Origin of the sequence: Rhizobium sp. BK661 (genome assembly GCF_024808825.1) — a bacterium.
Lineage (GTDB): Bacteria > Pseudomonadota > Alphaproteobacteria > Rhizobiales > Rhizobiaceae > Rhizobium.
Genome location: NZ_JANTYT010000019.1, coordinates 52,894 through 93,931, shown reverse-complemented (window position 1 = coordinate 93,931; position 41,038 = coordinate 52,894). Strand labels below are relative to the sequence as shown.

The 41,038-nt window shown below is 60.0% G+C and carries 45 protein-coding genes and 3 pseudogenes (1 of these 48 cut by a window edge); 21 read left to right on the top strand and 27 right to left on the bottom strand.

Translation table 11 applies throughout. The features are described 5' to 3' along the window. Nucleotides 1–70: 70 nt before the first annotated feature. Complete coding sequence (locus FHX16_RS25920) at nt 71–253, bottom strand: hypothetical protein (protein ID WP_259131137.1); 183 nt, start codon at nt 251–253, stop codon at nt 71–73. Between the two features lie 132 nt (nt 254–385). On the opposite strand from FHX16_RS25920, the gene FHX16_RS25915 reads away from it, so the two are divergent. Next, entirely contained in the window at nt 386–1,303 is a 918-nt protein-coding gene (locus tag FHX16_RS25915) for a helix-turn-helix domain-containing protein (protein ID WP_183758927.1), read from the top strand. Between the two features lie 55 nt (nt 1,304–1,358). Here the strand turns inward: FHX16_RS25915 and FHX16_RS25910 are convergent, their stop codons facing one another. Further along, nucleotides 1,359–2,348 carry an alpha/beta fold hydrolase gene (locus FHX16_RS25910; protein WP_183758925.1) on the bottom strand — a complete coding sequence of 330 codons (990 nt, stop codon included), beginning with the start codon at nt 2,346–2,348 and terminating at the stop codon, nt 1,359–1,361. Between the two features lie 357 nt (nt 2,349–2,705). Beyond that, entirely contained in the window at nt 2,706–3,395 is a 690-nt protein-coding gene (locus FHX16_RS31505) for a helix-turn-helix transcriptional regulator (RefSeq protein ID WP_310503152.1), read from the bottom strand. A gap of 401 nt (nt 3,396–3,796) precedes the next feature. Here FHX16_RS31505 and FHX16_RS25900 point away from each other — a divergent pair, with 401 nt between their 5' ends. Together FHX16_RS25900 and FHX16_RS25895 are read left to right on the top strand one after the other, a co-directional pair. Next, entirely contained in the window at nt 3,797–4,552 is a 756-nt protein-coding gene (locus tag FHX16_RS25900; RefSeq protein WP_259131134.1) for an SDR family NAD(P)-dependent oxidoreductase, read from the top strand. A 121-nt stretch (nt 4,553–4,673) separates the two neighbouring features. After that, nucleotides 4,674–6,185 carry a mechanosensitive ion channel family protein gene (locus tag FHX16_RS25895; RefSeq protein WP_259131131.1) on the top strand — a complete coding sequence of 504 codons (1,512 nt, stop codon included), beginning with the start codon at nt 4,674–4,676 and terminating at the stop codon, nt 6,183–6,185. Nucleotides 6,186–6,207: 22 nt separating this feature from the next. Here FHX16_RS25895 and tehA read toward each other — a convergent pair whose 3' ends face one another. Together tehA and FHX16_RS25885 are read right to left on the bottom strand one after the other, a co-directional pair. After that, nucleotides 6,208–7,191, bottom strand: coding sequence for a dicarboxylate transporter/tellurite-resistance protein TehA (gene tehA / locus FHX16_RS25890; protein WP_183758918.1), 984 nt, complete (start codon nt 7,189–7,191; stop codon nt 6,208–6,210). Nucleotides 7,192–7,196: 5 nt separating this feature from the next. Continuing rightward, the gene (locus tag FHX16_RS25885; protein WP_259131128.1) at nt 7,197–8,075 is read right to left on the bottom strand and encodes an MBL fold metallo-hydrolase; all 879 of its coding nucleotides are present in this window, start codon (nt 8,073–8,075) and stop codon (nt 7,197–7,199) included. A 391-nt stretch (nt 8,076–8,466) separates the two neighbouring features. Here FHX16_RS25885 and FHX16_RS25880 point away from each other — a divergent pair, with 391 nt between their 5' ends. Next, nucleotides 8,467–8,850, top strand: a complete 384-nt coding sequence (locus tag FHX16_RS25880; protein ID WP_183758915.1) for a PAS domain-containing protein — start codon at nt 8,467–8,469, stop codon at nt 8,848–8,850. A gap of 3 nt (nt 8,851–8,853) precedes the next feature. On the opposite strand, the gene FHX16_RS25875 is transcribed toward FHX16_RS25880, so the two are convergent. The 8 genes from FHX16_RS25875 to FHX16_RS25840 all read right to left on the bottom strand — a co-directional run bounded on the left by FHX16_RS25875 (nt 8,854) and on the right by FHX16_RS25840 (nt 19,138). Next, complete coding sequence (locus tag FHX16_RS25875; RefSeq protein WP_259131126.1) at nt 8,854–14,319, bottom strand: AAA family ATPase; 5,466 nt, start codon at nt 14,317–14,319, stop codon at nt 8,854–8,856. A gap of 131 nt (nt 14,320–14,450) precedes the next feature. Beyond that, entirely contained in the window at nt 14,451–15,281 is an 831-nt protein-coding gene (locus FHX16_RS25870; protein WP_183758951.1) for an alpha/beta fold hydrolase, read from the bottom strand. Between the two features lie 178 nt (nt 15,282–15,459). Next, nucleotides 15,460–16,077, bottom strand: coding sequence for a glutathione S-transferase family protein (locus tag FHX16_RS25865; protein ID WP_259131124.1), 618 nt, complete (start codon nt 16,075–16,077; stop codon nt 15,460–15,462). 92 nt (nt 16,078–16,169) lie between these two features. Further along, nucleotides 16,170–16,562, bottom strand: coding sequence for a DUF302 domain-containing protein (locus FHX16_RS25860; RefSeq protein ID WP_183758909.1), 393 nt, complete (start codon nt 16,560–16,562; stop codon nt 16,170–16,172). A 12-nt stretch (nt 16,563–16,574) separates the two neighbouring features. Beyond that, nucleotides 16,575–16,997, bottom strand: a complete 423-nt coding sequence (locus FHX16_RS25855) for a DUF983 domain-containing protein (protein ID WP_183758907.1) — start codon at nt 16,995–16,997, stop codon at nt 16,575–16,577. Between the two features lie 30 nt (nt 16,998–17,027). Beyond that, entirely contained in the window at nt 17,028–17,492 is a 465-nt protein-coding gene (locus tag FHX16_RS25850; RefSeq protein ID WP_183758905.1) for a nuclear transport factor 2 family protein, read from the bottom strand. Between the two features lie 9 nt (nt 17,493–17,501). Next, entirely contained in the window at nt 17,502–18,131 is a 630-nt protein-coding gene (locus FHX16_RS25845; protein ID WP_183758903.1) for a pyridoxamine 5'-phosphate oxidase family protein, read from the bottom strand. 38 nt (nt 18,132–18,169) lie between these two features. After that, a complete protein-coding gene (locus FHX16_RS25840; RefSeq protein ID WP_259131120.1) occupies nt 18,170–19,138 on the bottom strand; it encodes an MBL fold metallo-hydrolase in 969 nt (322 codons plus the stop codon). Nucleotides 19,139–19,744: 606 nt separating this feature from the next. Between FHX16_RS25840 and FHX16_RS25835 the strand changes: the two genes are divergently transcribed. Genes FHX16_RS25835 through FHX16_RS25825 form a run of 3 tightly spaced genes read left to right on the top strand, consistent with a single transcriptional unit; the run spans nt 19,745 to nt 21,032 of the window. Next, nucleotides 19,745–20,425, top strand: a complete 681-nt coding sequence (locus tag FHX16_RS25835) for a response regulator (protein WP_259131119.1) — start codon at nt 19,745–19,747, stop codon at nt 20,423–20,425. Between the two features lie 33 nt (nt 20,426–20,458). Further along, nucleotides 20,459–20,773 (top strand): hypothetical protein, encoded by a 315-nt coding sequence (locus FHX16_RS25830; protein ID WP_259131117.1) that lies wholly within the window; start codon nt 20,459–20,461, stop codon nt 20,771–20,773. Continuing rightward, nucleotides 20,760–21,032: a hypothetical protein gene (locus FHX16_RS25825; protein ID WP_259131115.1), complete on the top strand. Its 273-nt coding sequence runs from the start codon at nt 20,760–20,762 to the stop codon at nt 21,030–21,032. The genes FHX16_RS25830 and FHX16_RS25825 overlap by 14 nt, the downstream gene beginning before the upstream one ends. 389 nt (nt 21,033–21,421) lie before the next feature. On the opposite strand, the gene FHX16_RS25820 is transcribed toward FHX16_RS25825, so the two are convergent. Continuing rightward, nucleotides 21,422–21,934, bottom strand: coding sequence for a helix-turn-helix domain-containing protein (locus tag FHX16_RS25820; protein WP_259131113.1), 513 nt, complete (start codon nt 21,932–21,934; stop codon nt 21,422–21,424). Nucleotides 21,935–22,143: 209 nt separating this feature from the next. On the opposite strand from FHX16_RS25820, the gene FHX16_RS25815 reads away from it, so the two are divergent. From FHX16_RS25815 to FHX16_RS25795, 6 genes and pseudogenes are all read left to right on the top strand, one after another. Continuing rightward, nucleotides 22,144–23,235 (top strand): NmrA family NAD(P)-binding protein, encoded by a 1,092-nt coding sequence (locus FHX16_RS25815; protein WP_259131111.1) that lies wholly within the window; start codon nt 22,144–22,146, stop codon nt 23,233–23,235. 375 nt (nt 23,236–23,610) lie between these two features. Next, on the top strand, nt 23,611–24,381 hold the full coding sequence (locus FHX16_RS25810) for an alpha/beta fold hydrolase (protein ID WP_259131109.1): 771 nt from the start codon (nt 23,611–23,613) through the stop codon (nt 24,379–24,381). 41 nt (nt 24,382–24,422) lie between these two features. Then, entirely contained in the window at nt 24,423–25,370 is a 948-nt protein-coding gene (locus FHX16_RS25805; protein ID WP_259131107.1) for a helix-turn-helix domain-containing protein, read from the top strand. A gap of 32 nt (nt 25,371–25,402) precedes the next feature. Further along, nucleotides 25,403–25,950: pseudogene (locus FHX16_RS25800) on the top strand (carboxymuconolactone decarboxylase family protein). Nucleotides 25,951–26,077: 127 nt separating this feature from the next. Further along, complete coding sequence (locus FHX16_RS31670) at nt 26,078–26,335, top strand: efflux RND transporter permease subunit (protein ID WP_405049321.1); 258 nt, start codon at nt 26,078–26,080, stop codon at nt 26,333–26,335. Next, nucleotides 26,314–26,722, top strand: a pseudogene (locus tag FHX16_RS25795) (efflux RND transporter permease subunit); the annotation flags it as partial. The gene FHX16_RS31670 and the pseudogene FHX16_RS25795, both read left to right, overlap by 22 nt. A 10-nt stretch (nt 26,723–26,732) precedes the next feature. Here the strand turns inward: FHX16_RS25795 and FHX16_RS25790 are convergent. The 8 genes and pseudogenes from FHX16_RS25790 to FHX16_RS25755 all read right to left on the bottom strand — a co-directional run bounded on the left by FHX16_RS25790 (nt 26,733) and on the right by FHX16_RS25755 (nt 32,745). Then, on the bottom strand, nt 26,733–26,990 hold the full coding sequence (locus FHX16_RS25790) for a hypothetical protein (protein ID WP_183758888.1): 258 nt from the start codon (nt 26,988–26,990) through the stop codon (nt 26,733–26,735). Nucleotides 26,991–27,009: 19 nt separating this feature from the next. Further along, entirely contained in the window at nt 27,010–27,330 is a 321-nt protein-coding gene (locus FHX16_RS25785) for a hypothetical protein (protein WP_259131105.1), read from the bottom strand. Nucleotides 27,331–27,861: 531 nt separating this feature from the next. Continuing rightward, nucleotides 27,862–28,255 (bottom strand): annotated as a pseudogene (locus tag FHX16_RS25780) (DUF6130 family protein). A gap of 117 nt (nt 28,256–28,372) precedes the next feature. Further along, nucleotides 28,373–28,756 carry a response regulator transcription factor gene (locus tag FHX16_RS25775; RefSeq protein WP_113163030.1) on the bottom strand — a complete coding sequence of 128 codons (384 nt, stop codon included), beginning with the start codon at nt 28,754–28,756 and terminating at the stop codon, nt 28,373–28,375. 3 nt (nt 28,757–28,759) lie between these two features. Beyond that, on the bottom strand, nt 28,760–29,413 hold the full coding sequence (locus FHX16_RS25770) for a response regulator transcription factor (protein WP_259131101.1): 654 nt from the start codon (nt 29,411–29,413) through the stop codon (nt 28,760–28,762). Next, entirely contained in the window at nt 29,410–31,716 is a 2,307-nt protein-coding gene (locus tag FHX16_RS25765) for a PAS domain-containing protein (RefSeq protein ID WP_259131099.1), read from the bottom strand. The genes FHX16_RS25770 and FHX16_RS25765 overlap by 4 nt, the downstream gene beginning before the upstream one ends. A gap of 69 nt (nt 31,717–31,785) precedes the next feature. Further along, entirely contained in the window at nt 31,786–32,529 is a 744-nt protein-coding gene (locus FHX16_RS25760; RefSeq protein WP_259131097.1) for a CbtA family protein, read from the bottom strand. 9 nt (nt 32,530–32,538) lie between these two features. Then, nucleotides 32,539–32,745, bottom strand: a complete 207-nt coding sequence (locus FHX16_RS25755; protein ID WP_183758879.1) for a CbtB domain-containing protein — start codon at nt 32,743–32,745, stop codon at nt 32,539–32,541. Between the two features lie 168 nt (nt 32,746–32,913). On the opposite strand from FHX16_RS25755, the gene FHX16_RS25750 reads away from it, so the two are divergent. From FHX16_RS25750 to FHX16_RS25715, 8 genes are all read left to right on the top strand, one after another. Then, entirely contained in the window at nt 32,914–33,270 is a 357-nt protein-coding gene (locus FHX16_RS25750) for a nitrile hydratase subunit beta (protein ID WP_259131094.1), read from the top strand. Then, nucleotides 33,257–33,925: a nitrile hydratase subunit alpha gene (gene nthA, locus FHX16_RS25745; protein ID WP_183864782.1), complete on the top strand. Its 669-nt coding sequence runs from the start codon at nt 33,257–33,259 to the stop codon at nt 33,923–33,925. Before FHX16_RS25750 ends, nthA begins: the two co-directional genes overlap by 14 nt. Continuing rightward, the gene (locus tag FHX16_RS25740) at nt 33,922–34,254 is read left to right on the top strand and encodes an SH3-like domain-containing protein (protein WP_112643342.1); all 333 of its coding nucleotides are present in this window, start codon (nt 33,922–33,924) and stop codon (nt 34,252–34,254) included. The genes nthA and FHX16_RS25740 overlap by 4 nt, the downstream gene beginning before the upstream one ends. Further along, on the top strand, nt 34,236–34,937 hold the full coding sequence (locus FHX16_RS25735; RefSeq protein ID WP_183758873.1) for an aquaporin: 702 nt from the start codon (nt 34,236–34,238) through the stop codon (nt 34,935–34,937). Before FHX16_RS25740 ends, FHX16_RS25735 begins: the two co-directional genes overlap by 19 nt. Before the next feature lie 33 nt (nt 34,938–34,970). After that, nucleotides 34,971–35,486 (top strand): cytochrome P460 family protein, encoded by a 516-nt coding sequence (locus FHX16_RS25730; RefSeq protein ID WP_405049320.1) that lies wholly within the window; start codon nt 34,971–34,973, stop codon nt 35,484–35,486. A gap of 29 nt (nt 35,487–35,515) precedes the next feature. Then, complete coding sequence (locus tag FHX16_RS25725; RefSeq protein WP_259131089.1) at nt 35,516–35,890, top strand: nuclear transport factor 2 family protein; 375 nt, start codon at nt 35,516–35,518, stop codon at nt 35,888–35,890. A gap of 16 nt (nt 35,891–35,906) precedes the next feature. Then, entirely contained in the window at nt 35,907–36,140 is a 234-nt protein-coding gene (locus FHX16_RS25720; RefSeq protein ID WP_183864779.1) for a DUF6894 family protein, read from the top strand. Nucleotides 36,141–36,425: 285 nt separating this feature from the next. Next, nucleotides 36,426–37,961: an aldehyde dehydrogenase (NADP(+)) gene (locus FHX16_RS25715; RefSeq protein ID WP_259131085.1), complete on the top strand. Its 1,536-nt coding sequence runs from the start codon at nt 36,426–36,428 to the stop codon at nt 37,959–37,961. A 300-nt stretch (nt 37,962–38,261) separates the two neighbouring features. Here the strand turns inward: FHX16_RS25715 and FHX16_RS25710 are convergent, their stop codons facing one another. The 5 genes from FHX16_RS25710 to FHX16_RS25695 all read right to left on the bottom strand — a co-directional run. After that, nucleotides 38,262–38,954, bottom strand: coding sequence for a DUF599 domain-containing protein (locus tag FHX16_RS25710; protein WP_183758863.1), 693 nt, complete (start codon nt 38,952–38,954; stop codon nt 38,262–38,264). Between the two features lie 84 nt (nt 38,955–39,038). Further along, nucleotides 39,039–39,314, bottom strand: a complete 276-nt coding sequence (locus tag FHX16_RS25705) for a DUF2934 domain-containing protein (RefSeq protein WP_259131082.1) — start codon at nt 39,312–39,314, stop codon at nt 39,039–39,041. Nucleotides 39,315–39,962: 648 nt separating this feature from the next. After that, complete coding sequence (locus FHX16_RS31665; RefSeq protein WP_405049322.1) at nt 39,963–40,157, bottom strand: DUF6522 family protein; 195 nt, start codon at nt 40,155–40,157, stop codon at nt 39,963–39,965. Between the two features lie 39 nt (nt 40,158–40,196). Further along, nucleotides 40,197–40,496 carry a hypothetical protein gene (locus tag FHX16_RS25700; protein WP_259131080.1) on the bottom strand — a complete coding sequence of 100 codons (300 nt, stop codon included), beginning with the start codon at nt 40,494–40,496 and terminating at the stop codon, nt 40,197–40,199. Between the two features lie 281 nt (nt 40,497–40,777). After that, nucleotides 40,778–41,038, bottom strand: the 3' portion of a protein-coding gene (locus FHX16_RS25695; RefSeq protein ID WP_259131142.1) for an isopenicillin N synthase family oxygenase. The gene runs 738 nt beyond the window's last position; the window shows 261 of its 999 coding nt (coding positions 739–999); its start codon lies off the right edge, out of view; its stop codon occupies nt 40,778–40,780.

The window sequence follows — 41,038 nt, the reverse complement described above, 5'->3', positions numbered from 1 at the left end:
TCAGCTTGCCGGCAGTGGCACGTTGATCAGTCCGGCTCACGCCGGAGAGCATGGGACCAGAGCCGTCCAGTTACACCACTGCAGTGGGCACGATCGGATGTTTGGACTGAAAGTCGGCGATAAGCTCTTCCATTGCTTTCTTGGGCGCGGGATCGGAGTGGTCCGAGTTGAGCACGATTTCACCCGACAATGCCGCGGAAACGCCCATCGCATAGCTGAGCGCGACCGCGCCCAGACCAAAGAACTTCTTCATGGTTTACCTCCCGGTGTTGAACTGCAAGCCGCTCGCGCTTCTCTCCCACGCGAGTTCATTGCAAATGAGCAAGCAAACCTGTAAGTTTCTACCGACTTTTCGAAGATCACTTCCGGAATCCTAAGGTCCCTCATGGTTTCATCATCATTCACTCGAAAAGAGGACGAGTCGGTACCTGTTCATGATGGATTGTCACGACATCCACTCGTTGTTTTCGGGGATCACAGATTTTGTGCGGGCGAGCGCTTGGACGTGCGGACCATGAGCGGCCCCCACATGCACAGCCAAGTTGAGCTGAACTTCGTGTTGGACGGTACGATAACTTATTGGTTCGATGGTAGGCTGCTGCAAATAAAAGCCGGCCAGCTTTGCCTGTTTTGGGGAATGGTTCCGCATCAAGTGATCGACATCAAGGAGCCGACGAGTTTTGTCTGCCTTTATGTACCGATGTCCGCGCTCATCCATCTCGGCAATAGGCAAGAGTTCCGCGATGCGATTTTTGCCGGCGGACTTATCGAAGCGCAAGTCGTCACGGCATATGACCGCCCGGTCCTGCTTCGGTGGCGCGACGAGCTACTCAGCGGCAATCTTGAACTAGAACAGATTGTTCGAGACGAACTCGTAGCTCGCATCAAGCGGATCGCTGTCGAGGGCTGGCATGATCTACGCCATCTGGGTTCCGCACTCGCCCTGCCATATCATCATGATGCTGACCGCCTCCCCAAGGTGGAGCAAATGCTACGTTACATCGCCGAAAACTGTCATAAAAAAATAAGTGTGAATGACGTGGGCGACGCAGCGGCGCTTCATCCAAACTACGCAATGTCGATTTTCAAAAAATCGGTAGGCATGACAATAAATCAAGCTATTACACGCCATAGACTGGACACAGCGCAGTCTTTGCTTATCGCGACTGAGTCGCCAGTTTCAAATATCGCCTTCGATGCTGGATTCGCTTCATTATCAACCTTTTATGAAGCATTCGAAAAGAGATTTGGAGTCAAACCCAGAGATTACAGAAGCCGGTTCAAATCGGCGTCATCGCCATAGATGGTCCGATTTCTCGAAAACGCTGCTCCACTTAAGAAGACGCCCTACATTTTAGCTAGTGTCGGCTGAGCTTCCGATCGAGGAAATTGTGGATCAGAGGCGCAATCTCGGGCAGCTTGTCTTCCAGCGCGAAATGACCGGTGTCGAGGAGGTGCATCTCGGCATGGGGCAAGTCGCGTAGATACGGCGAGGCTCCGTCGGCCGGGAAGATCTTGTCGTTCTTGCCCCAGACGATAAGGGTCGGCGGCTTCTTCTCGCGAAAGAACTCCTGGAATTTCGGGTACAGGGGGACATTGGTCCCGTAGTCGTGGAACAGGTCCAACTGGATGTCGTTGTTTCCGGGACGATCAAGAAGCGCCTGGTCGTGCACCCAGTTATCGGGGTCGATGTGCGTGATATCGCTCATCCCATCGGTGTACTGGAATTTTGTGGTTTCAGGCGTAAATAGCACCATCAGAGCTTTGCGGTTTTCGGGCGTGTCGTTCTTCCAGTATGCCTTGATCGGGTCCCAGAATTCCTTGAGGCCTTCCTCGTAGGCATTGCCGTTCTGGACAATCAACGCAGACACGCGATCGGGTTGCTTCAACGCGAGCCGATAGCCGACGGGGGCGCCGTAATCCATGAGGTACATCGCGTATTGCTTGACATCCAGCTTGCCCATCAGGCTGTCGATAATGTCCGCATAATGCTGAAACGTATAGTCGAACTTGGTGTGGTCGGGCGCGTCGCTCTGACCGAAGCCCGGATAGTCGGGTGCTATCACATGGTACTTGTCAGCAAGTATCGGAATCAAATTCCTGAACATGTGCGACGACGTCGGGAAGCCGTGCAGGAGGAGCACGACCGGAGCGTCGACTGGCCCAGCCTCGCGATAGAACACGTTAGTGCCGTCAATCTCGACGGTATGATACGTGACCTGCGGCACGACGAGTTCGTGCTCGGCTGCGGACTTCTTGGCGGCAAAGGATGTCGTTGGAATGGCGCTGGACGCGGAGAGCGCGAACACCAAGACAAGGGTCGCCCTGCTCAACATCAATCTGTTCATTTGAATCTCCAAGCTGACGGCGAAGCTGATTGATCTTGGGCATGGTCGGCCGTCGAATGCCAAGATTGCTACGCCCGACGAGCTTCAAGGGCGAGTTAATTGTAGTGAGGCACCGTGAAATCCCGCGAGCAGGCATGAAAGTCCAGTTTATCGATACGCACGAGCATGCTAGCCAAAGCCGTCGGTTTTCCCGACGACACGATGCCGCGGAGATCGAATGGCGGGATCGTTAGCAAGGAACACCCTGGGCGAGGTGTGGCCGTCGATGGTGTTCGAGGAATGCAATGTCCGTTTCCGGATTTAGCCCACGAGGAAGACACAGAAAGCATGAGGGCTGCACACTGCCGACCATGCTGCTCAGAGCAGCTTCAGCCGAGAGGCCGCGACGACAGCTTGAATGCGGTTGGTCACGCCTAGCTTCTTGATGGCAGTTTTTAAGTATGCCGTCACCGTGTGGCTGCTCAGACCGAGGATAATAGCGATCTCGTCGCTGCTCTTGCCTGCCGCTGACCACCGTAGGCACTCGATTTCCCTTCGCGAGAGAAGCTTGATCGCGCCGCTGCCGCGCGTGAGATCGTCCAAGGCGGTCATCAAATCGTATACCAGATCGGCGAGCTCTGCATTCGAGCAGTTCGATCCCGAAAGCATGAAGAGATATTGCCGCGCCTTGGCGTCATGCAGGGAGATTCCCACATTGCACGCGAAGCCGTCGTCATAAAACACCCCGCCAATCTGGCTTGCCACGCCTTCCCTTTCCGCCCGGGCAAAGAGCAATTGCTCCGACGAGACCGGGAGCACGCTTTCCTTCAGCTTTGCGACGATGTTGCTCTGGGTGAACATGTCGGTCGACCGATAGCTTTGCAGGAGATCGCCCGGCCAATTGGTCGTGATCAGGTTATCGAGAAGGCCGCCACGAGCCGCCTCTGGAAAGACGGAAACCAGGAAGAAGTTCAGCCCGAACTTCCCCACGACGTCGCGTATCGCGACCTCGAAGGCCGCCAGCCGACGGGGCTCCCTGTCCCATATGTGACGATCGTGATGGCTCATGACCTACCCTTTGCCACCACTACCATGATTTGGAGCGTCTCGGTGTGAGATTGCGTTAGACGACCGCGCATCGCTCAGCTGCATACACCAAATTTGGGGCATTGGGCCCGTTCGGCCGAGCACCTATCTCGGAACACGGCGGACCTGGGCGACCACCCCCGCCTGAGTTCGACGTGGGCTTCCGTCACGAGGCGGAAGCCCGTTTGTTTGTGCCGCAAGTGAATAGATCAATCCGACTTAATCGAAAGCCCAACAGCCCCGAGCGAGCTACATTCCCATCCAGCGAACAAATTCCATAGGGTTGAGAGCACCCAGATAGCTCCTCCCCACTACACCATACCTCAACAGCCCGAGCGTGTTCTGGCTGAACGCCTTCGCACGTCCCCAATAAGGAGAAACGCATGACCAAGAGACTTGAGAACAAGGTCGCCATCGTGACAGGCGCCAACAGCGGCATTGGCCTCGCCACCGCAAAGCTGTTCGCCGCCGAGGGCGCCCACGTTTACATCACTGGACGCCGCAAGGAACAGCTCGACGCCGCAGTCGCTGACATCGGTGGCAGCGTTACCGCCGTCAATGCCGACTCCACCAAGATGGAAGACCTCGACCGCCTGTTTGCGCAGGTGAAGGCCGACCACGGACGTCTCGACGCCATCGTCGTCAACGCGGGCGGCGGGAGCGTGCTTCCTCTCGGTCAGATCACCGAAGAGCAGGTCGACGACACTTTCGGGCGCAACGTGAAGGCCGTGATCTTCACAGTACAGAAGGCGCTTCCTCTTCTCAACAAAGGCTCCTCGGTCGTCCTGATCGGCTCCACGACCAGTATTGAAGGAACACAAGCGTTCTCCGTCTACTCCGCCTCGAAGGCAGCAGTACGCAACCTTGCCCGTTCGTGGGCGCTCGACCTCAAGGGCAAGGGCGTTCGCGTGAATGTGCTGTCGCCTGGACCGACCCGCACTCCCGGCCTTGTGGAACTCGTGGGCGACGACAAGAACGCGCAACAGGGCTTCCTCGATGCTCTCGCGTCCACGATCCCGCTGGGCCGCGTCGGCGAGCCTGAAGAGATCGCAAAAGCAGCGCTTTTTCTGGCTTCCGACGATTCCAGCTTCGTGAACGGCGTCGAACTCTTCACCGACGGCGGCAAGGCTCAGGTCTGAGCTTCCACGGGGCAGTCCTCTTTCGGCCGCCCCTCCCTCTCTCGTCATGTCTCCTTCTTGACGAGGGCAGCGCTTGCACTGTCAATTGCGCGGATCGAAACCAACCACATGAAGTGACCCTATGAACCTGGACGACGTGCTTCGCCTTCTGCTCGATCCGATCACGCAGTTCGCGGCGCTGGTCGTTGCACTCGTCGTAGCGAGAACGCTTGTCCGGGGCCGCCCGACGCACCGCTTCATCGTCCACATCGCTTTCTTCGCCATCCTCACCATCCTGCTCGTGGGTCACGACGTCGCTCCATGGACAACGGTCACTGGCGACGAGGACCTCACCCACAAGATGTTCATCGGCGTCGCCAAAGCCACCTGGTGGGCAGGCGGAGCGATGGTGCTCGCGAGTTCGGTGCGCGTCTTCCTGATCTTCGAGCGAAAACCTCGGGAGGGCCGCCTGATCCAGGATTTGCTCGTGGCCTTCATATACCTCGGCGCGGCTCTTTCGATCATTGCGTTCGTATTCGATCTTCCGGTACGTACCCTGGTAGCGACGTCTGGCGTCTTCGCCATCGTCCTGGGTCTCGCGCTCCAGAGCACGCTCAATGACGTCTTTTCAGGGATCGCGCTAAACCTTGGTCGGCCATATACCGTCGGGGATTGGATCGAGGTCGAGGGAGGCGCCCGTGGACAGGTGGTCGAGACGAACTGGAGGTCGACGCACCTGCTCAACGATACCAACGACCTCGTGATCGTGCCCAACAGCACCCTGGCCAAAGCCACGTTGACGAACCTTACTGGCACCGACTCCGTTCATGGCTCGAAGGTCGTCATCAGAGCATTGCCGACACGGTCGCCGGCGGTCATCGAGGAGACGATGAAGACGGTCCTCCTCAGCGCGAACACGATCCTCAAATACCCGGCGCCGTCGGTCTCAGTCACGGGCCTCGATGGTTCCGCGGTCGAGGTCGAGCTCTCCTTCAAAGTCGCTAACCTCGGCCGGACTGGGATCGCCAAGAATGAGATCTTCGACCTCGTCTTTAGGCACGCTAAGGCGGCAGGAATTCAGCTGTCGACCGCGGCGAACGCACTGACAGAGGCGTCGCCTGCTGAAAGCTCAAAGCATCCCGGCACGCCATGGCGCCTGCTGACATCGATCCCGCTGTTCTCGGCTCTCACCGAAGACGAGATGGAGACGGTGGCGAACACCATGAAGCGTTGCACCTTCAAGAAGGGCCTTGTCATAGCTCCGCAGAACGCTTCGATGACATCTCTGATGATCGTCCGGAGCGGTGTCGTATCGGTCGAGCGGGACGAGGAAGATGGAAGGAGCGAGGAACTGACGCGCCTGGCGCCCGGCGACCTGTTCGGTGAGCGGGGTGTTCTCATGGGCGCGCCGGAGCCAGCCACCATGCGCGCACTCACCTTCGTGGTGGTCTACGAGATTTCGAAGGACCATCTAGCGAGCGTCATGCATGAGCGCCCTGCCCTTGTCGAGGAACTCAGCCAGCTCCTGGCGAAGCGTGTCGAGACCGAGGAGCACCTGAGGGCCGACGGGAACGCTGGTGCGGAGGCCCATCCGGTTTCATTGGCAGCCAAGATAAGACATCTTTTCAGACTTCCGCACGGCAGCATCAACTGACATTTGGACGGCTTGGTCGTCTTCACTCCGCCGCCCGTGGGTGCGAGACGGTCAAAAGCCTGCCCTGGATCAGCAGGGCCATCGTTCCTATTGTGATTGCGCCGACAACGACGTTTGCAAACAAGAACAGGTAAGGCGCCAGCTGGCCTCCGATGCCGTCTCCGCCGCGGGATGCCATTCTCATGGACGCAGATGCCAACGCAGTAGTGCCGAGCGTTGCCGCCCAATATGAAGGGGCGAACGGCTGCTTCATGATCCAAGGCACGACGCGAACGAGAAGCGCCACTTGCAGAAGGCAGTAGCCCAGCAGCCCGTTTGCGAAGAGGTCAGGCGGGCCGGACGTCATGCTCAAGTAGGCGGCACACGCGACCGCAGGTGGAGCCAGAACGATGCCGAGCGTCGGCCGAAGTGCTGGAGCCATTTCCGGCGCAGTCAGCAGACGCTGCAGCAGGACGGACTCGGTAGCTGCCCAGGTGAACATCCCAGCGCCGAAAATCAACTGCGCGAGTCCCGTGTATCCGAACGAACCAAGGACAAGTGCTGACACGAGAGATCCCGCCACGGTCGGAAGATAGAGGATAGCCGTCGTCGCCTCGTGGTCGCGGCCGCCGCGCCACATGATCCCGGTTCGCCATGTGGCGAAGAGAATCGAGAATGCCATACCGAGGAACAGGAGGACGAGAGCCACTGGATGCGAATACGGCAGGACAGCTCGGGCCACGAGCATCGTCGCAACGCCTGCAAGGCCGATGAAACAGCAGTGGATCGGGTGCTCGGCCTCTTCCAGGGCCTCCTCCCTAGCAAAGATCCATTTGGCAGCGTAGAAGACGCTGATCGTCACCCAGACGGCGATGGCGACCACGTTGATCGCCTCGCCGACTATCGCGGGAAAACCCCAGAGTTCGTGCGCCAGCCGCCAGTCTCCGCCAAGTCCGGCGAGGCCGAGCACTATGCCGTACATGCCCGCAGGCACTCTGGGGAAGCTTCGGTGATTGCGTGCACTCATTGGCGTCAGCCCTCCACGAACCTGAATGCAGTCCCCGCCCGCTCCACGTAGCCAACGCCCGGATAGGTCCAGTGGTAGCCGAGCATGCGAAGCTTTTCGTTTGCCGCCTTGTCGAGCAGCGAAGCCCTATTCTTTAGGGCGATGTCCGGCTCAGTATCGAAGCCGAAGTGCCATCTCGGGTTCTCGAAGGAAACGACGTTGTTCGGAATGACATCGCCAGAGATGAGGAGATTTCCATCGCCTGCGAGTTCCAGCGAAATGTGTCCGGGCGTATGTCCCCGAGTGCTCACCACGCTCATGCCCGGTACGACCTCGTCTCCCGGCTTGACCAGAGTAAGCGTGTCCTTAACGGCGACCAGATCCCGCTGCGCCCCTCGGGCGAACTCATGCAGGGGCTTTGGCATCGACGTCTCGTAGTCGGGATCGGTCCAAAACGACCATTCGGCCTCACTGACGTAGTAGTGGGCGTTGGGAAACATCAGCGAGCCATCGGATCTCGTCGTCCCGCCCGAATGATCGGGATGAGCGTGGGTAAAGATCACCTTGGTGACGGATTCGAAGTCAACGCCAATAAAAGCCAGGTTTTCCGCAAGGCGTCCATCGCTAGGCTGAAAGTTCGATCCCGCGCCCGTGTCCACGAGCATGATATCGACGCCGTGGCGGATCAGCGGGACGTTGGTCTGAAGGGGCGCGCTGTCCGCATCGCCTCCGAGCCGCCCGAGGATCGTTCCACGCTCGTCGGATGACGCTTCCGGCATCAGGATGTCCCACGGAAGCGTGATGTAGCCGTCGCTCAGCACGGTGATGTCGAACTGGCCATGACGGAGATTGTGAAAGCCCCGCGAGAAGACTTCCGACGGAAGGTGTGCATGGTCCGGATTCATTAAAGCCTCCTCAACGCCGTCGGACGACTGGCCGCGGCGATGATAGGGTGTTCCCGCACCGTCGCATTGGCGAGTATGTTCCTGTGAGTTGAGGGGCGTTTTCGCCAGACACTCTCTGTAATATTCAACCATGCATCGCGCATTGGGAAGGCAAGCCTGTGGGGCCGACCTTAGGTGACAACGCAGGAAAATCGCGCGTCAAACGCTCGTCAGACGCCAAATTTGGATGCGATCCCTCCCGTGCTTTCGCTCTGTCCAAATATTCCCTTAAAGGGGAGCGTTGTCGTATTTGTGAGTTCTTGTGAGAAATAGAGCGATAGACCGCCTTCAGGTTGCAGAAACCGTGGCGCGGCGGTACCAATTCGGCAAACTCCAAGGATCGGAGCCGTCCATGATTTTTGATCTGCAGTCCTTCGGCCCGCTCGAAGTCGAGGAGGCAGGAATTTTCACTTGGAACGTCAGCGCGGATGTGATGTTCGCCGACAGCGCGGTCGCACTTCTCTACGGCTTGCCTGCCGAAAGCGCGATCAGCGGGCAGAAGATGTGCGCCTATCTCGAGCGCATCCATCCCGACGACCTGGCCAATGTCGCGCTCGCAATACACACCGCCATCACCTCATGCGGCCGCTACCACGCCACCTACCGGGTCAGGGGAGCGCTCGACATCTACCGTCCTGTAGAGTCCTGGGGCCGCTGCTTCCGTGGCAGCGAACGAGAACAGGTCCAGTTCGCCGGAATTATACATCCCGCAGAACCGACACCGCCTGGTCAATAGACCCTACGGAGCCGTCCGGACGACAGCGCCTCCTTTCAAGGTGAAGGAGAAGACGCTTCCTGTCGGCTCGTTCGCCCTCACCCACAGCGTGCCGCCATGGGCCTCGACGATCGAGCGGCAGATCGACAGACCCATTCCGAGGCCCGCTGTCTTCGTCGTGAAGAAGGCGTCGAAAATCTCGTCTCGACGTGACGGGTCGACACCCGGACCGCTGTCCGTCACCGATACCATGATCTTGCCGTCCTCCAGCCGTTCGCTTCGAAGATGCAGGCTGCGCGGCCCATCCGTTGCCGATCCCATCGCCTCGGCTGCGTTAAGGATAAGGTTGAGAACGACCTGCTGCAGCTGGATGCGGTCTCCCACCACAGACACCACATCGGGATCGAGATCCGTCGCCAGGGATATGCCGTGCCGCTGCAATTCGCCACGCGTCAGCACGATCACGCCGTCGATCATGCCGTTGATGTCGACAGCCTCCATCGAGAGCGGCGCCTTTCGCGCGAGTGCCCTGATGCTGGCGATGACGTCTCCGGCGCGGTGGCTGTCACGAATGATGCGCTCGGCCGCCTGACGGGCCTCCTCGATTTCCAGCTGGCCTTCGCTCAGCCATTTCAGGCAGGTCGCCGCGTTCATCACGATGGCCATTAGCGGCTGGTTGACTTCATGCGCGATGGAAGCCGTCAACTCGCCGAGCGCGGTCAGCCTTGCGGCACGCGAGAGATGCTGCTGTGCTTCCTCCATCCGTTTCAGGTCGTCGATATCGATGTTGGTGCCGTACCATTTGATGATCGCTCCTTGCTGGTCACGCATTGGTGTCGCGCGTATCAGGAACGAACGGGCGACGCCATCCATGCGGATCATCCGCGCCTCAACCTCACCCGCCTCGCCCACACCGAGCACCTCGATCCATTTCGCAACGACCTTGTCGAGGTCGTCTGGATGAATGGCCCGCATCCATCCGTTACCGAGGGATTCTTCAAGCGTAAGCCCGGTGAAGTCGTGCCAACGTTTGTTGAAGCTCAAAAGCGTGCCGTCGATATCGCTGTTCCAGGCCAGCGCCGGGATCATGTCGTAGGCGAGCCGAAGCTCCTCGGCGGCTTGCCGGGCCTTCTCCTGGGTGTCCTTGGAGGCCTGGTAGAGGGCAGCGTTCTCCAGGGAGATCGCCGCCTGTGAGGCCAGCAACTGGAGGACCGCAACCTGAGCCTGCTTGAACAGGTTGGTGGACAAGCCGTTCTCGAGATAGAGGACGCCGACAAGTTGCTGCTGCTTGACGATCGGAAGACAGAGGATGGATGTCGATGGTACCTCACGCACGTAAGGGTCTTCGGCGAACGGATGCTCGTTGCCGACGCCATCCAGGATCACGACATCCTGCGTCCTGGTCACGTAGGCCAGAACCGTCTCCGGCAGCCTTCGCTCGAACGTGTTGAGCTTTACCGATATGCCGTCGTCATAGGTCACGGCCTCGGAGACGATCTGCATTTCGCCGTCCTTCGGCAGCAGCAGCAATCCCCTGACTGCGCCGGAATGCTCCACGACGGTCACCATCAGGCGTTCTATCAAGCGATCCAAAACGATCTCTCCGGACACCGCCTGAGACATCGCAACGACCGCCGCCATTTCCAGAGGGTGATCTTCGGACTTCGCTATCGCGTTGGACTCGCTCCCTATCCCTGGGTTCTCTTCGTCCAGCCTCCTGACGATCGCAGTCGCACCCCATGCCGAGAAGCACGCTCTGGCGTTCTTCAGGAAGCTTTCGGCGGTCGATTTCAACCCGAGCGAGCCTGAGAAGCGCCCTGCGAGTTCGCTTGCGATCCCCTCGTTCTGGACGAAGCCGTGCTGCCGGGCCGAAGCGATCGCCTTCTCATAAAGTTCGAGGGCGTCGATCGACCTGTTTTCCAGCCGTGCCATCTCCGCCGAAAGCAGGAAGGCCCGATTGCCGAAGTTCTCGGGACTGCTCTTGGCCCAGATGTCGACATGGAGCTGGTGAAGCCGCAATGCCTCGACGTGCGCGCCGCGACCCATGTCGTCGGATCGAGAAGCGGCCGCCGCGTGTGCGAGAGCGCTGTAGAAGTGGAACTCTGCGATTTCGACGAACGACTTCGCACTTCTGTTGGAAGCTGCCTCCCGCGATGCCGCCAGTGCGCCGATGTAGTCTCCCGCCAGATAGCGCGCCACGATCCTCTGGATCCAGTACCATGCTAGGACGAGCTTCAGGCGCTCCCCTGCTTCGACCAGATAGGTTTCAAATGCCTCGCGGACCGGGAGGGCGGGATCAGGCTCTTCAATGTCACGCAGTTCCCGGATATGGAGGAGCTGTCCTGCAGCCGCGTCGGCCGCCAGCGAAAATCCGGTTTTACTGGCAGCTTCCAAGAACTGTTGCGCGTCCCGTTGAGCCGCTTCCAGATCGACACCGCGGATAAGAAGATGCGCAACCAGCGCCTCCCCAGGCGCAACGCTGAAGACCAGGTCTGCCCCGGCAACCGCTGTCGCTATTGCCTGGCGGGAGTACTTCTCCGAGATCGATAGATGCTGGGTCCAGGGCACGCAAAAGCAGCCGTAGCAGGCGTAGACGCGGGCCTTGAAGCGATCCATTCCATGACGCTCGACAAGCTCCAGCCCCAGCCTGCCGAACTGTCCGCCGGACGCGTAGTCGCCCGATCGCAGACCAAGCGGAATGATGACCGAGACGTAGGCATAGCAGGAAGCGTCGCAGTTGCCGTGGCGGAGGCTGAGCGACACCATCTGCAGGTAGATCAGTTCCTCGAGATTTCCGTCCGTGACGATGGCGGGGAGGATCGTGTACGCGAGTACCTCCATCGCGGCGAGCCAGTCGCGGTCCTCCATCCGCGGAAGGTGAACGAGCTGATCGATGGATCGTCCCGCTAGCCGCTCGTACAGATCGTCGATGCCCGCGCGAACCTCGGCGTCGCTCGGATTAGCGGACCACTCGATCCCGAAGTCGCGCAGGTACTCGAGCGCCACCTCCACCGCCTTGTCCTGGTCTCCGAGCGTCAGATAGAGGGATGACCGTAGGCCGACCACGGCGCCGCGATCAACCGCGTCCTCCGCCTTTGCCGCGAGATGAACGAGATGGGCTTCCGCGACCTCGTTCTCGCCTGACAGATACTCGCACTCGGCACTCTCGAGTTCGAGTGGAAATCTAATTGAGTACCGCTCCCATCCAGCCTTCTCGATCAGGCTCAGGCCCGTCTTGAGATATTTGAGGGCGGAACGGTATGCGACAGATGCCTTGGCGCGCCTGCCAGCTTCGAGGAAAAGTTCGGCGATCCTCTCGAGTCTGTGGGGATCGACCGCCTGGTCGAGGCCGCGCCCGAGTTGGTCAGCCACCTCGAAGATATGCTTCTTCAGCGCGCCCGGCGGCAGCTTTTCCATCAGCGCGGAGCCGATCCGAAAATGAATCTCCGGCCTCTCAGCCTCCGACACCATGCGGTATGCGGCTTCCTGGACCCTGTCGTGCACAAGCACGAAGTCGTCGTCGGAGCGCAGCAGCAGTCCCCCTTCGACGGCCTCCCACAGAATGCCGACGACCTCCTGCCTCGGCTTGGCTGTGATCAGCGAAAGGATAGTCGCAGAAGTGCCGTTCCCGAGACATGCCATCAGCTTGACCATCTCGAGCGCGCGGAGCGGAAGCCTGCCCAGCTTGGAGACCACGAGATCTGCGACGTTGTCGGTGATCTTCGTCGCGCGGATCCTGTTCTCGTCCCATCTCCATTTCGTGGTCTCGTGGTCGTAGGAGAGCGCTCCTTCGAGATCGAGGGCTTCTATGAAATGAAGAACAAAGAACGGGTTTCCGCCCGTCTTCTGTTGCACGAGCTTCGCCAGCCGCGCGACCGACGGGACATCGTTCCCAAGCATGTCGGCCAGAAGGTGTCTGACTTCGCCCTCGTCCAGCGGGCCAAGACGCAGTTCGTCATAACGGCAGCTTCCGGCCCTGAAGGCATCGCGCGCATCGTTCAGCGGATGCCCGCGAGGCACCTCGTCGTCGCGGTAGGCGCAAATGAGCATGAGATTTGCGACGTCCTCGTCCACGGTGATCCTTGCGAGCAGCTCAAGCGTGGGGATGTCCAGCCATTGCAGGTCGTCTATGAACAGGACGAGCGGATTGTCCGGCCGCGCAAACACCTGAATAAAACGGCTGAAGACGAGATTGAAGCGGGACTTCGCTTCGTGGGGCGCCATGTCGGGAGCCGGAGGCTGCTCGCCGATCACCAGCGCAAGTTCCGGAATGAGGTTGATCATCAATTGCGCGTTCGGACCGAGGGCCTCGCTCAGCGCCAACCGCCAGCGCCCCAGCTCCGCCTCGCCCGCGCCGAGGATCTGACGTACAAGTCCGCGGAAGGCCTGCGCTATCGTGGCGTAGGGGATGTCGCGCGTGTACTGGTCGAACTTCCCCGCTGCAAACAAGCATCCGCTGAACGGGATCGACTTGCGCAGTTCTCGAATAAGCGACGACTTCCCGACGCCTGCGGGACCGGAGACGAGAGCTACAGCCTTTCCGCCCGGCGATCTGGCGACCTCGAACGACTCGCAAAGAGTGCGTATTTCCACAGAGCGGCCATAGAGCTTGTCCGGAACCTGGAGATGCCGCAGGGCGTCTGCTGTTGCCACGTCGAACTCCTCGACGCGTCCCGTCGAAGCAAAACTGCCGAGACACCGCCTGAGATCGCTTTCGAGGCCCGCAGCCGTCTGATAGCGGTCGCCGGGGTTCTTGCTGAGGAGCTTAAGTACGATCGACTGGACGACGGGCGGAATGGCATCGTGCCGCTCCCTCGGAGGTATTGGTCGGCGGGCGACGTGGGAATGGATCCATTCCATTGCGTCCACCGCCATGAACGGAAGTTCGCCCGTGAGCATCTGATAGAAGACGATGCCAAGAGAATAGAGATCGCTCCGCTCGTCGACGGGCTCCTTCATTCGCCCCGTCTGTTCGGGGGACACATATGGAAGCGAGTCCGCCATGCCACGCGCTGTGGCGGGCAGCTCGGGCACACTCGTCTGGGAGCCCGCCTTTCCAAAGCCGAGTAGCCGAACCGCTCCCAAATCATCTGCAAGAAAGCGGTCTGGGCGAAGATCCTTGTGGATCAGGCCCCGTTCGTGAACCTGTCTCACCGCTGCTGCTGCGTTCGTGGCCACGGCAAGAAATCGGCCCAGCTCGAATGGACGGCCTAATTCAGCAGTCAGCGGCAGCCCGCCCTGGTCCTGCAGCACCAGGAACTCCCGGCCATCGTAACGTTCCAGTGACAGAGGAGTTGCCGCCCACTTTTCATCGAGGCGGTCGGCGAGAGACAGCACGTATTCGAAGCGTGGATGGCATTCGCTGACGGTGTCCGGAGAAGCGGCCGTGACCAGTAGGAGCGGAGCGCCGCCGTCGCTGGCCGTGCCTCGATAGAGAGCGCTGACAGCGTCCTCGCGAAGCAAATGCATCTGGTAACGGGACAGGTCCATCACGAAGCTCCGTATGCCAACGGCTGAGGCCGCTCGTGATCCTAAACTAATTTTACAGGGGCGCCATCGTGGGCGGTTCGAAGGTCGTGGAGAAGGCCGGCCTGACATCCGGCCTCCCAACTTGCTTCCGGCTACGCCTTGATGAAGGCAAGGATGTCGGGGTTCAGGACGTCCGGGTTCGTCGAAAGCATCCCGTGCGGATAGCCCTCGTACGTCTTCAGCGTCGCGTTCTTCAGAAGCTTGGCCGACAGCGGCCCGGCGTCGGCGTAGGGTACGACCTGGTCATCGGTGCCGTGCATAACGAGAACGGGAATCTCGATCTTCTTCAGGTCTTCGGTGAAGTCAGTCTCCGACCAGGCCTTGATACACTCGTAGTGCGCGTTTGCGGCGCCCATCATGCCCTGGTGCCACCAGTTGTTGATCAAACCTTGCGAGACTTTCGCATTGGGCCTGTTGAAGCCGTAGAACGGCCCGGTCGGCACGTCGATGTAGAACTGCGCCCTGTTGTCGGCGAGCGCCTTCCGGAGGCCGTCGAAGACTTCGATCGGCAGACCGCCGGGGTTCTTCTCCGATTTCACCATGACCGGAGGCACGGCAGCGACGATCACCGCCTTCTTGACGCGGCCGGGCTTGGCGCGGGCGACATAGTGGACAACCTCCCCGCCCCCGGTCGAATGACCGACGTGGACCGCGTTCTTGAGATCGAGCGCCTCGACCACCTCGGCGACGTCCGCTGCGTACGTATCCATCTCGTGCCCCGTGCGGCTGTGGGAAGAGCGGCCATGCCCGCGTCGGTCGTGTGCGATGACCCGGTAGCCCTGGGCGATGAAAAACAACATTTGATTGTCCCAGTCGTCGCTGCTGAGTGGCCAGCCATGGTGAAACATGATGACCTGCGCATCCTTCGGACCCCAGTCCTTGTAGAAGATCTCGGTTCCGTCCTTCACTTTCACAGTACCCATGAACTTGTGCTCCGTTGCGGGTGATGGTTTCTGTTTCGTGGCGGCTTCGGCAGCCGTCGCGGGCAGTGCAAGAGCGAGCGCGACTGCCGATCCGGCGATCACCGCTTCCCGTCTGGTGATTGAAACATCCGGCTTGAATGTCATGCGCTGAACCTCCGAATTGCGGGTGTCTATTTCCTCAAGCGGGCGCAGCTACGCCGACTGCGGTCTTGGCGAAAGGCACGAAGCCAGGGAGAGACTCGACCCGGCACAGCCATGACTGGACATTGGGATAGATGGTCAGATCGATCCCTCCCTCGGGCGCCCGCGCCACGTAGCCGTACACGGCCAGATCAGCGAGCGTCGGCGAGGACGCCGCGAGCCAATTCCTTGTCTCAAGCTCGTCGTCCAAAACCTTCAGGAGCGCATAGGATCTCGACAGCACTTCGTCCGGGACAGGTTTCGGACCGGATATCCGTATTCTTCGTGCCGTAGCGACGCCGTATGCCACCTCGCCTGCTGCGACCGAGAGCCAGCGCTGAACGGCCGCCGCACCCATCGGATCCTCGGGCAGCCAGTCGTGCCGTCCGAGCTTCTTGGCCAGATAGATCAGGATTGCATTCGAGTCCGCGATAACGGCGTCGCCATCCTTGAGAACTGGCACTTGACCGAACCTGTTCATCTTCAGGAATTCGTTCGTCTTCTGCTCACCCCGGCGGATGTCCACCTCGACGAGTTCGAACGGCTCGTTCACGAGCGTAAGGAAGAGCCTGACCCGATGCGAGTGGCCGGATAGCGGATGGTAGTAGAGCTGCATTCCGGTCTCCAATATCGTTAGGCGCCGTTGTCGCCTCTTGATCTGGAGTATTCCGCTTTGGTGGGCCGCGGTCTTTCCTATTCGTCAGATGATTAGCGACAGCTCGAAATGCAGCCCGCCTCGGCTATCGTCCGTTGGGCGCTGTCGAAACGAGCCGCGTCCTGGCCTTTCACGCCGAGGGCTTCGAACATCTCCGCAAGGGGATGATAGGCAATCGCGGCCCTGTCTCCGGGAAGCTCCCTGATGAGCAGGCGCAGTGGTAGGTCGAGAGCCGTCAAGGGCGCGTCCGTCATCAAAGGGGTCCCGACTTTCGGGTTGCCGTAGATGAGAACGCGTGTCTCCGGCATCGACAGCCCGTTTTCGCGAGCGGCTTGCGCGTGATCGATTTCAGCGAAAATGGTCAACCCTGCTTTGCCGATGGCGATCTTTATCGCCTCCAACGCTTCATCGAAGTTATGCGTCGAACGATGTTCAATCGGCTTCATGAACAACCTCCTCTAGTCGGCATCGATCTCGTCGCCCTTGGATAGTCTGCCTTCCTGGGCCTTGTAGAAATACTGGGAGGCTACCAGCCAGCCTTTGAGCGGCCGAAGTGGTGGAATACAGGTCGCGAGCAGGAACGGTCCGGTGACGAAGATCTGCGTCCAGATCGACGCATTGTGCGCGACCTCGAGCCATACCGAGAGCAGCACCGTCGGAATGCAGGCAAAACAGATGACAAAGAAGGCCGGACCATCGGCGGGATCGGCGAAGGAGTAGTCGAGCCCACAGACCTCGCAGTTTGGACGAAGCGTCAGAAAGCCCTTGAACAGATGGCCTTTGCCGCATCGTGGACAAAGGCCACGAATGCCCGTCTGTATGGGCGGGAGCGGGGGATAGTTGTCGTTCGTGTTCGTATCGACCTGAGTGCGCTTGGACATCTGCCCTCCTAAATCAGGTTTCCTGCGGCGCTAGAAACCGTAATGGCTCAATCCCCAATGCCCGTCCGGGCGGCGGCCGAGCGGCCACTTGAAGGCGCGGTCCGTTTCCTTAATCGGATGCTCGTTGATGCTCGCATGACGGTACTTCATTAAACCGTCGGCGTCGAATTCCCAATTCTCGTTGCCATAGGCTCTGAACCAGGTGCCACTGTCGTCGTGGTGTTCGTAGGCAAAGCGGACCGCGACGCGATTTCCTGAGAAGGCCCAGAGTTCCTTGATCAGTCGATAATCAAGCTCCTTGGCCCACTTCCGAGCAAGGAATGCTTCTATCGCCGGACGACCGACCACGAACTCTGCGCGGTTCCGCCAGCGACTGTCGACCGTGTAGGCGAGCGCGACTTTCGCAGGATCCCGAGTGTTCCAGGCGTCCTCGGCAAGCCGGACCTTCTCGGTCGCGGACTGAAGGGTGAAGGGTGGCAGTGGTGGGCGGGTCATTTGTCGTCCCTATCCATGATTGGTGGCAGCCGCTTTCAATGCTGCGACTTGCGCTTCCAGTTCCCTGATGCGCGTATCCCTTGTCTCGATTGCCTTAAGCACCTCGTCTGCCTCAAACCGCAGCGGGATATGCTGCGGGCAATTCGCATCCCAGGCCGTCACCTTGAAGAGAATCACCTGTTCCGGCCTCGCTGCGTATCCTTCGGGCATCAACTTCTTGACCGTTTCCTCGTCGCCTTCGACGACCTTGGCAGTACCCCAGATCTTCACCCGGGATCGACTGCCGTAGTCGATGAGAAAAAGATGTGCCTTGTCGTTCTCGACCAGGTTTCCCTGCGAGATGAACTGCCGATTTCCAACGAAGTCGACGAAGCCGATCGTCGTTTCGTCAATCACCCGAAGAAACCCCGGAGGGCCGCCACGATGCTGGATGTATGGCTGACCCTCGGAATTTACCGTGGCGAGAAACACGCTGATCTGCTTCTCGATGTAGTCTTTTAGGTCGGGTGTGATCGTGGTCGCCCACCCACCACGCTCTTCCATCCGCAAATACGAACGTCGAGACCCCTTGCGTTCCTGGATCGCCTTCACGCTTGTCGTGAAGGCTACGTCGCTCGAGACCTGATGCGCGATGTCCATAGTCACCCTCCTCCGGCAGCCCTCGGGCCAGAATGCCTTCAGACGCCTTCGTAGACAACACGCGTGAAGAGCGCCGGAGGTATCACCCACTGGCCGAACTTGGCGTCCCATTGCTTGGTCGGGTTGGCAGCGATGGTTTCCTCGACGGAGCGGCCAGCCTTTTTCATTTTGGCCACCTCCTCTCTGGCACCGACGAGCATGTCGAGCCAGACCTTGATGTCTTCGCGGTTCGCGATGTCGCCGTGACCAGGGATAACGACGGTCTCCTTGTCGACCATCTTTATGTTCGCTTCTGCCGCGGCGATCTGGCCGTCGATACTGCCGCCCGTCGAAGAGTCGATGAACGGGTATAGCCCGGTCCAAAGCGTGTCACCGACATGGATCACGTTGTCCTCCTCGAAGAACACCGAAATGTCGCTGTCGGTGTGAGCAGGGCCGTAGTATCTGAGTTTGATCGTCTTGTTGTCGAGCTTCAGCGTTTCCTCGTTGCCCTTCATCAGGCGGGTCGGCAGCGCGCCCTTCGGGGACGGTGGGAAGTCGAAGTTCCAGTCATCGACGCGGGTGGCGGCTTCGAGATGCTTCAGGGTGTTCGGATGCGCCATAATGGCGGCACCTTCGGAGTTCAGCCATTCATTGCCGTCGGTATGGTCGAAGTGCCAGTGGGTGTCGATGAGATGAGTGATCGGCTCCGGACCGATATCCGCCAGAGCCTTTTCCAGACGCGGACGCGTGGCGGTTATTCCGGCGTCGACCAGCAGCTTGCCGTCCTTGCCAGTGACGGCGGCGACGTTGCCGCCCGAACCGACGAGTACGTTCACGCCGCCGCGAAGTTTTGTGGTCGCGATGTCGGCTTTGGCGGCGGCCTCACGGATGATCAGGACCTGGCTCTTGGCGGCCGCGAAGGCCTCGCGGGGCGTCAGCCACGCGCCCGTGGCGGCAATCGTCGCGCCGCCAAGGCAGCAAAGGCAGAAACCGCGTCTTGATAAGGCATAGTCGTGTTTGGTCATTACCCGCTCCATTGGTTGACAGCGTGCCTGAAGAAGTGCCACCACGCTGGGAGGAAGCGTGGTGGCGGCCTCGATCCAAATTCGGCCGAGCTTCGATCGAGGAAAGCCGATCTGCACAATGCGGTGCTATTCTAGCTCGGTGCCAGATCCGCTTGAACCATTATGCTCAAGTCGATTGAGCAATACTCTTCCCCGGCAACGATCACGAGGTAGTTGTCGTGAAGCCGGGTGAGATCCCGTGAGATGTCCAGATCCGCTCGGAAAACCTAGACTAAGGTCGAGTCCGCATCGACCTTGGCCGTGTTCTAGCGACAAGAGTCGGATTGTTCACCATTGCCTGCGGGGCTAGGTTGCTCTCGCGATCACACATTGATGTCGATGCCTCCGCGGGCCGGGGAAGAGAACGAAGCCAACTTCGCGATCCCACACATGCGGCGACATCCGCAGCCGACTGGGGAGTCAGCCATGCAAGTTCCGTTCGCAAATTCGACAAACCGTCCGACGTCTCGGGACGCACAGCCACCGCACCATGGGCCGCGCGAAACAGGCGACGACGCCATAAGCTTCGGCCGCTTCTGCGCCGTCCCCCACTCGAGACAGCTCCTCATGGACGGTCGACCCCGAGAGATTGGTGGACGTGCGTTCGATCTACTCATGGTTCTCCTGCGGCACAACGGTGGCATCGTGAGCAAGGAAGAGATCTTCGACGAGGTCTGGCCGTCGATGGTCGTCGAGGAGTGCAACCTCCGCTTCCAGATCGGCTCGCTTCGTAGGGCGCTGGGCGACCACGGGGATATGATCAAGACTATCGTTCGCCGCGGATACATGCTCGTTCGGGATGATACAGTGCCTGAAGGCGGCGTCGCCCCTTCCCTTGGCATCGCACCGCAGCCGACAATCGACATCGTAGAGAAGGTCGACAAGGACAAGCCCTACATCGTCCTGATAGACGACGACGATGGCGTGCGGCGCGCCATCACCGGGCTCCTCAGATCGGTCGGCCACTGCGTGGGATCGTTCCCCTCGGTCAAGGCGTATGAAGAGAGCGATAGCGTGCATCGCGCGGACTGCCTAATACTCGACGTGGGGCTCCCGGGGCAAAACGGTCTGGATTTCCAGGCCGAACTCATGAAGTCTGGCCTTCGTCAGCGGATCGTCTTCATCAGCGGCAACGCGGACATTCCGATGTCGGTTCGCGCAATGAAGGCTGGCGCAGTCGAATTCCTGACGAAGCCCGTTCGGCATCAGGATCTGCTGTCTGCGGTGGATCTGGCAATCAGCGCCTGATCGAGTTCGTCAACCCCTTCGATGGAGCTACCCATGACGGACCGGCGCACCGAACCCCAGAGCGACGGGTTCATCGGCGGTAACGAGGGCGAATGGGCCGTCGTTTCGCAACGTTCCCTCTTGGGGCCGCCAATTGCGGCGGTATCGCGAGTGGCCATGTTATCGGGAAATAGCCAGGCGGACGCAGCTGACGCAGCCTGGATCCTGCGTGGGGTCGCGACCAACGATCGACACACAACTCGCGACGAAAAGCGTTCACTGGTCGAAAAGCAGGCGCCGATGGGCCGCCCGGAAGCGACTAGAGCGGCACTTATCCTCCTGCGAAAAGGCCAGAATGGTGGGCGCTAACTCAGGACGAACGCCGCACCATTCTCGAAGAGCAATCGCATCAGCGATAGGACTGCGCTATCTGCCCGCTATTGCCCGGCGGCTACTCCATTGCCGGGATCCGGAAACTGGCGCGCCCTTCGATTTCCTGGGCTTCCTCGACTTCGCCCCCGCCGACGAGCCTGCATTCGAAGACATGCTTGGCCAGCTCAGATCGACCAAGGAATGGAGCTTTATGGAGCGCGAGATCGACATCCACTTGGTCAAGGACACCCGGTGAGGTCCAACCTCAAATTCGCCTTCTCGTAGGTGTTGACGGCGCCGCAGCGCGTTGGCTACGCTGATCAGGCTTTCGTAAAAAGCCACGATACCGAGGGCACTGCAGGGGGATGACCTGCGATTCCCTTTTTTTTGCAGATTTGTGTAGCAGATACCACCAATATCCGATTGCGGCCCCAACGCGAGCGATTGGCTATCTTGACGCGAACGACTGCTTCGCGCCTCGACAGCGGTCATCGAGCCACCGGTCGCTGTTGCTGCAAAGCGGACATGACGCAGTGATAAATCGGGTCGCAGTTGCGCCATCAAAGGACATCAGATAGCAACTTCCGCATCAACCGAATTGGGCCACCAGGTTTGCGTCGTTCGCTCAGCCAGGGAAGGCAGATTTCAGTCCGCAGAGATTGCCCCGTCACGACGGCTATGAGATAGCCGCCAGCGGACGGTATCGTCTGCACCGGGCCCCTCCTTCAACCTGACGTCTCGTACGTCTACCGGCTCGCCCGTTTCCTGATCGACGAAGCTCGATCGCACAGTGGCTCCCGTGCTGCGGTTGACGAATATCAGCGGCGGCTCGGCGGCTCCCGAGACACCCCATCGATCGCCGAGCTCGGCGAGCACAGGCATCAATGCAGCAACGTTCTGCCCCTTCCAGGTCAACGCATATTCGTGTCGGTCAGGGCCCGTCTGGTAGAGCCGCCGCTCGATGAGGCCGGCTCCCTCAAGGTGCTTCAGCCGATCGCTGAGAGTTGCGTTTGTCACGCCGGAGGATCGACGGAAATCATCGTAGCGGCTGATGCCGGCGAGAAGGTCGCGCAAAATGAGAAGCGCCCAGCGATCACCGATTACCGAGAGCGCGCCGGCGATCGGACACACCATTCCTTCGAAACTTTTCAAACGCATGAGCCTCATCCATATTGACTCTTATAATAAGAGTTAGGAGCAACCTTCATAAGCTACTAAAGCTGTAATGTCACGACCTGCCGATCACCGACATCGAGCCCTTCCGGCAGCGACGCCGGTGGCGCCGAGGTATGTGGTTCCGGGCCAACCGGCGCATTTCTCCGCCCGGCAGACCCTTGCGAATGATCTTACCAACGGAGGAATGGACGTTGTCATCCCAGAATGTTTCCAGAATTTTCGTCATCGGGGCGACGGGGGCGCAAGGCCTACCCGTCGTCCGCGGCCTCGTCGGAGACGGCAAATACTCCGTCCTCGCCCTCAGTCGAGATGGGAACTCGGCTCGAGCCAAGTCGCTCGTTGACATCGGCGATGTATCGATCCTCGAAGGTTCGTTCGCAGACGAAGCCATTCTGCGGCAGGGTTTCCGCGAGTGCGACGGGGCTTTCGTCAACATCGACGGCTTCAACACGGGAGAGAAGACGGAAACGTACTGGGCAATCCGCTGTTACGAGATCGCTATCGAGGAAGGGATCAAGTTCTTCGTCTATGGCAACCTGGACTACACGCTGAAGAAGGCGGGATATGACTCTAGATTTCGCACCGGTCACTATGACGGCAAGGGCCGCATCGGCGAATGGATCCTGTCCCAGAACAAGGCAAACGGGAACCGGATGGGTGCAGCGCTCTTCACCTCAGGCCCGTACATGGAGATGGCGTTCTCGTCGAGGACACCCATGACGCCGGCAGTCGAGGACGGCATAGTGACCTGGAGAGTGCCCCTCGGAGAGGGCGCTGTCGTGCATGTCGCTCTCGAAGATTGCGGATACTACGTTCGCTGGTTGTTCGACAACCCGGAACGCGCAAACGGCATGGATCTCGAGGTGGCGATCGAGCACATCAAGTATGCTGATCTTGCCGCTGCGTTTGAGAGGGTGACGGGACATCCCGCTCGATATATCGATACGGATCTCGAGGCCTATTTCAACGGCCCGCTGAAGGCTGCCGCAGAGCTGCCTGCCGGATACAACGCAGACCCAAACGACAAGAGCACGATGACCTTCCGGGACAATTTCACCGGGTTCTGGAACCAGTGGAAGCATAACATCATCAAGCGCGACTATGCCTTGCTGGACGAGATCCATCCAAACAGGATCAGGACTGTTGAGCAGTGGCTCCGAAGGGAAGAGCAGTTGGAGAGGGAAGCCGGCCGAGGCGGGCTTTGGGAGAGGCTCCAGCCCGCGAACCTGCAGAAGCACTCGATCCTCAAAGTTGGTGAAGACCAGAGGCGCGGCACATTGTAACAGCACGTCAGTAAAGGTCGCTCCGATCGAACTGTTACGGCGGCGTTGCTACAAAGCCGCCGTACATGTGATGACCGCAATGGGGCAATCCCAGACCTTGGGGCAAGAACTCTAATGTCCTTTTTTCGTGTTGGGTGTCTTCGCAGCGGACGGTCAGCAAACGCCCCCGAAGCTGCCAACGCTGCGGCTATTTTGGTTGGTAGCATCTGCTACATAATTTCGCTTTTTTGCGCCGAGATCCTCCCGCTACCCAACATCGTCTCACGCCCCTTCCCGACATCTCACACTATCTCCGCGCCGCAACATGTAGCGTCACCTCAATGAAACTAGTGCCCTAGGGTCGTTCGGATCCCGGCGCTCATAGAGGTGACGTCCATGAAGAAGTTCCTTTCAGACTCTGCAATGTTGGCAGCACTCCTGCTAGGCGGATCAGCGCTCGCCGCCTCCAAACCGACAGTGGTCCTTGTGCACGGCGCCTTTGCCGAGTCCGCGAGCTGGGACGGCGTGGCTGCAAAACTACTTAAGGAGGGCTATCCGGTCGTGGCTGTCGCCAATCCTCTGCGTGGCCTGAAATACGACTCCGATTACGTCAACCAGGTGCTGAAGTCGATCAAAGGCCCAATCGTCCTCGTCGGTCACTCCTATGGTGGGTCGGTCATCAGCGACGTCTCGATCAAGGATACTGGGGTCAAGTCACTCGTCTTCGTGTCCGGCCTTGCTCCGGAGAACGGCGAAAGCGTCAGCGAGCTGGGCAAGAAGTTCTCCGGCAGCACGCTGGGCGGCACGCTTGCACCGCCTGTCCTTCAGCCGGATGGCAAGCACGACCTCTACATCGAGCAGAGCAAGTTCTGGAAACAGTTCGCGGCTGACGTGCCGAAGGACAAGGCAGCGCTGATGGGAGCCGAGCAGCGCCCGATCGCGGCAGAAGCCTTCGAAGAGCCATCGACCGAACCCGCGTGGAAGTCTCTGCCCTCGCACTTCATCTACGGCTCCGAGGACAAAAACCTTCCTCCCGCACTGCATGCCTACATGGCCAAGCGCGCTAACGCGAAGGAAGCGGTGGAGGTCAAGGGGTCGTCCCACGTCGTGATGATCTCGCACCCCGACAAGGTCGTAGCGATGATCGAGCGCGCCGCCGAGGATTAGGCCTGGCGTCCCCGCAACACCGTTAACAACAGGAGCATGACATGCACCCCGATATCGCCATCAAGGTGAGCCTGGGCATGACAGGCGACGTCTTCGAAACCTTCGATGACTGCCTGCATGTGGAGCACTATCAAGTTGCTGACCCCAACATCTTCGTTGCGAAGCTCACCCGCGAGAATGGAAGCCGCGCGATCACCACTTCGCTCAGCGCCGGAGCTGGCACCTTCATCCTTGCAGACCGCGATTCCGAGCTTCGCCTCGAGCAGAAAGGATGCGTCCTCTATCAGGGCGTCTTGGTGGAAGACAGCATCGCATTCATCGAAGGCTCTGATCCGATTTCCGTGGAGCTGCAGTCGGATGCCTGCCTGTACGTCCTGACGTTCCTGCGCGAACGGCACTCCTGGCCTTGCCAGGTCATCGGCGGCCGCTTTAACATTCGTGACGAGCGTCTCTCAGAACTGATCGATGACGTGTCGGAAAGCTCGGCCGCGCGAAGAAGCGACCTTGCGCGCGAATTCTCGGCACGGGCATTCGAGCGCTATCAGTCCCTGCCCCGCGTGCATCCCCTGTCCACCTGGCGGCTGAACCGAGTGCGGCGCCATGCAGAAGCGAGGCTCGACCAGCGCCTGACCCTCGAAGAGCTGGCGGACGTCGCGGGCTTCTCGCGCGCGCACTTCGCCGCCACCTTCAAGGCGGCCACCTCGATGAGCGCACATGAGTTCCTTCTGCGTCTTCGCATTCAGGAAGCCGCCAAGCTGCTGCTGGGAACTGATCTCCCACTTGTGGACATCGCCCTTCAATGCGGGTTCCAGAACCAGCCTCATTTTACGACGGTCTTCAAGAAGATGACCTCCGTCACCCCACGCAGATGGCGCAACGCTCGCCGCAGCCTTCCCACGTCGTCCGTCCGGGGGCTTCGTCGACGCAATGCCACGACCATCGATCTCCCGGTCATCGACCCGGATCGTCCATCCCACGAGCTGCACTAGCGGCACCCAACCCTTTCTTGAGGAGTCCTGAGATGACACGCGTAACACTGCATCCTTCGATCGAAGCGGCGCCCGAGGCTGCTCGCCCGAGACTTGAGGCGATCAAGAAGCAAATGGGTGGCGTCCCGAACGTCTTCCGCATGATGTCCAACAGTCCAGCGGTACTAGAGCCTATGCGGGGCTCAACGGCGCGCTCGGCAAGGGCAAGCTGGACAAGAAGATCCGCGAGAGAACCGCGCTTGCTATCGCCCAGAAGAACGGGTGCGGCTATTGCCTCGCCGCTCACACCTACACCGGAACCCACGTGACCAAGCTCAGTATCGACGAGATCGCGGCAGCTCGGCGCGGCGGATCCTCGGATGCGCGAGCCGATGCTGCCGTGAAGTTCGCGGTCAAGGTCGCCGAGGAGCGTGGATCCGTGAGCGAGGACGAGCTGCATGCAATGAGAGCCGCTGGGTTCGATGACGAGGAGCTTCTCGAAATCGTTGCCCACGTCGCCGCAAACACCTTCACCAACTACATGAACGAGGTCTTCAAGACCGAGGTCGATTTCCCCAAGGTCGAGCACCACGCGGCCTGACAGAACCAGTCGGCAGGCGTCCGCCTCCCTGCCGACCGAGTGCAGTCGACGTCAATGGAGACCCGGTCGTCTCTCCTTCGGCACCTCCACGCGTCGGCTGCACCTATTGCGAACACTGTGACACTCGTTGCGGGAGCGGCCGCCGGGCTGCGCCGCCGATGAAGGACTGACAGGCGTCTTCACCACCTTCTCGGAATCGTGCCCCGAATACTATTTGGAGATCGACCTCGACAAGGCGCGCTACCTCGACGTCCCGACCTCGAACGTCTTCAGCGCCCTCTCCGTCAATTTGGGAAAGTCTTATGTGGACGACTTCAACGCCTTCGGACGGGTTTATCAAGTCCGGGCTCAGGCAGATCGCCAATTCCCCTCGCGATCATTCTGATCGTCCCTCTCGCCGTCCTGGCGGCCCTGATTGGTGTATTCCTTCGTGACATGGACAACAACGTCCTGACCCAGATCGGCCTCATCGTCCTTGCGGCAAAGAACGCAATCCTGATCGTCGAGTTCGCCCGCCAGGCCGAAGAAGACGGGAAGTCCATCGTCGACGCGGCGTTCGAGGCCAGCCATCTCCGGCTGCGTCCGATCCTCATGACGGCCTTCGCGTTCATCTTCGGCGTCCTGCCGCTGGGGACTGCAGTGTTCTCCGGGATGCTAGGCGTGACCTTCTTTGGCCTGTTCCTGACCCTATGTCGTGCTCAGGTCGCTCCGGAGGCGTCCGTTGGTGCGCCCATCGCCAGAGCTTGAAATCGTGAAACAAAGTGAGGGCTGACGCGCAGCCTTCACTTCTCCAGCGGATTGCCGAACAGGTCGGCCGGGACAGCCGCCGTGTCCGCATCCGAACTCTGTCGCTCTGATATGCGTCCGCCGAAGGTACGGACGCTTCCAGGCCTGCCCGTCCACAGGACGATCGGAATTTTTTCACCCGCTTTAATGTCGCGATGTGCCACGAAGTAGCCGCGGTGATCCGGTGCGTTCTCGTGTCCAGCCTTCTCGTTGTCGAAGATGCAGATCTCGCCGGGCTTTGGTTCGTAGGCCAATTTGTTTCCTTAGGCTGCCTCAATGAGGGATACGAGACTGGTGCTCTGAAGACACCTCAGGTTCGTCGGATTCGTCCGAGACGCCCTCGAAGCGTTCGGAAAGGCTCACGACGTAACTGATGCCCTGCTCTAGCAGAATCTCCGCGGCCCGAAGCATATCCGTCGAAACTTCGATGCCGCACCCTCGGATCGAGCATGCGAGATAGGTCGCATTTCGGGCGGATTTCAGGTCACCTCGCTCGCCGGCATCCTCGGCGACGCTTTCCAGGGCGTTCACCACGAGCGTCAGCATGTCTGCTCTCTCACTGGGCGACATCTCGATCAATGTTCTTCCTGTCATGATAGCCATCCATTCGTGCGAGCAGGCGCGCATGGACGCTGCTGGCGATCTTATTGGTTCTTTGGGAACAGTCTTGGACGTGTTCGTCCGTCGTCGTGACAGTTGGCGATTGAGGAAGAGACCCGCAAGGCCGCGATCCATGCCAAGATGACAACGGAGACCTGCGTGACTTGATCGTCTCGGGGGGATGATAGTCGTCTGCGAAGCCGCGCGGCGGGGGAGCCTGACGCCTCAGCGCAGCCTCGATGTCCAGGGCGAGCTTGGCTCGCCACATGTAGAGTTCATCTGCGGTCGGCTCGGGCGACAGAAGCACGCCGTCGGCAACTGAAGGGCCTCGACGGCGATGGGCTTGCGCACAACTGAACGTCCTGCTGCGACATGGCGATCTCTCGACGGTTCGACGTGCGGAAAGAGGCCCCCGCCGGGGAAAGAGCGGGGGTCTCTCATGAGGTGATCGCGGCCTAAGCGAGGGGACGGCCTTGCGGTAGGGGAGCTGAACCGCTGCGATCGCCTTGGGAGCTATGAAGTTCTTCAGTCTGCGTTCGGGACGACGAACTCGATCGTCTCCGAGGTAATGACCCGATGCGTCGGATCCGCAAGCTCGATGAGGATCCTATGTCGGCCGGGCTTCTGCCCGACCACGATGAGCGTCTGGCCGTTCGCGTCGACGAAGTGCCATGGCAGGTCGTCGACCGTGATGTGCAGATGGCTTCCTTGGCGAGACGTCGAGGGCAGCCACTCCAAATACCGGGACGATGGGAATGCTTTCCGTCCGGTACTGGATGAACACGCGCCCGTGTGACAGCGGCTCTGGCAGGGGGTCGTCGACGACAAGCCGCGGTTCGGCTTCATTCTCAATCGCGACCAACCGCGACGGGCCCTTGACCTCTCGGGCACTCAAAAGCTTCAGACTGGCGTCGGCCATGGTGGTCTCCGAAATCTCCGGACCTGCGATCGCGACTTGTCAGTCCTGCGGCCCTTAAGTGACTAGGAGATTGCGCCTGTGATTGCCCAGAGTCGAGCAAGATGCGGTGAGGCGCCGTTAGGAGGCGTTTGCCAGCGCCGTCCGAATCGCCTGCAGCAGTTCGCTCGGGCTGACAGGCTTCAGGAAGACCTTCATGGCACCCGAGCTTCGTGCGCGGTCGCCCGCCGCAACGTCGGTATGCGCGGTTATGAGGATGGAGGGAATGACCACGGACATCCCGGCAAGCCGATCCAGGAGATCGAGGCCCGAAATGCCTCCAAGCTGTATATCCGTCACCAGGCAAGTCGCCGTCTGCAATTCGTCGGAGTCGAGAAATTCCTCGGCAGAAGCAAACGACGCCGCGTTTATGCCCGATGCCCGCAGCAGTCCTCTCAAGGCATCTCGCACGGGTTCGTCGTCCTCGACACACACCACCAGCGAAGGCTTTGTCATTGCGATCATGGCTCAATCCTTGGCGCGGCCGAAAGGCTCGTTCAATTCCAGCAAGTCGTAGTGGCGCACCAGCTCCGGCAGCGTCAGCACATGCATCTTCTGCATCACGTTACCCCGATGGAGCTTCACTGTAGCCTCGGTAATGCCGAGGGCGGCCGAAATCTGCTTGTTCTTTTGACCCTCGACAACGCGGGCCAGCACTTCCTGTTCCCGCTTCGTCAGGGATTGGAAGTCGGCTCGTGCATTGCTAGCAGCCTGCTGCTTCAATGTGGTGCGGTTGTCCAGCTTCACCGCCTTGTTCACGGCGTCGAGAAGGTCCTGCTCGCGGACGGGCTTCGTCAGGAACTCAGCCGCTCCCGCCTTCATCGCCCGCACCGCGATCGGAACGTCGGCATGGCCGCTCATGAAGATAACGGGCCTTTGGAAGCCGCCTGCCCTGACCTCCTCGAAGAACTCGATACCGCTCTGGCCGGGAAGCCGGACGTCGAGGATCATGCATCCCACGCTCGTCAGCTTTCCCTTGGCCATGAAGTCGGCGGCCGAGGAGAATGCCGTCACGTTGAACTTCATGGAGCGCAGCAGGCCGACCAGCGACTCCCGTACACCGATGTCGTCCTCGATCACCACGATATGGCAGGCGCCGTCGTCGCGTGGCTTCTGATTCATCTGCTTTCCCCCGCAAACGGTATCGAGAATTCGAACACGGCGCCGCCGCCTGCTCTAGGCCGGGCAGACAGCGTGCCGCTGTGGGCACTGATGATCGACTTGGAAATGGCCAGGCCCATCCCAGTGCCCTGTTGCTTGGTGGAGAAGAATGCTTCGAAGATCCGTTCCGACGCAATGGGGTCGATCCCCTCTCCCGTGTCCTCGACCCTCACCACGACAGATCGCGAACCGTCCTCTTCGGCGGTGAGGTCGATCCTTCGCGCGCCGTCGTTGGCTCCGATGGCCTCGGCAGCATTCAGCATGAGGTTGAGAAGCACCTGCTGGAGCTGAACCTTGTCGCCGCGTATCGCCGGAATACCAGTAGAAACGGAGACGAAAACATCGATCTGGCGGATCCTGAATTCGGTGCGGAGCATCGTCAGCACATGGGAGATCACTTCCCCGATATCGACCACGCCCATGGATGGCCGTGAGTTCCGGGCCATGCTCCTGACGTTCAGCAGTACGTCGCCCGCTCTCTTTCCTTCCTCGACAAGGCGCTTGGCCGCAAGCTTGGCTTCCGCAACGTCGGGAACATCGCGGTCGAGCCAACTCAGACAAGTCGCGGCGTTCGTGACGATTGCCATCAGTGGCTGGTTCATTTCGTGAGCGATCGAGACGGTCACCGCCCCCATCGCCGTTAGCCTGTTCATCCGGACAATGTCTGCCTGCGCCTTCTGGAGCGCCTCCTCGCTCCTTACCCGTTCCGTGATGTCGATGATGGCACCGAACACTTCCGGTTCCTCCTCCGGGTTCGTCTCTACGCGTGTAACGCAGTGGACGTACCGGATCGATCCGTCGGGCAACTGGAGCCGATGCTCGATCTCCCATGGCTGGCGGTCGCGCAGGCCCTTGTCAAAGACAGCGGCGACCATTTCGCGGTCACTCGGATGCACTCGCTCTCTGATCACCTTCGAACTCAGCGCCATCGACGTATCGAAACCGTAGATGTTGTAGGTCTCCTCAGACCAGACGACCTCTCCCTTAGACGGCTTGATCCGGTAGCTGCCGACGTGGCTGAGCTTCTGGGCTTCTGCGAGCGATGCCTGCGCGCGCTGCGCGTCCTCCAAGGAACTTCGTATCCTCTCCTCAGCAAGGCGGGTCTCGGTCACGTCCACGATCGTGCCGATGTATGCGCGAGGAGACTGAACCTCGTCGAGGATGAGCCGCCCACGAGCATGTATGTATTTGACGGTACCATCCGGAAGGAGGAACCGATGTTCGACGTTCAGCTCCTCGCCCTGCAAGGCCCGTTGATGGGCTTCAGCGACCATCTGCCTATCGTCCGGATGGACGCGGGAACTTAGTGTTTCGAAGGTAATTTCGTTGGCATCGAGACCTACGATGCTGGCGCACTCGGGCGAACATGTGAACACGTCCGTCGCCATGTCCCAGGACCAGGTGCCCGTCTCGATGATACGCTGGGCGACTGCCATCACCAGCTGGCTCTGTGCCAGCTCGAACTCTATGCGCTTGAGCTCGTCAATATCGGTATTGACCCCGTACCATCTAATGACGTTGCCATCGTCATCCAGCAGAGGAACAGCACGCAGAACGAACCAGCGTGCCTCGCCGTCATGCCGGAGCATTCGAGCCTCGACGCCTCCTGGCTTGCCCGAGGTGCACAGATCCGTCCAGACCTTGATGACCTTGTCGACATCGTCAGGGTGAAATGCGGAGACGAAGCCGAAGCCGACTGCAGTCTCGCGGGTGAGCCCCGTGTATTCGAACCACTGCTTGTTGCCGTCCTCAAATCCTCCGTCCGCCGCCCCGATCCAGGCAAGGGCTGGTATCATGTCCCACCCTAGTCTGGGGTCGTCTGCCGCCCTGACCGCTGTAGGGGCGGTGTCAATCTGACCATGGAAATTGTTGGCGATTGCCGCGGCCGAGAATGCCGTCGCAAGCCACTCGAGATCTTCGACCCGTACAGGGGCCGCGCCGTCGGGCATTTCGAGATAGATCGCACCGTCATTCGGTTTCGGCAGAGCGACCGGGAGGCAGACGATCGAGTGCCTGTTCCTGCCCCGCCCCGTCGAGACAACCTCGCGCACCGTCGCTTCGTCGATGTCGAACGTTCCAAGCCTCCCGGATGACAACGCTACCGAAGAAGTGTCTGCCATTGCAGCCACCGTGAGCTCATTGCCCCGCCCTACGATGAGGAACCCGCGCCTTGCGCCGGACATCGCGACGGCAGCGCGCATGAATGGGCCGACGTCATGGGCGTCCGACCTGCGTGCCTCCACCGCTCCCGAGCCCTCGTCCATCAGCGACAAAGCTCCTTGTCTCTTCCGACGAGCCACTCCGCCAAATTGCTGTAACGTGGGGTACCTGAATCAGGCATTCGGAATCCCGGCGTTTGCAGAGATCCTCGGTACCCGAGGGTCGAGGATACGTTTTGCGAACTGTCCGAAGACTGCGCCAAGGCCTTCCCAGACGATAAGCTGGAGAATTGCCGACTGCGCCCGGAATGTAAATAGAAGGCTTTCCGGGAAGTCGCGCGGCACTTCCGAAGTATCCGGAAGGGCAGACACGAGGATCATCGCCATCGACGCGAAGGCCACCGCTGCGACTGGCACCGAGAACATCCCGCCGTGACTGCGCCGGATGCGGACGCCGATCCAGAAGGAAAGGGCCATCGAAACAAGGGATAGCAGGATTAGCAGGAAGTAGAGTTCTGTGCGACTGCCGATCGTCTCTGCGCTACCGATGCCAGGAGGATTGGCGGGATATTTCAACTGCGGGACGAGAACAAGCGAGACATATCCCAATGATGTCAGCGTCCACACAGTTGAGCGTGGCCCGAGGCCGAGCCGGCCGTGCAGGCATCCGAGGCCGATTGCCAGAATGCCGCCGAGCGCGACGCTGTAGCTTGCGATCCCCGTCAGGAGACCGAGATTGCGCTGAGTGGCCCGGCTGACGGTTTCCTCTTCCGCATGGCTATGATCGGCAGTGCTCCGTTCTTCGAGAACGATGGCCCGTTCGACGGTCGGTTCGGAAAACGCCCGCGCGAAGGCGAAGGACAGGAGCGCCACGATCAGGCCGGACAGCATTCCTGCGAGGAGAAGTCGCTGAAGCATCGCCGCACCTCAGTGACAGGGGAAGCCGAGGAGGTGACGGCCGTCGTGCACGAACTCGTGGACGGCGTTCCCCTGGACGAGTGATGTTGCGCCCTGCTCGGCCCCGACGAAATAAAGGGTCATGAGCGAGAGAAGCCCGACGAAGAGAACCCATGGAAGCAATTCGCCTGCGGTTAGCGGCACGGCAGGCGCCGGGTAAGTGACGATGTGCGTCATGGCAAGTCTCCTGAAGGATTTTGACGCTCACATCATGAGCAGGATCCCGAACGCGATCTTTCGTATTCGTTCGATGCCCGCCGCAAGTTCGAAAATCCGCCATCGCACGAATACGAAAGATCGATGCCTGTCTCCTTCGTACCCTCTTCGGTAATGCAGGAGGTAGCGATGAACCCCGTTCCCGGACAAAGGAAGATAGAAGGCGTTGTCCCCGCCCCCGCCGACTTGCCCCGGCTCCGCGTTGGACAGCGCGTCCGCGTCGGTAACCTGACTCCAGTCGGTCACTACCGCGTCCCCACGTACCTTCGTGGCAAGGAAGCCGTGATCGAGGCGATCATGTCTCCGAGGGCCGTCAACAACGAGGAGGAAGGGTTCGGACGGAACGCCGGATCGCTTGGCGTGTACTACAGGATCGCCGTTCCCATGACCGAAATCTGGAAGGACTACGCCGGATCGCCCGGCGACAATCTCCGCATCGAAGTCTTCGAAACCTGGCTGGAGGAACTCGACGATGACCGTCCATGAAGAACATGACCACGATCATGGCACCGAGCACGGGCACCCGCACGCGCCGATCGAAACAACCGAGAAGCCGGGCTACTACGATATCATGGAGCAAGCATTCCAAGAACTGATGATCGAGAAGGGCTACATCGGCGCCGACGAGATTAGACACCAGATCGAGGTTCTGGACTCCCGGAACCCTGCTTTGGGCGCCAAGGTCGTCGCTCGCGCGTGGACGGACCAGGACTTCAAATCACGCCTGCTCGAGAACGGCCGCACCGCTTGCGAGGAACTCGGCATCACCTTCTATGATCTGACGGAACTCATCGTTCTCGAGAACACACCGAAGGTCCACAATCTCATCGTCTGCACCCTCTGTTCCTGCTACCCGCGCCCAGTCCTCGGGCTGCCACCCGACTGGTACAAAGCGAAGCCCTACCGTGCCCGCGCGGTCTACGAGCCGAGAAAGGTACTGGCGGAGTTTGGGACGATCATCCCCGACGACGTGGAGGTCAGAGTGAGCGACTCTACGGCGATCCAACGCTACCTCGTGCTTCCGATGCGCCCTCCTGGAACTGAGGGATACAGCGAAGAGCAACTCGCCGCGCTCGTCACCCGGGATGCGATGATCGGCGTGATACCCGTCAATTCTCCGACCGAAGGAATAGCGGCATGACCGGAAGCGAACAACTTCTCAAGCGACTGCCGAACGACATCGGCGGGCTGGAAGCACCTAAGATCGAGCAGACCGATCACGAACTCCTCCCCTGGGAGAAACGGTGCCACGCGCTCGCCGACGTGCTCGATTTCCACAAGATCATCAACACCGAGGAGAAGCGCCGCGGCGTCGAAGCCCTAGGGTCGGAGATGGTCGGCAAGCTCACTTACTATGAGCGCTGGATCGCGGCCTTCGCCAACATCGCGTTTCAGAAGCGTCTGATAACGCCCGAGGAACTGGCCAGGCAGATGTCGGCCGTGGAGGATCGATGGAGGGCTCACTCCTGAAGCTCGTGCCCCCGCGCGCATCCCGCTGCTTCGTCGAGGACGACGCCAGCGCGCCGCTGGTCAGACGGTCGCTCGCCGAAGCCGTTGGCACGATGTTGCTGATGGTCGCCCTGCTGGGCGCCGGGATCGGCGGAAAAGCTGCGCCGATTTCGTCGGCCATGGCTATATCCGGCACGTTGATCGGACTGATCCTGGCTCTTGGCTCGGTGTCGGGCGGCCACTTCAACCCGGTCATAACCGTTCTTCAGTGGCGCGCGGGACAGCGCGGTCTCGAGTGCACGACCTGGTACGTGGCCGCACAGATCCTTGGAGGAACAGCAGGCGCCGTCTTGGTCGATCTCATGTTCGCGGTCCCACCAAGCCCACCGACTGGGGAGCTTCCGAATGCCGCCGCTGTCGTAAGCGAGGCACTGTCGACATTCGGGCTGATGATGGTCGTGTTCTGCAGCAGCCGTAGCACCAACAAGATGACCGGGCCTTTCGCAGTCGGCCTCTGGCTACTGGGCGCGATCATCGCCACACCGACCGGATCCATCGCCAACCCCGCCGTCGCCATCAGCCTGCTCTTGTCGCCGTCGAGCGCTTCGGTGACGGCAGTAGCCCTCTTCATTGCGGTGCAGTTTGCTGGCGGCGCATTGGCGTTGCGATGTGTCGACTTGCTCTATCCGTCCGCCGGACACTGATCGGCGCCCAGCAAGATCCCGAAGGAGAATGTGATGTCGAAAACGAAGCTAGCGGTCTCAGCACTTGTCATCCTCGGCACCTCTGCTGCCGCGACCAGCGGCCTGACAGGCGGCGCCTCGCCGATCTACGGAGTGAAGATTCCCAAAGAATATAGGGAATGGCGGCTGATCACAGTCGCGCACGAAGCTGGCAAGAACAACGACATCCGAGCGGTCCTCGGCAACGACATCGCGATCAAGGCATTTCGAGAAGGAACGAGGCCGTTTCCGGATGGCGCCATCATCGCGAGGCTCGCCTACGTCTACCAATCGTCTCCGGAGAACGACAAGGTCTTCCCGGCGCCGCAATCCTTCGTCGCCGGCGACCCGACCAATGTGCAGTTCTCGGTGAAGGATTCGAAGACATACGCCGACACGGGTGGCTGGGGCTACGGTCAGTTCGAGAATGGCGTCGCTAACCCAAGCGAGCCGCTGATCAAGAGCTGCTTTGCCTGCCACGTGAAGCTCGACGCATCGAAAGACTTCGTGTTCAGCCACTATTCGCCGTGAGGCCATCATGCCGAGCTAAGGAGGTTACCGTGAGAACGAAGTGCGTGATGACCCCTGCGGAGACGATGTCGGCGATCCGCGACATGTGGCAGTGCGGTCGCGTCGACGAGGCTGCCGCTCACTTCGCAGAGAACGGCGTGCTGCTGGTCGAGCCAGACAGGCACGCAGTCGGTCGGGCCGCGATAGGTGACGGCTTCGTTGGACTCGCGCGGCGCCTTCGCTTCCTGGTGGTCGACGACCGCGTCGTGATCCAGCGGGGCAATATCGCCCTTCACCATGCGCGATGGACTGCCCGCTACATCATAGATGGCGCGCCCTCCACGGAAGAAGTCAGTGGAACGACCGCGGACGTGCTCACTCTTCAGGCCGATGGTCGGTGGGTCGCCGTCGTCAACAATCCATGAGGAGGCGACGTCCTCGATGAGTAGGTTTCATTTCCACATTCGCGTCGCAGAAGTGATCGACCCAGATTACGAGGGCATCGAGATCCAGGCGAAGGATTGCGTAGCGGAAGCGATTGCGGTTGCCCGCCGTATTGTCGCCGAAGCAATCACCCTGGACGAGTCCGTTGGCGACATGACGTTTGAGATTACGGACTGCAACGGCAAGCTGGTAGCGGAGCTGCCGTTCCGTTGCTGCGCGCGGCTGCAGTGAGGCGGGCCGATACCCCAACTTTGGCGTATTGTCCGGACTGAGAGTGAAACGTAGGCGGTCGGTCTCACATTGCGGAGACACCGATGATCGACAGCCGTACTGCGGCCCTCCAGGCCATTCTGTTCAATGCTCTGAGTAACTAGAGCAGGCTTCAAATCTCGTCCGCACTAGGAGCTAGCCGTGAGGGGCATCTGTTGCCGAAAGGAAAGGCTGCCTAGCTAGGCTGAAAACAGCCAACTGGATCCCTATATCGGCGATTCAACAATTTCTGAAAGGACATCGGTCATGACACTGAACGGAAGCCTGCTGGTTGCGGGGAAGGAAGAGCGCGGCTCGAACAGCCAGTTCCACGCAACTGAGGCAGCGACCGGGCAGGCACTTCCTGTGTCCTTCGGCGGCGCGTCACCCAATCAGGTTGACGCGGCCGCGATGCAAGCGTGGGAAGCCTTTGCATCGTACCGTGAGACCGATCTCGAAAGCAGAGCTGCTTTCCTTGAGAAGATTGCTGCCGAGATCGAGGCAATCGGCGACGAACTGATCGTCCGCGCCATGTCAGAAACCGGACTACCCCGCGGGAGGCTTGAGGGCGAGAGGAACCGCACTACTGGGCAGCTTCGATTGTTCGCACGGGAAGTCCGTGCCGGGCGCTTCCAGGAACTCCGCTTCGACGCTGCGGATCCTTCTCGAACGCCCGTTCCTAAGCCCGACCTGCGGCTTCGCAACATTCCGGTCGGACCTGTGGCAGTCTTCGGCGCGTCCAATTTCCCACTCGCTTTTTCCGTTGCTGGTGGGGACACTGCGTCGGCGCTCGCCGCTGGCTGCCCTGTCGTCGTCAAGGCGCACTCAGCCCATCCGGGCACATCGGAACTGGTGGGGCGCGCCGCCCAGCGGGCTGTCGCCGCCAGCGGTCTTCATCCCGGCACCTTTTCGCTGCTCTTCGACACAGGCTTCGAGGTCGGTCAGAGGCTCGTCGCCGATCACAGAATTCGCGCCGTGGGCTTTACCGGATCACGTCGCGGCGGCACGGCGTTGATGGACATCGCGTCGAAGCGGCGGCAGCCAATCCCGGTCTACGCCGAGATGAGTAGCATCAACCCTGTCATTCTGTTTCCGAACGCGCTCGCGAGGAACGTCGAGGGCGTCGCGAAAGCCTTCGTTTCCTCGTTGATCCTAGGCGCTGGACAGTTCTGCACCAACCCCGGTCTGCTCCTTGCTGTAGATGGTGAAGCTCTCGATGCCTTCATCGCGAAGACCACAGAACTTCTCCCGGCAGTCGCGCCGCAGGCGATGCTTACCCCATCGATCGCGCGGACGTTCTGCGAAGGAGTAGCACGGCTTCGGGCCCATCCGGAAGTGCGAGCCGTCGCGTCGGGAAAGCCCGGCAGCGAGTTCGAGGGTGCGGCAGCACTGTTTGAGACGACATCGACAGCTTTTCTTGCTCACGAAGAGCTTCAGGACGAGGTATTCGGCGCCGCAGGCCTTATAGTTCGCTGCCCGGACCTTGCGGAGCTCGAGGCCGTCATCGATGCACTCGAAGGACAGCTGACGGTCGCGCTTTTCATCGACAACGACGACGAGGCCGACGCTGGTCGTCTCGTTCCAAAGCTTGAGATGCTCGCAGGCCGCCTGCTGGTCAACGGTTTCGGGACTGGAGTGGAGGTGTCTCCGGCGATGGTCCACGGCGGCCCCTACCCGGCCACCGCAGATGGCAGATCCACTTCCGTGGGCACGCTTGCTATCTACCGCTTCCTAAGGCCTGTCTGCTATCAAGATTTCCCGACCGGGATCCTGCCTGGTGCGCTCAGGGATCAAAAAATCTGAGGTAATCGAGCGACGCCGATCCGAACCTTCGAACCTCCTGCACGTTGAGGCGCAGGAGGAAGTCCCCATGGGTTCTGAAAAGGAAGGTTCGAAGTCCGACGGTCGGGAAGTGGCACCCATCGGAGCGGCCCTGACGCCCGGTCTGATTCCGTTCTGGTCGCCGAAGTGGAAGGGGTTTGCGACAAGTCGCCAGTCTGTCTGGGGGTCATGTCCCGCCCCGCCCCCGGCTCCAAAATCTTGAAGTGATTAACCGGATCATGGTCAGTAACCGCGCGCTATTTGCCAGGCGCTGTACGGAGCTCAGTCTAACAGCTTGCGAATGGCCATAATCCCCTTCGCGGTATCTGACCAAGATTGGCGCCATATTAGCAGGCAAACACCGAGCACAGTGGCCATCGCGAATGGAATTGGTCCAAGAAACCAGAACGCCGCCGCCACAGTGAAGTAATAGGAGCGGACGCCGACGCTGAACGATCGGAGTGCCGGGTTGAGGACCATCGTCAGCGCTTCCGTCCATGCCGCGATATCGCGCTCCTCCTGCCGCGATGGACTGGCGCCGATTGCGGCAAGACAATAGTTGAGCTGCCGCACAGCCCAGATGAAATCGGACAGCCCACGCAGAAGCGTCGCGATGATCAGCAGGACTTTCGTCTGGAACAGCCATGCGGGATCCTTGGCCGCGAACATTGCGATGAGACCGTTTCCGTTGCCGTAGTTCGGCTCCATGAAGAGCGCGCCGCTGAGGCCGACGATGATGATCAGGTTCGCGGATCCGAAGAAGGACGCCGAGTTGATCGTGTGCCCCAGGATGGCGGCGTCGCCGATGAAGTTGTTGTCGCGGGTCAAGGTCTCCCGCATCCACGCAGATCGCACGCGGACCATGTCGACTGAAAGGCTGTCGTTGGGCCGCGGCCAGCCCAATGCCATCAACGGCTCGATTGCAATCCAGACCAATATGAAAAAGGCGATCGCAGCTATATTGAGCGCGTCCATGAGGTTCCCCGGCCGAGTTTGTCGGCACCCTATCGCGGGTGTCGGTTTTCTCCAAGAGACGCCCCCTGGCCGAAGCACTCGCCGCTATGGTTGCTCGCGCGTACCTGACGCCGCCTCGCGCTGATCGGCGTCGATGAGGTCGGCCGGAACGAGGAAAGTGTCGGTGTGCTCGCGAGCAGCTTCCCGAAGGGCTGCAAGGCTGGGCACGTCGTCGCCCTCGAGGATATCGAACTCATGGAGGATCTCGTGTTCGGCCTGAAGCCAATGGTCTTCGTGCCGATTTTCCGGGCTGCCCTCGGCTTCCCAGATTGAGTAGGCGCGAAGCCGGATCCGTTCGGTAACACAGACCACTCCGACCATTCGGGCGGATCCTTGTTGGGATGGATTTGATGCGTCGACCGCTTCTCGCGGCGCGGTTGCTCTGGCTCACTGTCCTTAGCTCGCTCATAGGTCATAAAATACCGAGAACTTAATATCACTTGCACGGCAGTATTTCGAAAGTGAGCGATCGCTAGCAGTTCAGGCACAGGTGAAGCGTGCTGACAAGTACGGCGACAAGCATGGATACTCTTCATGGCATCCCTCGAAATCGAAACGCAGAAATTGGCGAGAGGGACGAACATGTTGCGCGGAGACCTTTCTGCGCAGTGCGCCCAGTCAGTCGCTGGAATGCCAACGTCTAGCGTGATTCATGGGCACCGGGCACGCTACCAGGATGCCTATCATCGCCTGAGATTTCAGCAAGAAACTTATTTTGAGAAGACATCGCCAGCGAACCCGATAGGCTCATACCTGTGTACGGGAGTATCTGATATGAACTTGAAATACCGCGCTGTCGAATATCCTTCCGATTGGCAAAGCATTGCCATGGCGCTAACAATGCCACTGGCAATCGCCGCGGTTTCGTTCGGATGTCAGTTCTTCCTATAGAAGCGTTACTGGCGTCCACTCGTGCAGTGCACGTGAATCCGTTCGGCCATAGTATCCGCTGGTGCCCATCCTCCTGCGTCAGCCCGATGACACCCGCCATATCCGGTTCCCGACGCGCAGGGATAAACGGCAGTTCCCTCCGTCTTCGCCAGTCGCCATTTCGACAATGCTGACGAGCGCGCCCCGCTTCATGTGATGTCGCATGGCACCCTGTGATAAACCGAACCTCGACGCGACTTGCTCGGCGTCAACGACAAAAGTCGCCGCCCATATCCCGAATGATCTTCACGTTGCCTACCCGCCGGTGGGGTCTCAGATGCGGTCCTGAAACGGGATTTCCGCCGTATGCTTCCAGTTTACGACATCATTGCCACGGATCCGAATACGCTCATAGGGTCCGATCGTGCGCTGTTTCAATTTCGCAGCCGCTATTTCACAGATCGGTCCAATGCTCTGCTGCAACCGGCACTCGTCTGCCCTGCGGGGCGACGCAAATTCCAGCAATGCTTCGCGTTCGACGATGACGGTTCGCTGCTCGCCTTCATTCTCGAGAAGAACGACACCACCGTCTCCAGAGGATTTCAGAAATGCTGTGAGAAACCTGACAGACATGTTCGCGCTCCTTGAACAAGTATTGACCCGTCATACTTCAGAAACGGGCCAAGCTCTCGGGGCTCGGGAACGGGTCGTAACCGAGCGGTTTAGAGAGTAGCTCACATCACGCAGAAGTCTTTGAGCGAGATCAAATACGGACCGAAAGGCGCTAAGAACGGTTGCGTGGCGCAGAGCTCGCCGAGTAAGCAATTGAAGTTGGCGACCGACCTCCGCGAGCCGTGCCCCCAATTTGCCGGCAGGTCCAGAGGCTTGCCAAATGGTTATCGCGATTAGGCTCGTCACTGCTCCAGGATCATTCGGACCAGTTCGGCATGATGCGCCGCTGCGACGTCTGGATGTGATCGAAGCCTGCTTTTAAGTTGATTGATCCCAACCTCGCGGAAGATCGCATTCAACGGATCGACTGAAACTCCGCGCTCGGACCGTTTCAGCTCATCAGGTAGCTCGATGACCGGTATCGTTGCATCCGGTCGGGATCCCAGGAAGAACGCCACCGAAAAGCGCTCGACACCAGGCGGCGGGGCGACCACCTCATGAAC

Coding starts and splice junctions, on each gene's coding strand:
- FHX16_RS25705 (WP_259131082.1), bottom strand. CDS start 39,314: ATGGTCGGAGTGGTCTGTGTTACCGAACGGATCCGGCTTCGCGCCTAC.
- FHX16_RS25920 (WP_259131137.1), bottom strand. CDS start 253: ATGAAGAAGTTCTTTGGTCTGGGCGCGGTCGCGCTCAGCTATGCGATG.
- FHX16_RS25915 (WP_183758927.1), top strand. CDS start 386: ATGGTTTCATCATCATTCACTCGAAAAGAGGACGAGTCGGTACCTGTT.
- FHX16_RS25710 (WP_183758863.1), bottom strand. CDS start 38,954: ATGGACGCGCTCAATATAGCTGCGATCGCCTTTTTCATATTGGTCTGG.
- FHX16_RS25900 (WP_259131134.1), top strand. CDS start 3,797: ATGACCAAGAGACTTGAGAACAAGGTCGCCATCGTGACAGGCGCCAAC.
- FHX16_RS25885 (WP_259131128.1), bottom strand. CDS start 8,075: ATGAATCCGGACCATGCACACCTTCCGTCGGAAGTCTTCTCGCGGGGC.
- FHX16_RS25865 (WP_259131124.1), bottom strand. CDS start 16,077: ATGCAGCTCTACTACCATCCGCTATCCGGCCACTCGCATCGGGTCAGG.
- FHX16_RS25880 (WP_183758915.1), top strand. CDS start 8,467: ATGATTTTTGATCTGCAGTCCTTCGGCCCGCTCGAAGTCGAGGAGGCA.
- FHX16_RS25805 (WP_259131107.1), top strand. CDS start 24,423: ATGCACCCCGATATCGCCATCAAGGTGAGCCTGGGCATGACAGGCGAC.
- FHX16_RS25770 (WP_259131101.1), bottom strand. CDS start 29,413: ATGAATCAGAAGCCACGCGACGACGGCGCCTGCCATATCGTGGTGATC.
- FHX16_RS25785 (WP_259131105.1), bottom strand. CDS start 27,330: ATGACAGGAAGAACATTGATCGAGATGTCGCCCAGTGAGAGAGCAGAC.
- FHX16_RS25825 (WP_259131115.1), top strand. CDS start 20,760: ATGGTGGGCGCTAACTCAGGACGAACGCCGCACCATTCTCGAAGAGCA.
- FHX16_RS25910 (WP_183758925.1), bottom strand. CDS start 2,348: ATGAACAGATTGATGTTGAGCAGGGCGACCCTTGTCTTGGTGTTCGCG.
- FHX16_RS25820 (WP_259131113.1), bottom strand. CDS start 21,934: ATGCGTTTGAAAAGTTTCGAAGGAATGGTGTGTCCGATCGCCGGCGCG.
- FHX16_RS25875 (WP_259131126.1), bottom strand. CDS start 14,319: ATGGACCTGTCCCGTTACCAGATGCATTTGCTTCGCGAGGACGCTGTC.
- FHX16_RS25715 (WP_259131085.1), top strand. CDS start 36,426: ATGACACTGAACGGAAGCCTGCTGGTTGCGGGGAAGGAAGAGCGCGGC.
- FHX16_RS25760 (WP_259131097.1), bottom strand. CDS start 32,529: ATGCTTCAGCGACTTCTCCTCGCAGGAATGCTGTCCGGCCTGATCGTG.
- FHX16_RS25740 (WP_112643342.1), top strand. CDS start 33,922: ATGACCGGAAGCGAACAACTTCTCAAGCGACTGCCGAACGACATCGGC.
- tehA (WP_183758918.1), bottom strand. CDS start 7,191: ATGAGTGCACGCAATCACCGAAGCTTCCCCAGAGTGCCTGCGGGCATG.
- FHX16_RS25810 (WP_259131109.1), top strand. CDS start 23,611: ATGAAGAAGTTCCTTTCAGACTCTGCAATGTTGGCAGCACTCCTGCTA.
- FHX16_RS25835 (WP_259131119.1), top strand. CDS start 19,745: ATGGACGGTCGACCCCGAGAGATTGGTGGACGTGCGTTCGATCTACTC.
- FHX16_RS25895 (WP_259131131.1), top strand. CDS start 4,674: ATGAACCTGGACGACGTGCTTCGCCTTCTGCTCGATCCGATCACGCAG.
- FHX16_RS31505 (WP_310503152.1), bottom strand. CDS start 3,395: ATGAGCCATCACGATCGTCACATATGGGACAGGGAGCCCCGTCGGCTG.
- FHX16_RS25840 (WP_259131120.1), bottom strand. CDS start 19,138: ATGACCAAACACGACTATGCCTTATCAAGACGCGGTTTCTGCCTTTGC.
- FHX16_RS25755 (WP_183758879.1), bottom strand. CDS start 32,745: ATGACGCACATCGTCACTTACCCGGCGCCTGCCGTGCCGCTAACCGCA.
- FHX16_RS25775 (WP_113163030.1), bottom strand. CDS start 28,756: ATGATCGCAATGACAAAGCCTTCGCTGGTGGTGTGTGTCGAGGACGAC.
- FHX16_RS25700 (WP_259131080.1), bottom strand. CDS start 40,496: ATGTCTGTCAGGTTTCTCACAGCATTTCTGAAATCCTCTGGAGACGGT.
- FHX16_RS25870 (WP_183758951.1), bottom strand. CDS start 15,281: ATGGGTACTGTGAAAGTGAAGGACGGAACCGAGATCTTCTACAAGGAC.
- FHX16_RS25735 (WP_183758873.1), top strand. CDS start 34,236: ATGGAGGGCTCACTCCTGAAGCTCGTGCCCCCGCGCGCATCCCGCTGC.
- FHX16_RS25765 (WP_259131099.1), bottom strand. CDS start 31,716: ATGGACGAGGGCTCGGGAGCGGTGGAGGCACGCAGGTCGGACGCCCAT.
- FHX16_RS25855 (WP_183758907.1), bottom strand. CDS start 16,997: ATGTCCAAGCGCACTCAGGTCGATACGAACACGAACGACAACTATCCC.
- FHX16_RS25750 (WP_259131094.1), top strand. CDS start 32,914: ATGAACCCCGTTCCCGGACAAAGGAAGATAGAAGGCGTTGTCCCCGCC.
- FHX16_RS25730 (WP_405049320.1), top strand. CDS start 34,971: ATGTCGAAAACGAAGCTAGCGGTCTCAGCACTTGTCATCCTCGGCACC.
- FHX16_RS25720 (WP_183864779.1), top strand. CDS start 35,907: ATGAGTAGGTTTCATTTCCACATTCGCGTCGCAGAAGTGATCGACCCA.
- FHX16_RS25860 (WP_183758909.1), bottom strand. CDS start 16,562: ATGAAGCCGATTGAACATCGTTCGACGCATAACTTCGATGAAGCGTTG.
- FHX16_RS25850 (WP_183758905.1), bottom strand. CDS start 17,492: ATGACCCGCCCACCACTGCCACCCTTCACCCTTCAGTCCGCGACCGAG.
- FHX16_RS25830 (WP_259131117.1), top strand. CDS start 20,459: ATGACGGACCGGCGCACCGAACCCCAGAGCGACGGGTTCATCGGCGGT.
- nthA (WP_183864782.1), top strand. CDS start 33,257: ATGACCGTCCATGAAGAACATGACCACGATCATGGCACCGAGCACGGG.
- FHX16_RS25845 (WP_183758903.1), bottom strand. CDS start 18,131: ATGGACATCGCGCATCAGGTCTCGAGCGACGTAGCCTTCACGACAAGC.